Annotated in this window: 53 protein-coding genes and 1 pseudogene; 21 read left to right on the top strand and 33 right to left on the bottom strand. The window is 71.9% G+C overall.

Annotated features, from left to right (window positions below):
• Positions 1-489, bottom strand: a pseudogene (locus PSU4_RS18895) (cytochrome b family protein); the annotation flags it as partial.
• A 63-nt stretch (positions 490-552) separates the two neighbouring features.
• On the opposite strand from PSU4_RS18895, the gene PSU4_RS18900 reads away from it, so the two are divergent.
• Together PSU4_RS18900 and PSU4_RS18905 are read left to right on the top strand one after the other, a co-directional pair.
• Positions 553-783: a DUF433 domain-containing protein gene (locus PSU4_RS18900; protein WP_147110123.1), complete on the top strand. Its 231-nt coding sequence runs from the start codon at positions 553-555 to the stop codon at positions 781-783.
• 29 nt (positions 784-812) lie between these two features.
• Complete coding sequence (locus PSU4_RS18905) at positions 813-1,151, top strand: DUF5615 family PIN-like protein (protein WP_281290706.1); 339 nt, start codon at positions 813-815, stop codon at positions 1,149-1,151.
• Positions 1,152-1,182: 31 nt separating this feature from the next.
• Here the strand turns inward: PSU4_RS18905 and PSU4_RS18910 are convergent, their stop codons facing one another.
• From PSU4_RS18910 to PSU4_RS18940, 7 genes are all read right to left on the bottom strand, one after another.
• Positions 1,183-1,437 carry a hypothetical protein gene (locus PSU4_RS18910; protein ID WP_147110125.1) on the bottom strand — a complete coding sequence of 85 codons (255 nt, stop codon included), beginning with the start codon at positions 1,435-1,437 and terminating at the stop codon, positions 1,183-1,185.
• A gap of 322 nt (positions 1,438-1,759) precedes the next feature.
• Positions 1,760-2,461, bottom strand: a complete 702-nt coding sequence (locus tag PSU4_RS18915) for an ABC transporter ATP-binding protein (RefSeq protein WP_147110127.1) — start codon at positions 2,459-2,461, stop codon at positions 1,760-1,762.
• Complete coding sequence (locus tag PSU4_RS18920) at positions 2,458-3,231, bottom strand: ABC transporter ATP-binding protein (protein ID WP_147110129.1); 774 nt, start codon at positions 3,229-3,231, stop codon at positions 2,458-2,460. Before PSU4_RS18920 ends, PSU4_RS18915 begins: the two co-directional genes overlap by 4 nt.
• Positions 3,228-4,250, bottom strand: coding sequence for a branched-chain amino acid ABC transporter permease (locus PSU4_RS18925; RefSeq protein WP_147110131.1), 1,023 nt, complete (start codon positions 4,248-4,250; stop codon positions 3,228-3,230). Before PSU4_RS18925 ends, PSU4_RS18920 begins: the two co-directional genes overlap by 4 nt.
• Positions 4,247-5,137 (bottom strand): branched-chain amino acid ABC transporter permease, encoded by an 891-nt coding sequence (locus PSU4_RS18930; protein ID WP_147110133.1) that lies wholly within the window; start codon positions 5,135-5,137, stop codon positions 4,247-4,249. Before PSU4_RS18930 ends, PSU4_RS18925 begins: the two co-directional genes overlap by 4 nt.
• Positions 5,134-6,351, bottom strand: coding sequence for an ABC transporter substrate-binding protein (locus PSU4_RS18935; protein ID WP_147110135.1), 1,218 nt, complete (start codon positions 6,349-6,351; stop codon positions 5,134-5,136). The genes PSU4_RS18930 and PSU4_RS18935 overlap by 4 nt, the downstream gene beginning before the upstream one ends.
• A gap of 147 nt (positions 6,352-6,498) precedes the next feature.
• On the bottom strand, positions 6,499-7,284 hold the full coding sequence (locus PSU4_RS18940) for a helix-turn-helix domain-containing protein (RefSeq protein WP_147110137.1): 786 nt from the start codon (positions 7,282-7,284) through the stop codon (positions 6,499-6,501).
• Between the two features lie 98 nt (positions 7,285-7,382).
• Between PSU4_RS18940 and PSU4_RS18945 the strand changes: the two genes are divergently transcribed.
• Positions 7,383-8,399, top strand: a complete 1,017-nt coding sequence (locus tag PSU4_RS18945; RefSeq protein WP_147110139.1) for an ABC transporter substrate-binding protein — start codon at positions 7,383-7,385, stop codon at positions 8,397-8,399.
• A 37-nt stretch (positions 8,400-8,436) separates the two neighbouring features.
• Here the strand turns inward: PSU4_RS18945 and PSU4_RS32830 are convergent, their stop codons facing one another.
• Positions 8,437-8,979 (bottom strand): MarR family winged helix-turn-helix transcriptional regulator, encoded by a 543-nt coding sequence (locus PSU4_RS32830; RefSeq protein ID WP_147110141.1) that lies wholly within the window; start codon positions 8,977-8,979, stop codon positions 8,437-8,439.
• A 112-nt stretch (positions 8,980-9,091) separates the two neighbouring features.
• On the opposite strand from PSU4_RS32830, the gene PSU4_RS18955 reads away from it, so the two are divergent.
• Complete coding sequence (locus PSU4_RS18955; RefSeq protein WP_147110143.1) at positions 9,092-9,523, top strand: OsmC family peroxiredoxin; 432 nt, start codon at positions 9,092-9,094, stop codon at positions 9,521-9,523.
• Between the two features lie 6 nt (positions 9,524-9,529).
• Here the strand turns inward: PSU4_RS18955 and PSU4_RS18960 are convergent, their stop codons facing one another.
• The gene (locus PSU4_RS18960) at positions 9,530-10,204 is read right to left on the bottom strand and encodes a DNA alkylation repair protein (protein ID WP_147110145.1); all 675 of its coding nucleotides are present in this window, start codon (positions 10,202-10,204) and stop codon (positions 9,530-9,532) included.
• A gap of 5 nt (positions 10,205-10,209) precedes the next feature.
• Positions 10,210-10,920, bottom strand: coding sequence for a dienelactone hydrolase family protein (locus PSU4_RS18965; protein WP_246115208.1), 711 nt, complete (start codon positions 10,918-10,920; stop codon positions 10,210-10,212).
• Between the two features lie 98 nt (positions 10,921-11,018).
• On the opposite strand from PSU4_RS18965, the gene PSU4_RS18970 reads away from it, so the two are divergent.
• Positions 11,019-12,134, top strand: a complete 1,116-nt coding sequence (locus PSU4_RS18970) for an NDMA-dependent alcohol dehydrogenase (RefSeq protein ID WP_147110148.1) — start codon at positions 11,019-11,021, stop codon at positions 12,132-12,134.
• 6 nt (positions 12,135-12,140) lie between these two features.
• On the opposite strand, the gene PSU4_RS18975 is transcribed toward PSU4_RS18970, so the two are convergent.
• The 4 genes from PSU4_RS18975 to PSU4_RS18990 form a co-directional block, all read right to left on the bottom strand.
• Positions 12,141-13,745 (bottom strand): peptide chain release factor 3, encoded by a 1,605-nt coding sequence (locus PSU4_RS18975; protein WP_147110149.1) that lies wholly within the window; start codon positions 13,743-13,745, stop codon positions 12,141-12,143.
• A gap of 49 nt (positions 13,746-13,794) precedes the next feature.
• Complete coding sequence (locus PSU4_RS18980; protein ID WP_246115209.1) at positions 13,795-14,199, bottom strand: MerR family transcriptional regulator; 405 nt, start codon at positions 14,197-14,199, stop codon at positions 13,795-13,797.
• 55 nt (positions 14,200-14,254) lie between these two features.
• On the bottom strand, positions 14,255-15,733 hold the full coding sequence (locus PSU4_RS18985; RefSeq protein WP_147110209.1) for a SulP family inorganic anion transporter: 1,479 nt from the start codon (positions 15,731-15,733) through the stop codon (positions 14,255-14,257).
• Positions 15,734-15,874: 141 nt separating this feature from the next.
• The gene (locus tag PSU4_RS18990) at positions 15,875-16,678 is read right to left on the bottom strand and encodes an MOSC domain-containing protein (protein WP_147110150.1); all 804 of its coding nucleotides are present in this window, start codon (positions 16,676-16,678) and stop codon (positions 15,875-15,877) included.
• Between the two features lie 71 nt (positions 16,679-16,749).
• Between PSU4_RS18990 and PSU4_RS18995 the strand changes: the two genes are divergently transcribed.
• Entirely contained in the window at positions 16,750-17,862 is a 1,113-nt protein-coding gene (locus PSU4_RS18995; protein WP_147110151.1) for a winged helix DNA-binding domain-containing protein, read from the top strand.
• Between the two features lie 48 nt (positions 17,863-17,910).
• Here the strand turns inward: PSU4_RS18995 and PSU4_RS19000 are convergent, their stop codons facing one another.
• Positions 17,911-18,480 carry a carboxymuconolactone decarboxylase family protein gene (locus PSU4_RS19000; RefSeq protein WP_147110152.1) on the bottom strand — a complete coding sequence of 190 codons (570 nt, stop codon included), beginning with the start codon at positions 18,478-18,480 and terminating at the stop codon, positions 17,911-17,913.
• Positions 18,480-19,694 (bottom strand): CaiB/BaiF CoA transferase family protein, encoded by a 1,215-nt coding sequence (locus PSU4_RS19005; RefSeq protein WP_186817054.1) that lies wholly within the window; start codon positions 19,692-19,694, stop codon positions 18,480-18,482. Before PSU4_RS19005 ends, PSU4_RS19000 begins: the two co-directional genes overlap by 1 nt.
• A gap of 140 nt (positions 19,695-19,834) precedes the next feature.
• Here PSU4_RS19005 and PSU4_RS19010 point away from each other — a divergent pair, with 140 nt between their 5' ends.
• Positions 19,835-20,545, top strand: coding sequence for an IclR family transcriptional regulator (locus PSU4_RS19010; protein WP_246115213.1), 711 nt, complete (start codon positions 19,835-19,837; stop codon positions 20,543-20,545).
• Here the strand turns inward: PSU4_RS19010 and PSU4_RS19015 are convergent.
• Genes PSU4_RS19015 through PSU4_RS19025 form a run of 3 tightly spaced genes read right to left on the bottom strand, consistent with a single transcriptional unit; the run spans position 20,542 to position 22,692 of the window.
• Complete coding sequence (locus PSU4_RS19015; RefSeq protein ID WP_147110156.1) at positions 20,542-21,339, bottom strand: sugar phosphate isomerase/epimerase family protein; 798 nt, start codon at positions 21,337-21,339, stop codon at positions 20,542-20,544. The two genes, PSU4_RS19010 and PSU4_RS19015, sit on opposite strands and share 4 nt — an antisense overlap.
• A 1-nt stretch (position 21,340) precedes the next feature.
• Positions 21,341-22,405, bottom strand: coding sequence for a YncE family protein (locus PSU4_RS19020; protein WP_147110158.1), 1,065 nt, complete (start codon positions 22,403-22,405; stop codon positions 21,341-21,343).
• Positions 22,402-22,692, bottom strand: a complete 291-nt coding sequence (locus tag PSU4_RS19025) for a YciI family protein (protein ID WP_147110160.1) — start codon at positions 22,690-22,692, stop codon at positions 22,402-22,404. Before PSU4_RS19025 ends, PSU4_RS19020 begins: the two co-directional genes overlap by 4 nt.
• A gap of 180 nt (positions 22,693-22,872) precedes the next feature.
• Between PSU4_RS19025 and PSU4_RS19030 the strand changes: the two genes are divergently transcribed.
• The 6 genes from PSU4_RS19030 to PSU4_RS19055 all read left to right on the top strand — a co-directional run bounded on the left by PSU4_RS19030 (position 22,873) and on the right by PSU4_RS19055 (position 29,964).
• Positions 22,873-24,234, top strand: a complete 1,362-nt coding sequence (locus tag PSU4_RS19030; protein ID WP_147110162.1) for an LLM class flavin-dependent oxidoreductase — start codon at positions 22,873-22,875, stop codon at positions 24,232-24,234.
• Between the two features lie 88 nt (positions 24,235-24,322).
• On the top strand, positions 24,323-25,468 hold the full coding sequence (locus PSU4_RS19035; protein ID WP_147110164.1) for a cobalamin-independent methionine synthase II family protein: 1,146 nt from the start codon (positions 24,323-24,325) through the stop codon (positions 25,466-25,468).
• 298 nt (positions 25,469-25,766) lie between these two features.
• The gene (locus tag PSU4_RS19040) at positions 25,767-28,106 is read left to right on the top strand and encodes a molybdopterin cofactor-binding domain-containing protein (protein ID WP_147110166.1); all 2,340 of its coding nucleotides are present in this window, start codon (positions 25,767-25,769) and stop codon (positions 28,104-28,106) included.
• 13 nt (positions 28,107-28,119) lie between these two features.
• The gene (locus tag PSU4_RS19045; protein WP_147110168.1) at positions 28,120-28,590 is read left to right on the top strand and encodes a (2Fe-2S)-binding protein; all 471 of its coding nucleotides are present in this window, start codon (positions 28,120-28,122) and stop codon (positions 28,588-28,590) included.
• Positions 28,587-28,868 (top strand): hypothetical protein, encoded by a 282-nt coding sequence (locus PSU4_RS19050; protein ID WP_147110170.1) that lies wholly within the window; start codon positions 28,587-28,589, stop codon positions 28,866-28,868. The genes PSU4_RS19045 and PSU4_RS19050 overlap by 4 nt, the downstream gene beginning before the upstream one ends.
• 79 nt (positions 28,869-28,947) lie before the next feature.
• The gene (locus PSU4_RS19055; RefSeq protein WP_147110171.1) at positions 28,948-29,964 is read left to right on the top strand and encodes an ABC transporter substrate-binding protein; all 1,017 of its coding nucleotides are present in this window, start codon (positions 28,948-28,950) and stop codon (positions 29,962-29,964) included.
• Here PSU4_RS19055 and PSU4_RS19060 read toward each other — a convergent pair.
• Entirely contained in the window at positions 29,850-30,713 is an 864-nt protein-coding gene (locus PSU4_RS19060; protein ID WP_246115211.1) for an AraC family transcriptional regulator, read from the bottom strand. The genes PSU4_RS19055 and PSU4_RS19060 overlap by 115 nt on opposite strands.
• A 168-nt stretch (positions 30,714-30,881) precedes the next feature.
• Between PSU4_RS19060 and PSU4_RS19065 the strand changes: the two genes are divergently transcribed.
• From PSU4_RS19065 to PSU4_RS19090, 6 genes are all read left to right on the top strand, one after another.
• On the top strand, positions 30,882-31,481 hold the full coding sequence (locus PSU4_RS19065; protein WP_147110173.1) for a DUF6328 family protein: 600 nt from the start codon (positions 30,882-30,884) through the stop codon (positions 31,479-31,481).
• A 66-nt stretch (positions 31,482-31,547) separates the two neighbouring features.
• Positions 31,548-32,078: a nuclear transport factor 2 family protein gene (locus tag PSU4_RS19070; protein ID WP_186817055.1), complete on the top strand. Its 531-nt coding sequence runs from the start codon at positions 31,548-31,550 to the stop codon at positions 32,076-32,078.
• A 23-nt stretch (positions 32,079-32,101) separates the two neighbouring features.
• A complete protein-coding gene (locus PSU4_RS19075) occupies positions 32,102-33,529 on the top strand; it encodes an MFS transporter (protein ID WP_147110177.1) in 1,428 nt (475 codons plus the stop codon).
• 107 nt (positions 33,530-33,636) lie between these two features.
• Positions 33,637-35,295, top strand: a complete 1,659-nt coding sequence (locus PSU4_RS19080) for an FAD-dependent monooxygenase (protein WP_147110178.1) — start codon at positions 33,637-33,639, stop codon at positions 35,293-35,295.
• A gap of 90 nt (positions 35,296-35,385) precedes the next feature.
• Positions 35,386-35,871: a peroxiredoxin gene (locus PSU4_RS19085; RefSeq protein WP_147110180.1), complete on the top strand. Its 486-nt coding sequence runs from the start codon at positions 35,386-35,388 to the stop codon at positions 35,869-35,871.
• A gap of 130 nt (positions 35,872-36,001) precedes the next feature.
• On the top strand, positions 36,002-37,393 hold the full coding sequence (locus PSU4_RS19090) for an alanine--tRNA ligase-related protein (protein WP_147110182.1): 1,392 nt from the start codon (positions 36,002-36,004) through the stop codon (positions 37,391-37,393).
• A gap of 286 nt (positions 37,394-37,679) precedes the next feature.
• On the opposite strand, the gene PSU4_RS19095 is transcribed toward PSU4_RS19090, so the two are convergent.
• From PSU4_RS19095 to PSU4_RS19145, 11 genes are all read right to left on the bottom strand, one after another.
• A complete protein-coding gene (locus PSU4_RS19095; RefSeq protein WP_246115212.1) occupies positions 37,680-39,830 on the bottom strand; it encodes a bifunctional lysylphosphatidylglycerol flippase/synthetase MprF in 2,151 nt (716 codons plus the stop codon).
• The gene (locus tag PSU4_RS19100) at positions 39,827-41,107 is read right to left on the bottom strand and encodes an alpha/beta hydrolase (RefSeq protein WP_147110184.1); all 1,281 of its coding nucleotides are present in this window, start codon (positions 41,105-41,107) and stop codon (positions 39,827-39,829) included. The genes PSU4_RS19095 and PSU4_RS19100 overlap by 4 nt, the downstream gene beginning before the upstream one ends.
• A 375-nt stretch (positions 41,108-41,482) precedes the next feature.
• Positions 41,483-43,162, bottom strand: coding sequence for an ABC transporter permease (locus tag PSU4_RS19105; protein WP_147110186.1), 1,680 nt, complete (start codon positions 43,160-43,162; stop codon positions 41,483-41,485).
• A complete protein-coding gene (locus PSU4_RS19110; RefSeq protein ID WP_147110188.1) occupies positions 43,162-44,238 on the bottom strand; it encodes an extracellular solute-binding protein in 1,077 nt (358 codons plus the stop codon). Before PSU4_RS19110 ends, PSU4_RS19105 begins: the two co-directional genes overlap by 1 nt.
• Positions 44,239-44,300: 62 nt before the next feature.
• Positions 44,301-45,350, bottom strand: coding sequence for an ABC transporter ATP-binding protein (locus tag PSU4_RS19115; protein WP_147110190.1), 1,050 nt, complete (start codon positions 45,348-45,350; stop codon positions 44,301-44,303).
• Positions 45,351-45,663: 313 nt separating this feature from the next.
• Positions 45,664-46,038 (bottom strand): pyridoxamine 5'-phosphate oxidase family protein, encoded by a 375-nt coding sequence (locus PSU4_RS19120; protein ID WP_147110191.1) that lies wholly within the window; start codon positions 46,036-46,038, stop codon positions 45,664-45,666.
• A gap of 96 nt (positions 46,039-46,134) precedes the next feature.
• Positions 46,135-48,012, bottom strand: a complete 1,878-nt coding sequence (locus tag PSU4_RS19125; RefSeq protein ID WP_147110193.1) for an Hsp70 family protein — start codon at positions 48,010-48,012, stop codon at positions 46,135-46,137.
• Between the two features lie 46 nt (positions 48,013-48,058).
• Entirely contained in the window at positions 48,059-48,934 is an 876-nt protein-coding gene (locus PSU4_RS19130; RefSeq protein WP_147110195.1) for a nucleotide exchange factor GrpE, read from the bottom strand.
• 9 nt (positions 48,935-48,943) lie between these two features.
• A complete protein-coding gene (locus tag PSU4_RS19135) occupies positions 48,944-50,092 on the bottom strand; it encodes a C39 family peptidase (protein WP_147110197.1) in 1,149 nt (382 codons plus the stop codon).
• 64 nt (positions 50,093-50,156) lie between these two features.
• The gene (locus PSU4_RS19140) at positions 50,157-51,320 is read right to left on the bottom strand and encodes a hypothetical protein (RefSeq protein WP_147110199.1); all 1,164 of its coding nucleotides are present in this window, start codon (positions 51,318-51,320) and stop codon (positions 50,157-50,159) included.
• Between the two features lie 99 nt (positions 51,321-51,419).
• A complete protein-coding gene (locus tag PSU4_RS19145) occupies positions 51,420-53,789 on the bottom strand; it encodes a dynamin family protein (RefSeq protein WP_147110200.1) in 2,370 nt (789 codons plus the stop codon).
• On the opposite strand from PSU4_RS19145, the gene PSU4_RS19150 reads away from it, so the two are divergent.
• The gene (locus PSU4_RS19150; RefSeq protein WP_147110202.1) at positions 53,788-55,272 is read left to right on the top strand and encodes a dynamin family protein; all 1,485 of its coding nucleotides are present in this window, start codon (positions 53,788-53,790) and stop codon (positions 55,270-55,272) included. The two genes, PSU4_RS19145 and PSU4_RS19150, sit on opposite strands and share 2 nt — an antisense overlap.
• Before the next feature lie 107 nt (positions 55,273-55,379).
• Here the strand turns inward: PSU4_RS19150 and PSU4_RS19155 are convergent, their stop codons facing one another.
• A complete protein-coding gene (locus PSU4_RS19155) occupies positions 55,380-55,946 on the bottom strand; it encodes an RNA polymerase sigma factor (protein ID WP_147110203.1) in 567 nt (188 codons plus the stop codon).
• Between PSU4_RS19155 and PSU4_RS19160 the strand changes: the two genes are divergently transcribed.
• Complete coding sequence (locus PSU4_RS19160) at positions 55,945-56,349, top strand: hypothetical protein (protein WP_147110205.1); 405 nt, start codon at positions 55,945-55,947, stop codon at positions 56,347-56,349. The genes PSU4_RS19155 and PSU4_RS19160 overlap by 2 nt on opposite strands.
• Positions 56,350-56,632 lie beyond the last annotated feature (283 nt).

Here is a 56,632-nt window from a genome sequence, read left to right on the forward strand (position 1 = left end):
CGCGATCGGCGGGATGAGCAGGGTGCCGATGCGTCCGGCCCAGGTCGTCGCGTTGAGCGAGACGTGGAAGAAGTAGGCGATCCAGTCGTTGACGCCCGAGAGCACGAGCCATCCTTAGAACGCCAGGCCCATGACCCCGAGCGAGGTCCGGACCGGCACGTCGCGGGGGCGCTGCAGAAGGTTGTGCAGTGAACGGTCCTGGGTGAACCGTCGCTCGATCGCCGGATACAGAGCGGCGAGGACGTAGAGGACGGGCAGGAACGCCGGGCTGGCCCAGAACGCCGGTGGTATGTCGTAGTTGCCGAGGTGCATGTCCCACGGCGGGAAGATCCGCAACACCCCCTCGGTCAACAGGACATACCAGTCCGGCTGGGAGCCCGCGGAGATTTGGGCGGGGTCGTAGGGTCCGAAGTTCCAGATCGGGTTGATCTGGAACAGCCCCGCCATCAGGGCGATGACACCGACGGTGACGGCGAAGAACGCGCCGCCCCCTTGGCCGCGAACGCCGTCAGAGTGCCGTTGGTTGGCCGGTCACAGCGATACGCTTGTCTCATGAGCAGGCTGGACCGCATCACCTCGAGTCCCGAGATCTGCCATGGGCAACCGACCGTGCGCGGGCTGCGGTACACCGTCGAGAGTCTGCTGGAGCTGCTGTCCGCAGGGATGTCGGTCGACGACCTGCTCGAGGACTATCCCGACCTCGAACGCGACGATGTGCTCGCGGCTCTGGAGTTCGCGGCCGTCAGCGTGGGTCGGCAACGCGTGGTTCCGCTCGGCGCCTAGGTGAGATTTCTCGTCGACGCGCAGCTGCCGTGGCGGCTCGCTGTGTCCTGGCAGACGCAGGGCATGACGTGGTCCACATGCGGGAACTGGCCGACGGAAACCGGGCGACGGACGGCACGATCGCCGAGATCGCCGACCGGGACGGCCGCGTCGTCGTCACGAAGGACAGGGACTTCCGCGACGGGCATCTACTGGGAGGGACACCGCGTCGGCTGCTGGTTGTCGCGACGGGCAACATCACGAACAGTGCGCTGCTCGACCTCGTCGGTCGACACCTCGCGGAGATCGTCGCTGCGTTCGACGAGGTCGACTTCGTCGAGCTGCGTCCGACGGCACTGGTCCTGCACGGCGGCCCCGGCCCGAGCTGATTCCGGCTGCGGTGTCTCCGCCGACGCCCGGTCAGCTCGCGTTGCCGGCCTTGGCGTCGGCGATGCACTCGGCGCGGGTCATGCCGGTCTGGCTCATGCAAGCCTGTAGTGCAGCCTCGGACGCGGCGTTGCGTTGACGCTCGATCTCCTGCTTCGGGGTGCGGTATTTGCCGACGGACGCCGGGACCTTGCCCTCGCAGACGGGGACGCCGTCGGAGGCCAGGTCGCAGGAGAAGCTCTGCTGCGAGTTGTCCAACGGCTCGCGCGGCTCCGTGGTCGTCCGCACCGGCGTCCGGGGCGCGGAGGTCGGAGGAGTTTGTCGGGACGATCGTCGACGCGGGCGGTGCCGTGGTCGGAAAATGCGAAGTGGTGGGTGGCGCCGTCGCCGGCGCCGGATCCCTGCTGCAGCCGGACGCGAGCACCGCCGCCAGCAGGACCGCCGCGAGCGAGCCGCCGACCGTCCGAAGGCTCGTCCCCACAAGACCCATCCCAACCGCGGTCGGGCCGGCGTGCACGCGGGAGGGGGTGAGGTGCACCCCGACGGGCGAGACCACCGCCGGTTTGTGTCCCGCTCGTCCCACGTCGTGACCGATCGCCCACCCGCGGGGTCAGGCGACGCCGAGGAGCCGGTGCGCGGTGGCGCGGTCGGCGCGGAACTCCGCGGTGGTGACCTCGTGGACGATCCGGCCCTTCTCCATGACCGCGATCCGGTCGCAGACGGCGAAGGCGAGGTGGAGGTCCTGTTCCACGAGCAGCAGGGTCACGCCTTCGCCGCGCAGGGTCGTCAGCAGCTGCGAGATCTGGTCGACGATCGCGGGGGCGAGGCCGTCGGAGGGTTCGTCGAGGAGGAGCAGCGCGGGGTCGGTGAGCAGTGCGCGGGCGATGGCGAGCATCTGCTGTTCGCCGCCGGAGAGCTGCCCGGCTTGTTGGCCGAGGCGTTCCCGGAGCCGGGGCAGGAGGTCGAGGACGGTGTCGACGGTCCAGCGGCGGCCGTGGCCGCGGGTGGCGAGGGCGAGGGTCTCGGCGACGCTGAGGCTGGCCCAGATCCGTCTGCCCTGGGGGACGATCGCGACGCCGGCGCGGGCGATGAGGTCGGGGCGCAGGCCGGCGACGTCGCGGCCGTCGAGCAGGACCCGTCCGGACGTGGGTGACACGAGGCCCATGAGCGTCATCACGAGCGTGGACTTGCCGACGCCGTTGCGCCCCAACAGCCCCAGCGCGCCGCCGGTGGGGACGGACAGGTCGATCCCGGACAGGACGGTGCTGCGGTCGTAGCCGGCGGTGAGGGCTTCGACGGCGAGGGCGGTCATGAGGTGAACAGCTCCTCGCGGCGGGCGGTGCCGAGGTAGGCCTCGCGGACGGCGTCGCTGGCGCGGACCTCGTCGGGGGTTCCGGAGTGCAGGACCCGGCCCAGGTGCAGGACGGTGACGCGGTCGGCGAGGTCGAAGACGAGGTCGAGGTCGTGCTCGACGAACAGGACGGTCACGTCGCGGGGCAGGTCGTCGAGCAGGGCGAGCAGCCGGGCGCTCTCGGCGGGGGACATGCCGGCGGCGGGTTCGTCGAGCATCAGGACGGTGGGGGCGCAGGCCAGGGCGAGCGCCACCTCGAGCTGTTTGCGTTCGCCGTGGGAGAGGGCGGGGACGGGCCGGGCGGCGACGTCGGCGAGTCCGACGTCGGCGAGGAGTTCGGCGATACGGGCGTCGACATCGGGTTGGCGGCGCGGCCACGGCGCGATGCGCGCGCCCCCACCGGCGGGGCCGTGCCGGCGGACCGCGAGTGCGACGGTCTCGGCCGCGGTGAGCGAGGCGAAGAGGCTGGCGTGCTGCAGGGTCTGGCTCATCCCGAGCCGGCAGCGGGCGACCTCCGAGAGTCGTGTGACGTCGCGGTCGGCGAGCCGCACGGTCCCGGCGTCGGGACGCATCCGCCCCGAGAGCAGCCGGAACACCGTCGACTTGCCGGCGCCGTTGGGACCGATCAGGGCGTGCCGGCTGCCGGGTTCGACGGTCAGGTCGACGTCGTCGACGGCTCGCAGCGCGCCGAACGAGCGGCGCAGGCCGTGGCAGGACAGTGCCGGCGTCATGGTCGTCTCCTCCGGAACGGGCGCAGCCCTGCGAGTCCCGCTGCGCCGCGGGGCAGCAGGTACACGACGAGCACGAACACGATGCCGAGCAGCAGTTCGCCGTGGCCGCCGAGGCCAGGGCCGAGTGCGTCGCGGACGAGGATGACGACGGCGGCGCCGACGACGGGTCCCCACAGGGTGCCCGCGCCGCCGATGACGACGGCCAGCAGGACGAGCGCGGCCGTCGTGAACCCGAGGTCGGACGGGGTGACGAGGCGCTGTTGGGCGGCGAGCAGCGATCCGGCGGCGCCGGCGACCGTGCCGGCGGCGACGAACGCCGCGTACTTGTAGACGACGGTCGGGTAGCCGATGGCCCGCATCCGCGGTTCGTTGTCACGGATGCCGCGCAGCGCCGCGCCGAACGGGGAGCGGGCCAGCAGCCACACCAGTGCGAACGCGACCAGGCCGACGACGAGGACGTACCAGTAGAGGTAGCCGGCGTTGAGGAGCGGTTCGCCGCCGAGGCGTGCGGCGGGGATTCCGGAGAGGCCGTTGGCGCCGCCGGTGACGGAGTCCCAGCTCTGGGCGAGCTGGGCGAGGATCTCACCGATGGCCAGGGTCAGCATGAGGAAGTAGACGCCGGCGGAGCGCACCGCGACCCAGCCCGTGGCGGCGGCCGCGACGGCGCCCATGGCCGCCCCCGCCAGCAGCGGGACGGGGATCGCCGCGGTGACGTGGACCGACACCCAGCCGGCGGCGTAGGCGCCTGCGCCGAAGTAGGCGGCGTGCCCGAGCGACGGCAGTCCGGTCACACCGACGAGCAGGTCGAGGCTGACGGCGAGCAGGCCGAACAGGAGCAGCCGGGTGAGGGTCGTCGTCGCGAAGGGTGCGAGGAACAGGGGGGCGGCGGCGAGTACGAGGACGACGACCGTCACGACGGCGATGGTCAGGGGCGAGCGGCGACGTCCGGGTTCCGCGACGGGGGCGGTGCCGCCGACGACGTTGTCGGTGACCCCGGCCGGCCGTGACACGTCGGTCATGCGGTCGCCCCCGACCGGCCGCCGAAGAGCCCGCGCGGACGCACGACGAGAACCAGGGCCAGGGCTCCGAACAGCACGAACGACGCCAGGTCGGGTAGCAGGGCCCGGCCCAGCGACTCGATCTGCCCGATCACCAGGGCCCCGACGAGCGCGCCGCGCACCGACCCCAGCCCCCCGATGACGACGACCACCAGTGCGAGGATCAGCACCGTCGAGTCGAGCCCGACGCTCGCCCCGTACACGGGCCCGCCGAGTACCCCCGCGACGGTCGCCAGCAGGGAGCCGAGCGCGAACACGGTGATCTTGACGCGCCGGTTGTCGACGCCGATCGCCGCGACCATGTCGCGGTCGGCCACGGTGGCGCGGACGAGCGCGCCCAGCGTCGTCCGTTCGACGAGCAGCCACACGCCGACGGCGAGGACCGCTCCGACGCCGATCAGCACCAGCCGGTAGGTCGGGTAGGCGGCGCCGAAGATCGACGTCGAGCCGTCGAGTCCCGGCGGGGCGGGCACGGCCAGGGGGTCGTCGCCGAACAGGATCTGCAGCAGTTCGGCGACGATCAGCGCGACGCCGAGGGTGAGCAGTGCCTGGTCGAGGTGGGAGCGGCGGCGCAGCGGCTCGGTCATGACCGACAGCAGTCCGCCGGCGAGCAGCCCGATCACCGCGGCCAGCCCGAGCGCGCCGAGGAACGCGCCCCACGAGGCGCTGCCGCCGGTGAGGGCCGCCGCCACGTACGCCCCGACGACGAACAGCGCGCCGTGGGCGAGGTTGAGCACGTCCATCATCCCGAAGACGAGCGAGAGCCCGACCGCGAGGACGAACAGCAATGCGCCGATGGCGAGGCCGTTGAGGACGCTGATCAGGTTGGCGGCGACCCAGCCCGTCATACCTGCGCCTTCTGCCCTAGGTCGGCGGTGACGGCGTTGTAGAGCGCTCCGGGGGTGCCCTCGACGGTGCGCAGGTACATGGTCTGCCGCGGGTTCTGGCCGTCGAAGGTCCAGGAGCCGCGGGGGCTGTCGTCGATCGCGCCGACCCCGTCGAGGGCGGCGCTCAGGGAGTCGCCGTCGAGGCCGGTGGCCTTGCCGAGCGCGCGGTCGAGCACTGCGGCGGCGTCCCACGTCGATACCGAGTAGCAGGTGGGGACGGCCTGGTAGGCGCCGCGGTAGGCGTCGACGAACGCGCGGTTGGCGGGGTTGTCGAGCCGGTCGGTGTAGAACAGCGACGTCTTGACGCCGACGGCCGCGGCGCCCTGCGCGGTGAGCACGCCGCCCTCGGTGAGGAAACCGGACCCGTAGAGCGGCACGGTGTCCTTGAGCCCGAACTGGGCGTACTGCTGCACGAAGCGGACCGCCTCGGCGCCCGCGAAGAAGCAGAACACCGCCCCGGCGCCGGACTGGCGGATCTGGGACAGGAACGGCTGGTAGTCCTGGGTGGTGCCGAACGGCGGCGCGGCCTCGCCCGCGATCTTCCCGCCGGCGGCTTCGTAGGCGGCCTTGAACCCGGCGCGTACCTCGGTCCCGGCGGCGTAGTCGGGGGCGATGAGGAAGACCCCGCCCTGCACGTTCTGCTGCGCCAGGTAGGGGCCGGCGGCTGCGGCGACCTGTGCGTTCTGGAACGACGTCCGCCAGACGTAGGGGGTGCGCGCCTTGCCGGTGATGTCGGCGGCGCCGGCGTTGGTGACGACGAGCAGCTTCTTGGCCTCGCTCACCACCGGTGCGGCGCCGAGGGCGGTTGCGGAGTTGACGAGCCCGACGACGACGTCGACCTGGTCGGCCTGCAGCACCCGCTGCACCGCGGGCACTCCGGACTGGGGGTTCTCGCCCTCGTCGGCGACGATCGTGGTGACGTCGCGGCCACCGATCTTCTTGTCGTGCTGGGACAGCCACAGGTCCCAGCCGCGCTGCATGTCGGTGCCGAGTGCGGCGTAGACCCCGGACTGGGGGATCACGAGGCCGACCTTGACCGGTCCGGTCGCGTCGTCTCCGGTGGATCCGGTCGACCCGCCGCCGACGCTGCTGCCGCAGGCGGCGAGTACGGGCGTGGCCGCTGCGGCGCCGAAGAGCGTGAGCAGGGTGCGCCGGGACAGGGTGAACTCCGCCATCGGAATCGCTCCTCGTCGAACGATGTGGTGGGCCGACGTACTACTACGGGGTGTCGGAGGACGCTGATCCTGTCGAACCACACGAAAGGGCGTCAACTCTCGGAGAGGCCCCGGACGGCGATTCGTGGCACGATTCGGACGATGTCGTCAGGGCTGACCGGCGACCTTTCGGAAGTGCGCCGCCGGGGTGTGCCCGAAATGCCGGCGGAAGGCGTCGACGTACCCGTTGAGCGACGCGTAGCCGACCCGCCGCGCCACTCCTGCCACGGGAAGGCCGTCGGCCAGCAGGGGGAGCGACGCGCGCAGTCGTACCTGGGTGCGCCAGTCGGTGAACGTCATCCCGGTGCCCACGGCGAATGCGCGTCGCAGCGTGCTCACGCTCGTGCCGACCTCGACCGCCCAGTCGTCCAACGACCGCTGGTCCGCGGGTGCCGCGGTCAGCCGCGTGGCGACGACCCGCGCCCGCGGGTCGGCGGGCAGCGCCACCGCGACCCCGGGGTCCGCGACGGGCCCGACGAGTCCGAACAGAAGGGTGCGGGCCGAGTCCTCGACGGTCCGCAGCTCCGGCCCGGCCAACGCGAGGAGCAGCTCCCGCAGCAGGGAGCCCACCGCGATCACGGTCGGCTCGGTCCAGTCGAGCGGGCACGCGTGTGGCCACACGTACAGGCAGTGCAGGGTCGACGGCGGCCGGTTGACGAGGTCGTGTGGCACGTGTGCCGGGAGGAACAGCGCCCGGGTCGGCGGCAGTACCCAGGTCCGTGAGCCGACGACCGCCGTCGTCAGACCGTCGCCGACCCACGCGATCTGGTGCTGGTGGTGGCGGTGCAGCCCCCAGCCGGCGGGCTCGTCGGGCGGGAAGCGGCAGATCCACATGTCGCGCTCCGCGTCACCCTCGTGGCCGGTGTAGGGCGGCGACTCGACCGCGAGTGTCATGGTGGCTCCGTGGGGTGGGTTGAACGCTGAGCTGGTGTCGACGGGACTTTACTGAGGTTAGCCTCACCGACGCAGATCGACGACCTCGTGGAGACCGCGTGCGCCCCCGTTCCCTCCTGCTCGCCGCCGTGCTCGTGCTGGCCGCGGGCTGTTCGTCCACCGCCCCGACGACGCCCGAGCCGGAGGTGGTTCCGCAGGCAGCCTTCCCGGTGTCCGTCGAGCACGAGTTCGGCACGACGACCGTGCCCGCGGCACCGCAGCGGGTGGTCAGCGCCGGGTACACCGAGCACGACACCCTGCTCGCGCTCGGCGTCACACCCGTCGCCGTGACCGACTGGTACGGCGACCATCCGTACGCGACGTGGCCGTGGGCGAAGGAGAAGCTGGGTTCGGCGACCCCGACCGTGCTCACTGCGAGTGACGGCCCGGACTACGAGAAGATCGCCGCGCAACGGCCCGACCTGATCCTCGCGACGAACGCGGGCCTGGACCGCGCGCAGTACGACCGGCTCTCCGCCATCGCCCCGACCGTCGCGCAGCCGAAGGGCAGCATCGCCTGGTTCGGGCCGTGGGACGCGCAGGCCCGCCTCATCGGGGCGGCCGTCGGCAAGGCGGATGAGGCGAACGCGCTGGTCGACGGCCTGAAGAAGCGGTTCGCCGACACTGCCGCCGCGCATCCCGCTTTCGCCGGGACCCCGGCGATCTTCCTGCAGGCGCCCTTCTACGACGGCCACGCCATCGCCTACCAGGCCGGGTTGTCGACGGCGTTCCTCACCGACCTGGGGTTCACCGTGCCCGCCGACATCGACCGCTTCGGGCGGACGGGTGACGTGAGCCAGGCCCACATCCCGCTCGAGAACCTCGGCGTGCTCAATGCCGGCAAGGTACTGGTCTGGGGGACCGAGGACGCGGCGGCCCGCGCCGAGCTGGAGGCGCAGCCGGTCTACCGCACGCTCACTCCCGTGCAGAACGGCAACCTGGTCTTCACCGACGCCACCCTCGCCGGGGCGATCTACTTCTCCAGCCCGCTGTCGCTGCCCTACGTGCTCGACCACCTCGTCCCGCAGCTCGACGCCGCACTGGCAGGCAACCCCGAGACGAAGCCCGCCGCCTGACCGTGTGGACCCGGTCGACCCGCCGCCGACTGCCCGCTCACCCGGTGCGGTCGGCGGCGGTGTGCTCGGCGACGGCGGGATCGGCGACGGCGGGATCGGCGACGGCGGGACCGGGCGGGGTGTGGTCGCGCAGGCGCGCGGTCAGCGCGTCGAGTGCGGCGCGGAGCTCGTCGGCGGAGTCGGCCGTCATCCCGGTGGCCTCGACGACGGAGGCCTGGGCGGCGACCGCGTCCTGGTAGAGGTCGCGGCCGGCGGGGGTGCAGGCCACGAGCAGCACGCGTTCGTCGGCGAGTGACCGCTGCCGGGTGACGAGCCCGAGCTGGGCGAGCCGCTTGACGAGCGGGGACAGGGTGCCGTTGTCCAGCGACAGTCGTTCACCCAGGTCCCTGAGGCTCAGGCCGGGGGCCTGGTCGCCGGCTGCGGTCCGGTCGTGCTCCCACAGGACGAGCATCACGATGTACTGGCTGTAGGTGAGGCCGGTGGCGCTCAGCGCGGCGCGGTAGCAGCCGGTGATGGCGCGGGACGCGGAGTAGAGCGCGAAGCACAGCTGGTCGTCCAGCAGGAGCCCTGACTCGGTCATGGGGCCAGTTTACGTGACGGGCAACTCTGTCGTGTGCAACTCTGTTGTGCACAACGCAGATGGGAGTAGGTTGGCGGCCGAGAAGGTCCGCACATCGATCAGAGGAGCAGCCATGCCCGCACGTACGTCGACCGCTGTCTGGAACGGCGACCTGAACAACGGCACGGGCCAGATGGTCGTCGGGAACAACGCCTACGCCGGGGATTTCTCGTTCAAGTCCCGCTTCGAGGAGGGCGCCGGCACCAACCCGGAGGAGCTCATCGCCGCCGCGCACGCGGGCTGCTACTCGATGCAGCTCTCCGCGATGCTCGCCGCCCAGGGCAAGAACCCGACGAGCGTGTCGACCACGGCCCACGTGACCCTGCAGATCGTCGACGAGAAGCCGACGATCACCAAGATCGCACTCGACACCGTCGGCGTCGTGCCCGGCCTCTCGAGCGACGAGTTCACGAAGTTCGCCGAGGACGCGAAGGCGGCGTGCCTGGTCACCCGGGCGCTGGCCGGGGTCGAGAACGTCACTCTGAAGGCCGAGCTCGGGAACTGACACACCTCACGCCTCCCGGCGACGCACCATCTCCGTGATCCAGGCGGGCGCGTAGGGGGACGTGCAGTTCGGGGGCGTCGGGTAGTCCTTCAGGACGCCCAGACGCTCCCCGATGTCGAGCGCGCGGGCGCGGTGCGCGGGGTGCTCGATCCCGATCTGGGCGAGGCAGTGGTTCATCGCCCACTGCAGCCGGTCGGGGGCGTCCTTCAGGTGCGCCTCGATGGTGCCGAGCAGGCCTGCGAGGTCGAGGCCGTCGGGCTTCTTCGCCACGCGCTCGACGGTCAGCGCCCAGCCCGCGCTCGCGACGACGGGGTCGGGGTCGTCGGTCCACCGCACCCGCAGCGCCTCGGCGTTCGGGTTCTTCTTCACGACGTAGTTGACCAGCCAGTCGTGCACCTTCGGCGTGCGCGACTCCCGCAGCATCGTGTCGAGCTGCTCGAGCTCGAACGCCTTGGGTCGGCAGATGAGCAGGGCGAGGAGCCGGGCGGCGCTCTCGTCGGTGGCCCAGAGCTCGACGGCGAGGTCCTGCTGGGTCTTCAGCCGCTTGGCGACGGCACGCAGCTTCGTGAGGTTCACGGCGTGGTCGTCGCCGTGCCTCTCGTTGACCTCGCGGATCCGGGGGTCCCCGAGCTCGTCGAGTTCGGTGAGGAGTTCGGGGACCGCCGCGGCAGGAGCGGACACGCCGGTCAGTCCTTCAGGTGCGTCGCGAGGAACGCGAGCGTCTGGGGCCAGGCCTCCGCGGCGGCGCGCTCGTCGTAGAACGAGGGGGCGTCCCAGTTCGAGAAGGCGTGCCCGGCGTCGTGGAGCTGGATGGTGACGTCGTCCTTGCCCGCCATGGCCTGCTCGACCTCGGCGATCGCCTCGGCGGGGATGAACGGGTCGCGGTTGCCGTAGTGGAACAGCGTCGGGCAGGTCAGGTCGTCGGCCTTGCCGAGCATCGAGTTGATGGCGGAGCCGTAGTAGGGGACGGCGGCGTCGATCCCGCGGCCGTCGACGCGGGCGCTGGTGGCGCACAGGAAGGTGAGGGCGCCGCCGAGGCAGAATCCGATCGCGCCGACCTTCCCGGTGCACTCGGGCATGGCCCGCAGGTGGGCGAGGGTCGCGGTGATGTCACCGGCGGCCGCGCCGAAGTCGAGGCGGCCGACCATCGCCATGCACGTCTCCATGTCGGACTCGTCCTTGCGCTCGAAGCGGGGTTCGAGCCGCCAGAACATGTCGGGCGCGAGCGCGACGTAGCCCTCCCCGGCGAGGCGGTCGCAGATGCCGCGGATGTTGTCGTTGATCCCGAAGATCTCCTGGAAGACGAGCAGCCCGGGTCCGCTGCCGGAGTCGGGCAGGGCGCGGTAGGCGTCGAACTGTCCCCCGTCTGGGGCGGTCACCTTCACGTAGTCGGCCACGGTGCTCAGGAATACCACCCGGGACGTGCCGCGTCGCCTGTCCGGGGCGTTCGACGTTGCGGGACAACGTGGTCGCGTGATTGCCTCCGGGGGTGCCGATGACGACCAGGGGCGCGGTGCTGCGCGAGGTGCCGGGGCGGTTCGAGGTCGTCGAGCTGGAGCTCGACGACCCGCGTCCCGGTGAGCTGCGGGTCAGGATGGTGGCGAGCGGGCTGTGCCACTCCGACGACCACCACGCCACGGGCGACCTGAAGGTCGGGCGGCTGCCGTTCGCGGGCGGCCACGAGGGCGCGGGGATCGTCGACGCCGTCGGGCCGGGGACCACGGGCTTCGCCGAGGGCGACCACGTCGTGTTCACGTTCCTGCCGGTGTGCGGGCGCTGCCGCTGGTGCGCCCACGGCATGCAGAACCTCTGCGACCTCGGAGCCTCCCTGGCCACCGGCGCGCGCTGGGAGGACCCGACGTCGTTCCGGCTCTCCCTCGACGGCGAGCCCGTCGCGCAGATGGCCGGCATCTCGACGTTCTGCGAGTACACGACGGTGTCGACGTCGTCGGCGGTGAAGGTGCCGTCGGACGTCCCGCTGGAGGTGGCGTGCCTGACCGGCTGCGGCGTCGGTACCGGATGGGGTGCGGCGGTGAACTCGGCGCAGGTGCGGCCGGGTGACGTCGTGATCGTGATGGGCGTCGGCGGCATCGGGATGAACGCGGTGCAGGGCGCGGCGCACGCGGGTGCGGCCGTCGTCATCGCGGTGGATCCGGTGGAGTTCAAGCGGATGACGGCCCTGACGTTCGGCGCGACCCACGCCGTCGCCGACATCAAGGAGGCCGCGGAGCTGGCCCGGTCCATGACCAACGGGCAGGGCGCCGACTCCTGCGTCGTGTGCCCGGGCGTCATCACGGGAAAGCATGTGGGCCAAGGACTGCGGGCCGTGCGCAAGGCCGGCACGTGTGTCGCCGTCGGGGTGGGCGACGTGCGCACCGGCGACGGCGACATCCCGCTCGCCGAGCTCGTGCTGTTCCAAAAGCGCCTGCAGGGCAGCCTGTTCGGGGCCAGCGCCCCGACCGCCGACATCCCGGCCCAGCTGGAGCTCTACCGCCGCGGCATCCTCAAGCTCGACGAGCTCGTGACCCGCCGCTACACCCTCGACGAGGTCGCCCAGGGCTTCGACGACATGCACGCCGGCCGCAACATCCGCGGCGTCGTCGTCTACTGAGCGCTGTCAGTCGGTGACGGTCCCGGCGAGCAGCGGCTCGAACGGGACGTCGGGGAACTTGCGCAGGATCACTTCCATGCGCCACTTGTTGCTGAACACCGCCAGCCGCACCCCGTCGCTGCGCAGCAGCACCTCGCACTCGGACTGGCTCGACAGCGCGGCCTCGCCGGCCTCGTCGGTGACCCGGGCGATCTGGTAGGGCAGGACGTCGAGCCGGATGGGCGCGGAGAACTCCGACGCCATCCGGGCGGCGACGACGTCGAACTGCAGCGGTCCGACCGCGGCCAGCACCGGCGCCTGGTCGCCGCGCAGGTCCGAGCGCAGCACCTGGATGACGCCCTCGCCGTCGAGCTGCTCGATACCGCGGCGGAACTGCTTGGTCTTGCCGGCGTCGGCGGTGCGGGCGACGGCGAAGTGCTCCGGCGCGAAGCTGGGGATCGCCGGGAAGGTCACGGCGTCGTCGGAGTAGAGCGTGTCGCCGGGGCGCAGCGCGTTGGCGTTGACGAGGCCGACGATGTCGCCCGGGAACGCCTCCTCGACGGTGGTGCGCTGGTTGCCGAACACCGACTGCGCGTACTTGGTGGCGAACGGCTTGCCCGTGGCGCCGTGGGTGAGCACCATGCCGCGCTCGAACCGCCCGGAGTTGATGCGCAGGAACGCCATCCGGTCGCGGTGGGCCTTGTCCATGCCCGCCTGCACCTTGAAGACGAGCCCGGACAGCGGCGCGTCGAGCGCGCGGGGGCGGCCCTCGGCGTCCTCGCGTTCCGACGGCGCCGGGGCCAGCTCGACGAGCGCGTCGAGCAGCCGGGCGACCCCGATGTTGGACAGCGCCGCCCCGAACAGCACCGGGGTCGCCTTGCCCGACAGGAAGTCCTTCTCGTCGAACGTCGCGCCGATCTCGGCCAGCAGGGCGATCTCGTCCTGCGCCGTGGACCAGAAGTCGGGTTCCTCGGCGGCGATGACGTCGGCCTCGACCTTCTCCGCCGACGCGCGGGTGGCTCCACCGGCGGCGCGGGTGAAGCGGGTGAACTCGCCCGTCGACACCTCGATCAGCCCGCGCAGCTCGCCCGCCACACCCAGCGGCCAGGTGACGGGCATGGGGCGCAGGCCGATCGTCTGCTCCACCTCGTCGAGCAGCTCCAACGCCTCACGGCCCGGCCGGTCCCACTTGTTGACGAACGTGATCACCGGGATGTGGCGGGAGCGGCACACGTCGAACAGCTTGAGCGTCTGCGGTTCGAGGCCCTTCGCGGCGTCGAGCAGCATCACCGCGGCGTCGACCGCGGCCAGCACGCGGTAGGTGTCCTCGGAGAAGTCGCCGTGGCCCGGGGTGTCGAGCAGGTTGATGACGGCGCCGGAGTACTCGAACTGCAGCACCGCGCTCGACACCGAGATGCCGCGCTGGCGCTCCATCTCCATCCAGTCGGACGTGACGCCCTTGCGGCCGGACTTGCCGTGCACCGCACCCGCCGAGTCGATCACCTGCGCGTGCAGCGCCAGCGCCTCGGTGAGCGTCGACTTGCCCGCGTCGGGGTGGCTGATCACCGCGAACGACCGGCGGCGGCGCGCCTCGTCGACGATGCGGTCGGGTGTGGTGGGGGTGTCGCTCATCTGGCGTCCTGCTCACGCGTCTCACGGCCCGTCGCGCGGTGTGCGACGGTCACCTCGTCCTGCCTGCGGGCTCGGGGGCCGACAGTGCCTTCAGGTCCCGGGCCAGTGACTGCAGCCCGTGCAGCTGCGCGCCCAGCGCCTCGATCCTGGCCTCGGCCGCCGCACGGTACAGCGCGAGGCGGCTGCGGACCTCGGCCGCCCGGTCGTCGTCGGGGCCGTGCACGCCGGCGCGGGCGGTGTCCATGAGCTGGACCAGGTCACGGATCTGGTCCAGCGTCAGGTTCAGGGGCTTGAGCGACTTGACCAGCTGCAGTCGCTCCACGTCGGCGTCGGTGTAGAGGCGGAAGCCGCCCACGCTGCGCGCCGACGGCACCACGAGGCCGACCTCGTCCCAGTGCCGGATCGTGCGCAGGGACAGGCCGACGCGGCCCGCGACCTCGCCGATCTGCAGCACCCGGCCCTCCCTCACGACGACCCCTCGACCCTACCCGCGGGGGAGGGTCGGACCGTCATCCGTGGGCGCCGGAGAGGTGCCCGGCGAGGCTGGCGTGGCGGGCGGCGCTGTTCTTGTTCATGCCGACGATCTCCACGGTCGTGCCGTGCGCCTCGTAGCGGGTGGTGATGGCGTCGAGCGAGGCGACGGTGGAGGCGTCCCACACGTGGGCGGCGGACAGGTCGACGACGACGTGCGGCGGGTCGTTCGCGTAGTCGAACCGGAAGACCAGGTCGTTCGAGGAGGCGAAGAACAGCTGGCCGGTCACCCGGTAGGTCTTGGTGGTGCCCTCGGCGTCGAGCACCCCGGTGACGTCGACGAGGTGCGCCACCCGTCGCGCGAACAGCACCATCGCGACGAGCACCCCGACGCCCACGCCGTAGGCGAGGTTGTGGGTGGCCACGGTGACGGCGACGGTCGCGACCATCACCGTGGTCTCGCTGCGAGGCATCCGCTTCAGCGTCGCGGGCCGCACGGAGTGCCAGTCGAACGTCCCGACCGCGACCATGACCATGACCCCGACGAGCGCCGCCATCGGGATCTGCGCGACGACCGGGCCGAGCACCACCACGAGCACCAGGAGGAACGTGCCGGCGAGGAACGTCGAGAGCCGGGTACGCGCGCCGGACTTCACGTTGATCATCGTCTGGCCGATCATCGCGCAGCCGCCCATGCCGCCGAACAGGCCGGTGACGATGTTGGCCACACCCTGGCCCCACGACTCGCGGGTCTTGTCCGAGTGCGTCTCGGTGATGTCGTCGACGAGCTTGGCCGTCATCAGTGACTCGATCAGCCCGACCAGCGCCATCGCGACGGCGGACGGCCCGATGATCGCGAGCGTCCCGAACGTCAGGGGGACCGCAGGCAGGCCGAGCACCGGAAGGCTGTCGGGCAGCGCGCCCTGGTCGCCGACCGTCGGCACCGCGACGCCCGCGGCGATCGTGAACGCGGTGAGGACGACGATCGCGACCAGCGGCGCGGGCACCGCCCTGGTCAGCCGCGGCAGGCCGACCATGATGGCGAGACCGGCGGCGAGCAGCGCGTAGACCTGCCACGGCACGCCGACCAGGTACGGCAGCTGCGCGGTGAAGATCAGGATGGCGAGCGCGTTGACGAAGCCGACCATCACCATCCGCGGCAGGAACCGCATCAGCCGGGCCACGCCGACCAGGCCGAGCACGACCTGCAGTGCGCCGCCCAGCAGGACCGCGGCGACCAGGTACTCGACGCCGTGTTCGCGGACCAGCGGGGCCACGACCAGCGCGACCGCCCCCGTGGCCGCGGAAATCATCGCCTTGCGGCCGCCGACGATCGAGATCGTCACCGCCATCGTGAACGACGCGAACAACCCGACGCGGGGGTCGACACCGGCGATGATCGAGAACGAGATGGCCTCGGGGATCAGCGCCAGCGCGACCACGAGCCCGGCGAGGATCTCGGTGCGCAACACCTTCGGGGAGAACCTGGTTCTGGGCAGCACCGAGGAAGCCATCATTACTTTCGCGAGGGAGGTGGGAGGCGGACGCACGCACCGATGGGGGTCCGCTGCGCCGAAAACCCTACCGTCGGGTGAGGGTTGTGCCCGCATCCTCGGAGCGCGCTGTCGGCAGCCTCACACCCGTCCGGCCCCCACCCGTCAGCGCAGGGTGACCTCGTCGCCGACCCGGATCGTCCCGCCCTGCACGACCTCGGCGTAGCAGCCCGCGCACGGCAGCACCCCGAACCCGGGCACGTCGACACGGTTGCGGGTCAGCACCGTCCGTACCGCCTGAGGTGAGCGGGGCAGGTCGCCGTGTTCGAGGGTCGGCACGGAACAGCGCGGCGTCGGCACCGAGATGCGCAGGACCGTCCACTCGCCGACGTGCAGCTCCCGGCCCACCCAGTCGTTCTCGACGAACGGCGGCGTGCCCGGCGGCGTCTCCAGGACCAGGTTGGGGCGGTAGCGGATGTGCTCGACACCGACCTCGTCGAGGGTGGCGCTGGTGATCAGGTGCAACGGCGCGTAGTCGACGAAATTCGTGCCCGGGGTGCCCATCCCGATCTCCAACGTCGCCGCGGGGACGACGGCCTCGACCCCTTCGGCGAGAACGTCCTCCGGGTCGGGACGTTCGACGGTGGCGCCGTCGGGCCGGTCGGTGGCGACGCGCACGACCCGGCCGAGCTCGGCGGACAACCGCTCGTCGACCTCCGGGGACGCCGCGTCGAGCGTCCAGCCCGCCGGGGAGGTGATCACGACGTGCCCGTCGTCGACGGTCGCCGAGTACTTCAGCAGGCCACGCCACAGCCGCGGGTGCTTGGCCGTGGCGACGAGCCCGGACTCGTCGTCGATGATCGCGATCCCGCGGTCGCTGCGCAGACCCGCTGCGTCGACCCGGCCCTCGCTGATCCGCTCGCCCAGCATCGACTTCACCGGGTACCGCCACATCGTCGTCACCTGCATGGGCGCAGCGTAGGCAAGCCTTCGACATGTCGACGCCTTGCGGTCAGGACCTGACCGCAACGTCCGCCAACATGGACCTCGTGCAGAACCGCCTGTCGTCCCGCGCGCTGGGCCGCGCCACGCTCGCCCGGCAACTCCTGCTCGACCGCGCCGACCTGCCCGTCCGCGACGCCGTCGCCCACCTCGGCGGGGTGCAGGCTCAGGAGCCGCAGGAACCGTTCGTCGGGCTGTGGTCGCGGCTGCGCGGGTTCGACCCGGCCGTGCTGTCGGGTCTGCTCGTCGACAGGCAGGTGGTGCGGACGACCCTCATGCGCCGCACGATCCACCTCGTCACCGCCGACGACGCGCTGGCCTGGCGGTCGCGCCACGACGCGATGCTGCGTCAGCGGATGCTCGGCGTGTACCGCCAGGACCTCGCCGGGATCGACCTCGACGAGCTCGCCGCCGCCGGCCGCGAACTGATGGCCGACGGACAGCCCCGCTCGCAGACCGAGGTCGGGCGTGCGCTGAACGAGCGCTGGCCGGGACCGGCACCACGGGTCCTGGGCGAGGCTGTCGTCGCGACGCTCGTGCCGATGGCGCAGCTGCCGCCGCGCGGGGTGTGGCGCGTCAACGCCGGGGCGCGGAACACGACCCTGGCCGCGTGGCTGGGGTGCGACGTCGACCCGCCCGCCCCCGACGGGACCGACCCCGTCGGCGAGCAGCTGGTGCGCCGCTACCTGGCCGCCTACGGGCCCGCGGCGAGCGCTGACCTGCGCGCCTGGTGCGGCCTGGCCGGGCTGCCCGCCGCCGTCGCTGCGGTGCGCCCGGAGCTGGTCTCGTTCCGCGACGAGCGCGGCCGCGAGCTGCTCGATCTCCCCGACGCCCCGCGCCCCGACCCCGACACCCCCGCCCCGGTGCGGTTCCTGCCCGCCTTCGACAACGCGATCCTCGGCTACGACGACCGCAGCCGGATCGTCGACGACGCCTACCGCGGGCTCTCCGTCGCGGGGGAGCGGGCGGTACTGGTCGACGGTCGGGTGGCGGCGACGTGGATCGTCGCCGACGGTGTCGTCGTCGTGACCCCGTTGCGGCGCTTCACCCGCGCCGACCGCGCCACCGTCGCGGAGGAGGGCCGGCTCGTCGCCGCGTTCCTCTCCGACGGCGAGCACGACCGGGTGCGGATCGTCGCGTCCCCGCGGTGACGGCGACCCCCTGTGAGTGGCGATAGTCGCTATAGCGACTATCGCCACTCACGAGGTCTGACCTGCGGGCCAGTCGGGCAGGTCGGCGTCCTTGACGACGCCGGTGGCATTGAGGAACCCGGCGGCCATCCGGTAGAAGCCGACGAGCACGACCAGCTCGACGCGCTGCACGTCGGTCCAGTCGTCGCCGAGCTCGGCCCAGGTGGCGTCGGAGACGTCGACGGAGTCGAGGACCTCGTCGGCGGCGCGGAGCAGGGCGCGATCGCGCGGCGACCACTCCTCGGAGTCGCCGGCGACGCGGGCGATCTCGTCGTCCGTCAGGCCGGAGCGACCGCCGATCAGGACGTGCTGCGCCCACTCGTAGACGCAGCCGCACCGCCACGCCGTGCGGAGCACGACGAGCTCGCGCTCGCGGGCGGGCAGCTCACCGCGGGTGAGGAAGAAGCCGCCGAGGACGTTGAACCGCTTCATCAGCCGCGGGTGCCGGGCCATCGTCCGGAAGATCGCCAGCGGGACGCCGCGGTCGTCGCCCATCGTCTTGGCGAGCATCTCGGCGACGTCGGGGTCGGGGTCGTCGACGGGTGTGACACGGGGGTCGGCGGCGTGCGGGAACGGCATCAGCCGACGACCTTCGACTCGCGCAGCGCGGCGATCTCGGTGTCGTCGAGGCCGAGGCGGGCGCGCAGCACCTCGTCGGTGTGCTCGCCGAGGGCGGGCAGCGCCGTCGGTTCCTGCCCGACCAGCGAGCTGGCCACCTTGATCGGGTTGCCGATCGTGCGGATGGTGCCGAGGTCTCGGTTCGTGGTGTCCTGGCGCATCAGGCGGGCGGCGATCTGCTCGTCGTCGAGCAGGTCCTCGGTGGTGTTGACCGGCGCCGACGGGACGCGCGCGGCCTGCAGCTCCGCGACGGCCTGGCCGCGGGTGCGGACACGCGTCCACTCCTCGATGGCAGGCCGGACGATCGTCTCGTGCGCCTTGGAGCGCATGTGCCCGGTGGCGAGGTCGGGGTGGTCGACGAGGTCGGGCCGGTCGATGCAGCCGCACAGCGCGGCCCATTCGCGCGGGTTGAGGACCGCGATGATCACGTAGCCGTCGCTCGCCTCGAACGGCCCCCACGGCGACTGCAGCGCGTACTGGCCGCGGCCCATCGACTCGCCCAGGTGCTCCTGGTAGGCCATCGGCAGGTCGTTCATGAGCAGGCAGGCGTCGAACATCCCGATGTCGACGCGGGTGCCCTCCCCGGTGCGGTCGCGGTCGCGCAGCGCGACGAGCGTGCCGGCGAAGGCGCAGGTGCCGGAGAAGATGTCCGACATCGCGAAGCCCATCCACGCCGGCGGGCGGTCCTTCTCCCCGGCGAGGTGGGTGAGGCCGGCCATGGCCTCGGCGATGATCGCGTAGGCGGGCTGGTCGCGGTGAGGGCTGGGGAGCACGTCGTCGTGGCCGAAACCGCTGATCGAGGTGTAGACGAGGCGCGGGTTGAGCTCGTGCAGCCGCTCCCACGAGAAGCCGAGACGGGCCAGCACGCCGGGCCGGAAGTTCTCGACGAGCACGTCGGCCTGGGTGACCAGCTCGGCGAGGAGCTCCTTGCCGCGCTCGGACTTCAGGTCCAGCTCGACGCTCTTCTTCCCGCGGGTGAAGCGCAGGATGTTGAGGTTCGTCGACCCGCCCGGGCCGTGCAGCTCGTAGCCGGCCTTGCGGTAGGTCTCGCCGCCGACGGGCTCGACCTTGATCACCTCGGCGCCGAAGTCGGCGAGCATCATGCTCGTCACCGCCCCGCTGACGATCTGGGTCAGGTCGACGACCGTGATGCCGTCCAGTGCGCGTACCGCCACGAATCCCCCGCTCCGGGTTCTCACGCTCACTGTGTGAGAACTATGCTTGCCAGATGGCACCACGGTAGGAATGGGTCGAGGGCCCCGTCAAGGGCCAGTAGGCTCGCCGCGATCAGGAAGGGGAGTGACCGGTGCGCTCCATGCAGCGGGTGGTCGCGATCCTCGAGGCCGTGGCCGCGTCCCCGGGTCCCGCCACGGCCGCCCGGGTCAGCGCCGGGATCGAGCTGTCCATCTCGACCGTCTCGCGGATCATGCGCGACCTCGCCGAGGAGCAGCTGCTCGACCGTCTCGACGACGGCTCCTACCTGCTCGGCTCGCGGATGTTCAAGCTGGTCCGCGACGCGCGCGAGGGCGGCGACGCGATGACGACGATCCACCGCGTGCTCGCGGAGCTGCGCGACCGCACAGGCGAGACCGCCTCGTTGCACGTGCGCCGCGATGACACCCGCGTGTGTATCGCGTCGGTCGACAGCCGCCACGAGCTGCGCCGGGTCGTCCCGGTGGGCGACGCGATCCCCCTGGTCGGCACGGCGACCGGGCACGTCCTCATGGCCGAGCTGCCCGCGGCCGAGCAGACCGCGCTGATCGACAGGGCGCGGGCGACCTCGTCGCGGGTCGAGCTGCTGGGCCGGCTTCGCGAGGCCGCCGAGAACGGTTGGGCGGTGCAGGCCGACGGGCTGATCTCCGGCGTCACCGGGGTCGCGGCGCCGGTGCGCGTGGGCGGGCGGACCGTCGCGGCCGTGACCCTGTCGGGCCCGACGACGCGGATGCCGATCGAGGTCGTCGAGAAGATCCTGCCCGACCTCGAGGACGCGGCGCGCCGGATCGAGCCCTGGGTGCGGGAGCCCTAGCCTTCGCGTGCGGCGCGGCCCCCGGCTGCGGCCCTGGCCGCGGCGCTCTCGAGTGGAAGCGCGTTGTGCTCGCGGGACAGGATCTCCACCGCGACCGGCACGTCGATGCCCAGGCGGTCGAGCTCGATCAGCCAGCTGTGCAGGTCGATCACGCCGTCGCCGGGGGTGAGCCGGAACTCCAGCGCGTCCTCGGCCGGATCGGGCCGGGGCGTGGCGAGCATGTCGTTGAGCTGCACCGAGACCACGAGCCCTGCATGGGGTGCGAGTTCGTCGGAGGAGACACCGGCCCGATGGAAGTGGTAGGCGTCGAGCACGATCCCCGCGTTCGACGCGCCCGCCGCCGTGATCAGCGCTGCGGCCTGCGCGGGCGTCGAGACCGGCGAGTTGGCGCGCGGCTCGAACCCGACGGTCAGTCCGTGCTCGGCGGCCCGCGCGCACATGCCCGCGAAGCGCTCCGCGAGCCGGGGCTCGTCCACACCGACGAGCTGGATCGTCGTCACCTGCCGGCAGCCGAGCGCGTCGGCCAGCGCGAAGACGGCCTCCTCGTCGTCGCGCCCGCCCGAGTCCCAGCCTTTGAGCGGCTCGATCTCGGGCGCGGGGAAGCCGTCGAGGGCGGCGACGACGGCGTCGATCCCTGCAGCCGCTTCCCCCGGGGCGAGCGCGAGCCCTGTGAACCCGGCCGCGGCCGCGGCGCGGGCCCTGTCGCGCAACGGGTGTCGCGGTGGCTTGCTCATGTGTTCGCCGGTCAGCGTGAAGTAGCTGGCGACGAGGTCGGTGCGGTCGAGAAGGCCCACGTCATTCTGCCTTTGCGGGCACGAGCGCCATACCGTGCGTCCCGCCGAAGCCCGGCCCGATGTTGTTGTCCAGCGTCGCCACGACCTCGTAGGACGTCAGGTCGACGACGCTCACCGAGCCCGTCTTCAGGTTCGCCACGAACGCCGTGCCGCCGTCGGCGGAGAAGCGCGTGGTGAACGGCAGCTCGTCGACCTCGACCGCCGCGAGCAGCGTCATCGAGTCCGGATCGACGACGTTGACCCGGCCGCTGACCGGCCCCGGTGGGCTGTCGGGGGAGGGGAACAGGAACTCGGTGACGACGACGCGTCCGTCCGGCGCGACCCGCAGCGCCGACACGTACTCGTCGAAGTCGAGCTGCCCGACGACCTCGTCGGTCGCGACGTCGATCTTCAGCAGCCGCGGCGTCGGGGTGCCGGGCGGCGGCGTGGCTTTGTTGAGCCGGCCCTGCGAGACGTTGATGACCAGGCTCATCATCGGCGTCGCGACGAACGCGAACCGGCCGTCGGGGGAGCAGTCGATCTCCTCCGCGCCGCCGGGCGAGGCGATCTCGCCGAGCTGACGACGTCCGCGCAGGTCGGCCACCGAGATGACCGGCGCCTCCTTGTGCGCCACATAGGCCTTCGATCCGTCGGGGGTGATCGCCATCCAGTGCGCGTTGCGCGCCTGCAGCGGGATGTTGGCGACGATCGTCCGGGTCGCGGCGTCGAGCACGACGATTCCGTTGCCGCCGTCGCCGGTCTCGACGCCGGTGTAGATGACGTCGGCCGCCGGATCGAACTCGACGTCGTGCGGCGCCTCGTAGGGGCTGATGTCGATGACGTCGACGACCTCGCGCGCGTCGACGTCGATCACCGAGATCTCGTGCGCCTTCGGCTTGCCCTCGTTGTAGGCGCCGGCCCGGTAGGTGTGGGCGAGGTAGGCGAGGCGGCGGCCGGCGTCGAACGCCATCTCGTGCGGCTGCGCGACCAGGCCCTCGACCGTGTCGAGTTTCTCCAGCGTCGTGGCGTCGAAGAAGTCGAGCGTGCACCCGAACTGGCTGCACACCATGAGCACGTCGCCCGTCACGCCGGAACCTCCAGGTTGAGCGCCGGGTCGGCCAGGCCCGCGGTGAACTGCACCAGCTCGTAGGTCGCGGTGCCGTCGACGACGAACGGGTCGCCGTCGAACAGGGCGCGGGCGGCGTCGGGATCGGTGCCGCGGGCGACGATCACGCCACCGGCGGCGCCGACCCGTGGGCCGGAGAACAGGAAGCGGTGCGCGTCGACGTTCTCCTGCACGAACGCCTTGTGGGCCGCGAACAGTGGACCGTCCCGGTCGATGTCGCGGTGGTACGTCAGCAGGCACACGAACATGGCGGTCGTCCTCGACTCGTCCGGCAGGTACCCGCCCGATCATTCCCTCGGCGACGCCGCCGCGTCCAGCGCTGACGGCTTCCAATTCTCACGGAATGGTTGTTACGCTCACTGGGCGAGTGGTAGATGTGAGGACCGCGATCGAGGCCGGCACCGACGACGGCCGCAGAAGGAGGAAGCGTGTCCGCAGGCCGGCCCAAGGAGATCCGCTTCAACGCGCTCGAACAGGGCAACCCGAGCTTCCAGTCGTTCGGGCTGTGGGCCCACCCGCGCGACAAGGCGGTCGACTACACGTCGATCCGCTACTGGGCCGACTACGCACAGCTACTGGAGCGCGGCCTCTTCGACAATCTGTTCATCGCCGACGTCTACGGCATGCCCGACGTCTACCGCGGCAACGCCGACGGCGCCCTGCGCAACGGGTCGCAGGCGCCCAGCGTCGACCCCGCCGTCCTGCTCCCCGGCATGGCCGCGGTCACCGAGAACCTCTGCTTCACGATGACCGGCAGCGCCACCTACGAGCGGCCGTACCAGTTCGCGCGCCGCCTCTCCACACTCGACCACCTGCTCGACGGCCGGCTGGGCTGGAACATCGTCACCAGCTACCTCGGCAGCGGCGCCCGCGCGATGGGCCTGGACGGCCTGATCCCCCACGACCGCCGCTACGACATGGCCGACGAGTTCTGCGACGGTGTCTACCGGCTGTGGGAGGAGTCCTGGGGCGAGGGCTCGCTGCCCAAGGACAAGGCCACCCGCGTCTACGCCGACCCGTCGAAGATCACCCGCATCGACTTCGACGGCGAGTTCCACCGCTTCAGCGCGATCCACGCCGTCGAGCCGTCGCCGCAGCGCACCCCGGTCCTGTTCCAGGCCGGTGGCTCCCCGCGCGGCCGGCAGTTCGCCGCCACCCACGCCGAGGGCATCTACCTCAACGGCACGACGATCGAGATCGTCCGCGACAAGATCGCCGTCATGACCAAGGAGCTGGAGGCGGCCGGCCGCCCGCGCGACTCGGTCAAGTTCTTCGCCGGCGTCTCGGTGTTCGTCGACGAGACCGAGGAGCTCGCCCGCGCCCGCTACAACGACTACCTGAAGTACTCGTCGTTCGAGGGCCTGATCTCGACGATGTCGGGCCTGATGGGCATCGACCTGTCGGAGTACCCCGTCGACAAGCCGATCGAGTACGAGGAGAACGACTCCAACCGCTCCGCGCTGGAGATGTTCACCCGCGGCAACTCCTGGACGGTCCGCCAGGTCCTCGAGGAGAAGGCCTTGTGCGGCACCAACATGGCGCTCATCGGCAGTCCCACGCAGATCGCCGACGAGCTCATCCGCTGGATGGACGAGACCGACCTCGACGGCTTCAACATCGCGCGCATCGTGGCGCACGAGACGTACGAGAACTTCATCGACATGGTCGTCCCGGTCCTGCAGGAGCGGGGCCGGTACAAGACCGAGTACGCCCCCGGCACGTTCCGGGAGAAGCTCTTCGGCAGCACCCGCATCCCGGAGTCGCACCGGGCCGGCTCGTTCCGCCGCTGACCCCGAACCCTGTGAGCGGCAATAGTCGCTATAGCGACTATTGCCACTCACAAGGCATTTCGGCGCACCACCTCACCGTGGAGGTTCTGTGTTCAACGACGACCGCATCCTCACGACCCACACCGGCAGCCTGCCGCGCCCGGACGACCTGACGGCGATGGTCTACGACCAGATCGACGGCAAGCCCGTCGACGTCGAGGCCCTGGGTGCCCGGATCGACGAGGCCGTCGCCGGCGCCGTCGCGCAGCAGCGCGAGGCCGGCATCGACATCGTCTCCGACGGGGAGATGGCCAAGCCCGGCTTCATGAACTACGCCGCGAGCCGGCTCACCGGGTTCTCCGGTGTGGCCGACCCGTTCGCCCTGCTCGACATGGACGACGCCCCCGAACTGCTCGTCGCGCAGTACGGCGGTGAGGCCGGCGCGCACATCCGGCTGCCCACGTGCACCGGCGACGTGACCTACGTGGGTCACGACGCCGTCGCCGCCGACATCGCCCGCTTCACCGCGGTACTCGGCGACTCGGGTGCGGCGGCGGGGTTCCTGCCCGCGATCTCGCCCGGCTGCGTCGCCCTGTTCACCCCGGACGAGCACTACGGCGACTACGAGACCTACCTGTTCGCCGTCGCCGACGCGATGCGCGAGGAGTACAAGGCGATCGTCGACGCCGGGCTGATGCTGCAGATCGACTCGCCCGACGTCCCGGGTGGCAAGCATTTCTCGACGTGGAGCACCTACGTCGCCGACAAGGGGTTCGCGGCCCACGTCGACCTGCACCTCGCCGCGCTGGCCCGGGCGCTCGACGGGCTGCCGGCCGACCGCGTGCGGCTGCACATGTGCTGGGGCAACTACGCCGGCCCGCACCTGATGGACGTCGCGCTCGAGGAGGTGCTCGTGCCCGCCCTGGCGCTGCCCGTCGGGTCGATCTCCTTCGAGGGTGCCAACCCGGCCCATGAGCACGAGTGGGAGCTGTTCGAGCGCATCGCGTTGCCGGACGACAAGGTCATCAGCCCTGGCGTCATCGACACGAAGACCAACGTCGTCGAGCGGCCCGAGCTGGTGGCGCAGCGCATCGAGCGGTACGCGGGGCTCGTCGGCAGGGAGCGGGTGCAGCCCAGCACCGACTGCGGTTTCGGGACGTTCGTGGGCTTCGGCCCGGTCCTGCCGAAGGTGTCCTGGCTCAAGCTGCGCTCCCTCGGCGCGGGCGCGGAACTGGCCTCGTCGCGCCTCTGGTGAGACCCCTCCCGAACGAACGGCACAGTCGCGCCCCTGAATTGCGCGACTGTGCCGTTCGTGCAGGTCGGGGCGGCGTGTCCTCACCCGGTGGGGTGAACCTGGGCCGGGGGTGGTCCTCTCACCGAGACACCTTGCGGTAGCAAACACTGGGTCTGACCCGCTGATATTCCGCAGGTACCGCTGAGTAACCAACAATTGTGTGTCGACGCGTCACGTCACCGTCGAATGCCGTCCTCGTTGTCGGGCTCGTACCCGGTCGCTCCCCTCGGCCGGGTCGTCCCCGGAGCAGAGGACACGCATGGCCCACCACAGACTCGCGTCCCCTCCGGCGGAGGACGGCCTGCGCAAGCCGGTCGGACGACGCCGGTTCCTCGGTTATCTCATCGCCGCCCCCACGCTGGTGGTCGCCGCCGAGCTGACACGTAACCAGATCTTCGGCGCGCCGGAGGCCTCTGCCGCGGCGTTGCCGTCGGTGCCCCAGACCCCCGAGGCCTACGACCTGCTCGACGCGCTGCGCGACGCCATGCGTCCGACCGCGAACCTGATCCGGATCGAGGTCGGCCGCGACGGCACGGTCTCGTTCGCGCTGCCCCGCTCCGACAACGGTCAGGGAATCGTCACGTCCACGCAGATGATCATCGCCGAGGAGATGGACCTCGACGTCGACCAGGTTCGCGTCACCCTCGCCGACGCCCGCCCCGAGCTGCTGTTCAACCAGATCACCGGCGGGTCGAGCACCACGTTCACGACGTACACGCCGATCCGGGTGGCCGCAGCGCTGGCCCGCGGCCGGCTCCTCGAGGCGGGCGCGCAACTGCTCGCCCAGGACGTCCGCACCGTCACCTCGCGCAAGGGCCTGGTCCTGGGCGCCGGCGGGAGGTCCATCCCGTTCGGCGAGCTGGCCGAGAAGGCCGCGAGCGACACGACCCGCCAGGTCGAGGTCACGCTCAAGGCGCGCGAGAAGTTCTCCGTCATCGGCAAGCCGCACAACAAGACCGACGCCCGCGACATCGTCACCGGCCGCAAGGTCTTCGCGACCGACCTGCAGATCCCCGACGCCCTGCCGACGGTGATCTGCCGCGCGCCCGACCTCAACGGCACCCCCGACGACGTCGACAACCTCGACGACGTCCGCTCCATGCCGGGCGTGACCGACGTCGAGGTCGTCTCCACGGGCGTCGCCGTCCGGGCACGCACGTTCGGTCAGGCCATCGACGCCGTCAACGCGCTGCAGGTCAGCTGGAACCGCGGCACCGTCGCCGGCGAGGACGACGAGTCGATCCTGCGCAGGGTCCGCGCCGCCGAGCTGCCGATGGCGGTGCCCGCGGGCGTCGGTAGGACGATCGACCGGGCGTTCACGTTCTGGACCGCGAGCAACAGCTCGCTGGAGACGAACTGCGCACTGGCCGACGTCCGCTCCGACCGGGCCGAGATCTGGGGTCCGATGAAGAACCCCATCGCGGCCCAGGGCGACATCGCCAAGATCGTGGATCTGCCGATCAGCAAGGTGACCGTGCACGTCACCCAGGGCGGTGGGTCGTTCGGGCGCAAGCTGTTCTACGACGCGGCGCTGGAGGCCGCGGAGTGCTCCAAGGTGTTCGGCAAGCCGGTGAAGCTGATGTGGACCCGCGCCGACGACTCCCGCCAGGGCCGGGTCCACCCGATGTCGACGAGCCGGGTCCGTGCGCAGGTCGGCGCCGACGCCGTCCTGAGCTACGAGCAGCGCCACACCAGCGTCGCCACCCAGATCAACCCGGGCCTCGGCGAGCCGGTCACGGCCGCCGCGGTCAAGGCCCCGCTCGGGAACCTGACGCTGTCGGAGAGCATCTTCGAGCTCACCCAGGTCACCCCGTACGAGTTCGGCGTTTCGACGCGGCTGCTCAACGAGGTCGACATGCGCTTCAACACGAGCGCGATGCGCAACATCTACTCGCCGAACGTCGCCACCGCCCGCGAGCTGATGGTCGACGAGCTCGCCGCGGCGATGGGCAAGGACCCGTACGAGTTCCGCCGGGAGTTCCTGCGGGGGGCGCGGCTGCGGGGCGTGCTCGACGCCGTCGCCAAGGAGGGCCGTTGGGGCCGCTCGATGAAGAAGGGCACCGCGCAGGGTCTCGGCGTCCACACCGAGTACAAGGCGGCGACGGCTGCTCTCGTCGAGATCGACTGCCGGCCCGAGACCGTCGACCGGCCGATCCGTGAGGGCGTGACCGGGCCGCGCGTCACGCGGGTGACGTTCGCCGTCGACGTCGGGCTCGTGGTCAACCCGCGGGGCCTCGAAGCGCAGATGATGGGCGGGATCAGCGACGCGATCGCGCTGATCCTCACCTCCAGCCTGCACCTCACCGACGGCCATTTCGTCGAGGCCAGCTGGGACAACTACTTCTACACGCGGCAGTGGAACACCCCGCCGGAGCTGAACGTCGTGATCGTCGAGTCGGATGCTCCGGAGCCGGGCGGGGCGGGGGAGCTGGGCCTGTCCGCGGCGTGCGGCGCCATCGCGAACGCCTACGTGCGGGCCACCGGGATCGTCCCCGAGTACTTCCCGATCAACCATAAGGACCCGTTCCCGTTCGAGCCGAAGCCGACGGTGCCGCCGATCCCCGAGTCGCCGACCGACGGCCTCGACTTCACGTACTGAGAGGAGCCAGGTCATGGGTACGCACACCTTCACGCTCAACGGCGAACGCGTCACCGTCGACGTCGAGGACGACGTCCGGCTGCTCTGGGTCATCCGCGACATGCTCGGGGTGACCGGCCCGAAGTACGGCTGCGGCATCAACGTCTGCAAGGCCTGCACCAGCCACATCAACGGTAAGGCGTTCAACCCCTGCTCGGTGCCGGTCGGCGCGATCTCCGACGACGACGAGGTCACGACGATCGAGGGTCTCGCCGATGGCGACAAGCTGCACCCGATGCAGGAGGCGTGGCTCGACCGCGACGTCGCCCAGTGCGGCTACTGCCAGCCCGGCCAGATCATGGCTGCTGTGGCGAAGGTGCGGCAGTGCCAGGAGGAGGGTCGCGACCTCGACGACGACGCGATCGAGGAGATCCGCAACATCTGCCGCTGCGGTACCTACAACCGGATCCGTGAGGCCATCAAGGCCGGCGCGGAGAACATGTGAGGCATCCCGTGAAGAAGGCGATCATCGCAGCGTTCGCGCTCGGCGGCGCGGTCCTGCCCGCCGGTACCGCGTTCGCCGACGAGGCACCTCCGAGCGGCGCCGCCCAGGCCGTCAGCGCGGTCGGGGCGACGGGTGCGGACGCGGCCGCCTCGTTCCTCGACGCCGCGGACGGCAACGGCCCGGTCGGCGCCGACGGCACCGAGTCGGAGGTGCCGGTGCCGTCCTACAACTGGGTCGACGGCCCGGTGAGCGGTCTGCTGGACGGCCCGTTCGACTGACTGACCGGTGTGTCCGGGACGGCCGATCTGCGACATCCTTTGACCGGATGTGATGGTGAGCCTCACCTAATGTCGGCGCGTGCCTGCTCTGACCCGCCGCCGCTTCCTGTCGTTCGGTGCCGCTGCCGCGGCCGGCCTCGCTCTCGCCGGGTGCGGCGACGGTGGATCGGCCCCGGCCGCCGGGACGACCGCCCCTGCCGCGGCCGGGTTCCCCGTCACCATCGACGGCGTCCTCGGCCCTGTCACCGTCGAGCGCGAACCGCAGCGGGTCGTGTCCGTCGGCCAGTACCGCGACGTCGACGCCGCCGTCGCGCTGGGCGTGGTGCCGCTGGCGACGCCGACGCTCGCCCCGTTCATCGCGGGCGGCATCTCGCCCTGGGTGCAGACGGCACTGGCGGGACGACCGGCGCCGCAGCTGCTCGAGACCACGGACGGCTTGCCGTTCGAGCAGATCGCCGGGCTGCGGCCCGACCTGATCCTCGGCGCCGACCGCAACGGCCTCGACACCGACTACGCGACGCTCAGCAGGATCGCGCCGACTCTCTCGGCCGGCGCCGGCTACAACAAGGATCCGTGGCCGGTCGCGACGACCCGCGTGGGGACCGCGCTCGGCCGCGCCGACGAGGCCGCGACGCTCGTCGCGGACGTCGAGGGCCGGATCGCGTCGACGAAGACCGCCAACCCCGGCTTCGCGGGCAGGACGTTCGCGTTCGGCCCGGTGCTGTCGGCCAACTCGATCACCGTCATCAACAACGAGGCCGACGCTTCCGCCTCGTTCTTCGCCCAGCTCGGGATGCAGCTCGCCCCCGGGGTGAGGAGCCTGCAGGCGGGCAGCATCCCCAACCGGGCGTCGGTCTCCCCGGAGCGCCTCGACGTCCTCGATGCCGACGTCCTGCTGCTGGCCTACGCCTCCCCGGCCGCGCGGCAGGCCGTCGAAGGCATGGAGCTGTTCCAGCGGATCCCGGCTGTGCAGCGCCGCAGCTATGTCGCTCTGGACTTCCCCGTCGCGATCGCGCTCGGCTTTCCGTCGGCGCTGTCGATCGGGTACGGGCTCGACCAGGTCGTGCCGCAGCTCCGCTCGGCGCTCGCGAAGTAGGTGGCCGGGGTGCGGCCCGTCGCCCGTCGGAACGCGGCGACGAACCCGCTCTCGGTGTCGTAGCCGACCGACCGCGCCACCGACCGGACCGTCGCCCCGGCCGCGAGTCCGGGCAGCGCCGCGCGCAGCCGTGCCTGCGTGCGCCACTGCGAGAACCCCATGCCCGTCTCGGCGAGGAACAGCCGTGACAAGGTGCGGACGCTCGCGCCCACGTCGGCCGCCCACGCGTCGAGACTGCGGTCGTCGGCGGGGCTGGCGAGCAGTGCGTCGGCCACGGACCGGGCCCGCGGGTCCGACGGCACCGGCAACGACAGGGGTGTCACGTCGACGGGCCGCAGCAGGTCGACGACCATGTGCTCCGCGCGCCGGCGCGTGTCGTCGTCCAGGTCGCGCCCGGTGAGGTGCAGGAACAGCTCCCGGAGCAACGGGGTGACGGAGACCAGCGTCGGCGACGTCCAGCCCGCCGTGAACCGTGGACGCAGGTACACCCCGAACATCGACGCGGGCCGGCTCGCGCTCGTCGCGTGCTCGACGCCGGCGGGAACCCACAACGCCAGATTGGGCGCCAACGTCCAGCGGGTGCCGTCGGCGTCGACGCTCAGCACTCCTGACGACGCCCACACCAGCTGGTGGTGCTCGTGGCGATGGGCGGGGAACGAGTCGCCGACGTGCACCTGCAGCGCGACGACGAGCATCTCGCCGTGTGGCGGCCGCTGCAGCGCGTCCCGCTCCATCGCTCCCGCCTCCATGGAAAGGGAGCCTAACCAATGCTGCGGTGGGCGAACGGTGTGCGGACCGGTGTACCGACGACGACCGTCGCCGATCAGGGTGGCCCTGCGACCACGAGGTTTCACTCTTTCGTGTGAGGGAGGGGGGAGTGGGGTACGTACGTCGGCACACCGACGAGGAGGCGCCCCATGGCCGTGCACCGGGACGAGGCATGGAACACGCGGCACCGCTCGGAAGGGCCGCTCAACCGGGCCGACCGCAACTTCGCCGAACTGCTGCAGGAGCTGCGCGTCGTCTTCACCGGCGTGCCGATCCTGTTCGGCTTCCTGCTGACGCTGTCGTTCAGCGAGCGCTTCCGGACCCTCGACGACTTCCAGCAGAGCCTGTTCGTCGCGACCCTGGGGTGTGCGGCGCTGTCGGCGACACTGGTCATCGCGCCCGTCGCCGCGCACCGCGTGGCGTTCCAGCGCAACCGCAAACGTGAGCTGGTCCGTCTGGGCCACCGCATGGTCATCGCCGGCCTCGCCGCGTTCGCGCTGACGCTGTGCTGTGGGGTGATGCTCGTCCTCGACATCGCGCTGGGCCGGATCCCGGCGATGATCGGGGCGGGCGTCCTGGTGCTGGTGACGGTCGTGCTCTGGGTCGGCATCCCGATGCGGCTGCGGCATCCCTCGCAGGCGGATGCGCGGCTCCCCGATCCTGTCCGGAACCTGTCGGACGCCCGGCCGCGCGGCCTGAGCCGCCGGTCCGGGCGGGAGGTCGCGGGCAGGCTCGGCGCGGAGACCTGAGATTGACCTTCCCCACGGCGGTGGGGGAGTCTCGCCGCGGGCCCCGACCCGGAAGGTGGGATCGACGTGGACGTCGCCGAACTGCTTGCGCGCGAGGAGATCCGGGATGTCCTGCTGCGCTACTGCCGCGGCGTCGACCGCGGCGATCTCGACCTGCTGCGCTCGGCCTACCACCCGGACGGCACCGACGACCACGGCGTCTTCTCCGGCAACGCCCACGAGTTCGCCGAGTGGATCCTGAGCCGGCCCGGCCGTGGTGACCTCGTCACGCAGCACCACCTGACCAACGTCTCGGTCGAGGTCGACGGCGACGAGGCGCGCGCCGAGACCTATTTCGTGGCCGTGCACCGCCGCCCCGGCCCGCCGGTGTCGATCGGCCAGTTCGGCGGGCGCTACGTCGACCGGCTCGCCCGTCGCGGCGGGCAGTGGCGCATCGCCGAGCGCGCCGTCGTGCACGACTGGAGCCTGCAGGAGACCGTCGGCCCCGAGTGGGGTGGTCTCGACGCTTTCGCCCGCGGTGGTCAGGCCCCCGACGACCCCGGCCATCGCCTCCTCGCGTCGTCGCGGACGTCACCACGCCCCGACTTGTTTGCTTAGCAGCAAGCAACTACCGTGGGGGGATGCTGCGCGTCGCTCCCCGAACCCGAACGGCACCCGCCGCGGGATCGGTCCTGTCCGACGAGCCGCTCCCCGGTCGATGGCTCGTCTTCGGCGTCGTCGGCCTCGCGCTGCTGCTCGGCTCCATCGACCAGACGTCCGTCGCCACCGCGCTCCCGACCATGCAGAGCGACCTCGGTGGCTCGCTCGGCTGGATCGGCTGGACGATCACGATCTACTCCGTCGGCCAGATCGTCGCCCTGCCCATCGCGGGCCGGCTCAGCGACCAGTTCGGCCGCCGCACCGTCTTCCTCACCGCCGTCGCCGTGTTCACCGCGACGTCCCTGCTCGCGGGCCTCGCCGGGAACATCGCCTTCCTCATCGCGGTCCGCGCCGTCCAGGGCATCGCGGCCGGAGCGATCATGCCCGCCGCGACCGGGATCGTCGCGGAACGGTTCGGCCGCAACCGTGACCGCGCGATCGGCCTGTTCACCAGCATCTTCCCGATCGGCGCGATCGTCGGACCGGTCGTCGGCGGGGTGCTCGTCACCTACACGTCGTGGCGCGCGATCTTCTTCGTCAACCTCCCGCTCGGCGTGATCATCGTGCTCGGCGGGCTGTTCCTCATCGGCCGCGACGGCGCCCGCCGCGTCCAGGCCTCCGCCATCGACTTCGGCGGCATCGGGCTGCTCACCCTCGTCCTCGTCGCCGGGATGACGACGATCACCGCCCTCGGCGGCAGTGGCGACCCCCTGGTCCGCTGGGGGCTGGTCGGCGGCGCGGCCGCGGTCACCGCCATCGCGGTGTGGCGGTTCCTGCACCACGCGCGCGTCGACGAGAACGCCGTCGTGCCGATGCGGCTGCTGCGCGGCAAGGTGTTCGGCCCGCTCAACATCATCAACGTCATGTTCGGCGCCGCCGCCCTCGGCTTCTCGACGCTCGTCCCCCTCTACGCCGAGCAGCGCTACGGGCTCGGGCCCCTCGTCGCCGGCAGCCTGCTGTCGGTGCGGGCCATCGCGATGATCGCGACGTCGTCGCTGTCGGTGGCGCTGCTGCGCACCGTCGGCACCCGGCGGCTGATGCTGATCGGCTACGCGGGAATGGCCGTCGGCACCGGGCTGCTCGCCGTCCCGCCGCCCGGTGCGATGTCCGCCGAGCTGTGGCTGTCGATCACCGCGGGCATCGCGGGGCTGGGCATGGGCACCGCGGCACCGTCGAGCAACAACGCCTCGATGCACCTGGCCAAGCAGGAGATCTCCGCGATCGCCGGGCTGCGGGCCATGTTCCGGCAGTCCGGTGGCATCGCCGGCATCTCGATGACGACGGCGATCATCTCGCTCGCCGCCAACCCCGGAGTGGCGCAGGGATACGCGTTCCTCGGCTTCGCCGCCCTGCTGCTCATCGCCCTGCCGGTGATCTTCCGCCTCCCCGACCACCGCGGTTCCTGGTAACCGACCGCTCACTACGGACGTAACGTTCGGGCGTTCGGTCCCGAGTGGACCCTCGGCGAGAACCGGTTCGACCGGGCCGGGCACCCGAGCGAGACGAGGACGTCCACATGGGCAGCGGAACCGCGTACTCCACCGACGTGCTGGTCGTCGGAGCCGGGCCGATCGGCCTGACCGCGGCGCTGGAACTGCGCAGACGTGGGGTGGCGTGCCGGGTCGTCGACAAGCTCCTGGAGCCGCCGCAGTACGCCAAGGCGGTCGGGGTGCAGGCCCGCACCCTCGAGCTGTGGGAGAAGTCGGGCGTGCTGCCCGCGATGCTCGACGCGGCCGTCCCGATGCTCGGCCAGCAGGTGTACCGCAACGGCGACCGGGTCGCGACGCTCGAGCTGAGGCTGCCGCCCGACATGTCCTACGCGTTCATGGCCCTGCCGCAGTACGAGACCGAGCGGCTGCTGCGCGAGGCCCTCGCCGGCCTCGGCGTCGTCCCCGAGCGCGGGGTCGAACTGGTGTCGTTCACCCAGGACGACGCCGGCGTCACCGCCGAGCTCGCAGGCCCCGACGGACCCGAGACCGTCCGGGCGCGCTACCTCGTCGGCGGCGACGGCGCGCACAGCACCGTCCGCAAGGCGCTCGGGCTGAGCTTCGAGGGCGGCGCGTTCGCCGAGGAGTACATGCTGGGCGACGTCGAGGTCGACTGGTCGGTCCCGCGCGGCTGGAGCCTGCGCGCGACGACCGAGGACGACGGCAAGGTCGTCGACGCGCTGGTCTGCATCCCGCTGCCCGGGCACAAGCGCTACCGGATGTCGATGCTCGTCCCGCCCGAACTGTCCACCGCCGCGCCCGGCGCGAACGAGATCGCCCACGGGTTCGAGGCCGGACGGGCTCCCGAGCTGCACCACATCCAGGCCGTCCTCGACCGGCTCGCGCCAGAGCCGACGACGGCGCGCAACCTGCGCTGGTCGTCGGTGTTCCGGATCAGCCACCGCATCGCGGGCGCGTACTCCGGCGGTCGCGCGTTCATCGCAGGCGACGCCGCGCACATCCACCCGCCGACGGGCGCCCAGGGCATGAACACCGGCATCCAGGACGCGGTCAACCTGGCCTGGAAGCTGGCCGCGGCGGTCCACGGCACCGCCGCGCCGAGGCTGCTCGACAGCTACGACGCCGAACGCCGGCCCGTCGGCGAGGAGGTCGTCGGGCGCACGGTGAAGGCCGCCAGGACCGGCATCCAGCTCGACTCCGCCGACCCGTTCGCCGCCGTCCGCCGCGAGGCGCAGCTGCTGGTGGGCTACCGCGGCAGCCCGATCGTCGGACCCGTCGACGACGCGCTGCCCGCCGGTGCCCCGCAGCCGGGCGACCGTGCCCCCGACGCGCGTGGGCTGGTCCGCGACATCGTGCAGTTCCCCGTCCGGCTGTTCGAGCTGCTGCGCGCGCCCGGTCACACCGTGCTGGTCTACGCCGACTCCGACGCGACCGCCGCCGGGATCGACGACGTCGTCGCCGCCACCCGGGCCGCCCTGGGCGACGACGTGCACGCCTACGCCGTACTGGCAGACGGCGTCGACGCCCCCGACCTGCAGGCCCCGGCCGTGCGCGACGCCGCCGGGGCGTTCCGGGAGGCCTATTCGACCACCGACGGGACGGTGCTGGTGGTGCGCCCGGACGGCTACGTCGGCCATCGCGGGACCGTCGCGGACGTCGCCGGGATCGTCGGATACGCCGCCCTCGTGGCCACTGCGGCCGGGAGCCGCGTGCCCGTCGCGGGGTGATCCGGATCACGACCCCCTCGGTTGTGCCGGTGGCCCGCTGCAGGAAAGGCTCGTTCGGAAACGATTCCGGCGACCCGTGAGGAACATAGAGTGAGCCTCTCCAGCGGCGACACCATCCCCGACGTCACCCTGACGACGATGACCAAGGACGGGCCCGCCCCCGTCGCCAGCCGCGAAGCCCTCGGCACGGGGACCGTCGTGCTGTTCGCCGTGCCCGGCGCCTTCACGCCGTCGTGCTCCGACCAGCACCTGCCCGAGTACGTACTGCGGGCCGACGAACTGCGCGCCAAGGGCGTCGACACGATCGCGTGCATCGCGGTGAACGACGCGTTCGTCCTCGACGCGTGGGGCCGCTCCCGCGAGACGGGCGACTCGGTCGTCATGCTCGCCGACGGCAACGGCGACTTCGCCAAGGCCGTGGGCCTGGAGCTCGACGCCACCGGCCTCGGCCTGGGCGTGCGGTCGCAACGCTACGCGGCCGTCCTGCAGGACGGCGTGGTCCGCGACATCTGGGTGGAGCAGGTCCCCTCGGACGTCACGGTCAGCTCGGCCGGCGCGGTGCTCAAGACCCTCTGACACGGCGCCGCACACCTTCCGTGCGTGCCGCACAGGCTGCAGCCCGTGCGACGCGTACGAAGGGTGTGCGGCGCCGCCGCCGATACGTCGCCGCTTCCGGTCGTCGTCGAGTCGTGGCAGGGTCGGCGAAATGGACGCGCGCGCGATTCGCCAGGCGTATCTCGATCTGCTGGCCGAACACGAGCACGTGGTGATCGAGCGCGCGCCGCTCGTCCTGCGTGACGACCCGACGACGTTGTTCACGGGCAGCGGGATGCAGCCACTGCTGCCGTACCTGTTGGGTGCCGAGCACCCCGACGGCGCGCGGCTCGCCGACGTCCAGCCGTGCCTGCGGGCGCAGGACATGGACGAGGTCGGCGACAACCGGCACACCACGTTCTTCGAGATGCTCGGCAACTGGAGCCTCGGCGACTACTCGAAAGCCGAGCAGATCCCGATGGTGTGGCACTTCCTCGTCGACATCGTGGGGCTCGATCCGGAACGCATCTACATCACCGCGTTCATCGGCGACGCGTCGCACGGGATCCCGCGCGACGAGGAGAGCGCCGACATCTGGGAGCGCCTGTTCCGCGAGAAGGGGATCAGCTTCGACCGGATCGACCTCGACACCGAGGAGTACGGCAACGAGCACGGCAACCAGGGCGCGCGGATCGCGTTCTACGGGCACAAGAACTGGTGGAGCCGCTTCGGCGGGCCCGACGACATGCCCGTCGGCGACCCGGGCGGCCCCGACTCGGAGATCTTCTACTTCTTCCCGCAGGTCGAGCACGACACCGCGTACGGCCGTTACCCGCACCAGAACTCCGACGGCGGGCAGTTCATGGAGATCGGCAACTCCGTCTTCATGACGTACCGCCGCACCGAGACCGGCGTCGTCGACCTGCCCAAGCACAACGTCGACTTCGGTGGCGGCCTGGAGCGGATCGCGGCGGCGTCGATCGACAACCCCGACGTCTACCACGTGAGCCTGCTGTGGCCGATGGTCGAGCGGCTGCAGAAGGTCAGCGGCAAGAGCTACGAGGAGGCGACGACGGCGATGCGCGTCGTCGTCGACCACCTGCGCGGCGCGGTGTTCCTGGCCGCCGACGGGGTGAAGCCCAGCAACGGGAAGCAGGGCTACGTGATGCGCCGGCTGCTGCGCCGCGCGATGCGGTTCGGGCTCGACCTCGAGCTGACGGCGGGCGTGGCGGCCGAGTTGGTGCCCGTCGTGGCCTCGGTGTACTCCGACGTGTACCCGGAGATCGCGGCCAAGGAGGCCGAGATCGTCGCGGTGATCGCCAAGGAGGAGAAGCTCTTCGCGCGGACGCTGCGCAAGGGGTTGTCGATGGTCCGCCGGCTCGGTTGCACCCAGGCGCTGATCACCGGCGCGAACCTGTTCGAGCTGCACGACACGTTCGGTATGCCCATCGAGCTCTCGGTCGAGGAGGCGGACCGGCAAGGCATCGCGCTGGACGGCACGTGGCAGGCCGATTTCGATGCGCTGATGGACGAGCAGAAGGCCCGCTCCCGTGCCGCGGGCTGACCTCACCGCGCGCCGCAGGCCGACCCGAGCCGGGCCGCAAACCGGGCGCAACCTCACTGTCGTCGTGGCGCGGAATCACGACAGTGAGGTTGCGCGCGGCTGGGGGCTTCGCGCAGGAGGACGACTCCGCTGTAAACGAAGAATGGGCCGTCCGGAATCCCGGGCGGCCCATTCTTCGACGTTTGGTGGAGGACTCAGGAATTGAACCTGACAAGGCGTCCCAAGTACGCATCCCCCTTGTAGGGCGAAACGTACCGCGGTGATCGTCGGCAGGCAACCCCGGATGTCAATGCTGTTCATGCCCCCCTGATCGGGTCGCCGCGATCAACTGCCACGCGGTGGCGTCGGGCAGATACGCACGGGTGAGTGCGACGCCGATGCGCGGCAGGTCGGCCTCGTCGCGGAACGCCAGGTGCACCGGCTCGTAGCGGGGCTGGAACTTCGCCTTGAACGCATGCAGGGACCGGAAGCCGTAGAAGGGTTCCAGGGCCCCGCCGAGGCGGTCGAGCAGCCGGTCGGTGCGGTCGAGCTCGGCGGGCGAGACGTCGCCACGCGCGAGCGGCGCCCCGGACAGCGACACGAACTCCGCGCCCTGCTCCCGGAACCGCAGGCACGCCGACGCGATCATGAACTCCATGACGGACCGGAACCCGTCGCTGCGGCGGCGCATGACGTCGAGGGTCCAGCCGCGGACCTCCCCGCCCTCGGCGTAGACCGGCAGCCACGACGTGACGCCGTGCAGCGAGCCCGTCGCGTCGATCGCGATGCCGACGCGCACCTTCGGGTCGAGCGCCTCGTCGACACCGCCGAGGGTGAAGCCCATCTCGGGCAGGTCCTTGTCGCCCACCCACTCCTGCGAGATGGCGCGGACCTGGGCGAGGATCGCGAACGGCTGCTCGGCGAGCGTCACGATCCGGAACTCGATCGACTCCTTGCGCGCCTTGTTCAGCGCCGACCGGACGTCCTGCCATGCCTTGCCCTTGAACTCGAGTCCGGGCAGGTCGATGAGGGTGTCCTCGGCGATCTGGACGGTCCGCCAGCCGGCGGCACGGGCGGCGTCGGCGGCCGCGTCGGTGACGGAGAACAGGGCCGGGATGAGCCCGCCGCGCTCGGCCATCGTCGCGAACTCGGTGACGGCGGCGGCGATGGTCGGGGGCGGGACGACAGGGTCGGCGAGGGCGAGTGCGACGCCGGCGTGGCGTTCGTAGCCGATGTAGCCGCGGCCGTCGGCGGTGAACAGGTAGCGCATGGCGGGCCACGTCGTCATCCACGACATCGTCGAGCCGCCCACGGTCTCGAGCATCGCCTTCGCGCGGCTCATGCCCTCGCCGCCGGCGTCGAGCGCGCCGACGCCGCCGGGCATGCGCCGCTTGAACCTCCCGCGGAACGCCTGCCGGTTCAGCACGAGCAGCGTCAGCTCGCCGAGCCAGAGCAATCCGCCCGCCAACGAGATCGGTGCGCCCAGGGGCAGCTGTCCGGCGACGATCAGCACCAGCGCCAGCACGGCGACGGCGATGTTCAGCAGCCCGAGCACCAGCGCGGCCCACCACGCCCAGCGCTTCCCGTTGCGCAACGCGTTGGCCACCAACGCGATCAGGGCCAGCTCGATCAGGACGTCGGCGATCGGGCCGGCCTCGCCCGTCGTCGCGCCGAACGGCCCGCGGCCGGGGAAGAGCAGCACGATGAGCTGGGTGAGGCCGATGACGATCAGCCCGCCGAACGCCATCATCCGGGTCTCGCGCGGCGTGCGCGGCCCGAAGCCGGGTTCGACGCCGTAGCGCCACTGGCCGACCAGCAGCCCGACGCCGACGCCGACGGCGTGCGAGACGTCGGACAGCGTGCCCTCGAACAGGAACGCGGTGGTGACGTAGAACCACAGCAGCGCGCGGACCCGCAGCCGCCACGGCGAGCGCAGGGTCGCGGAGGTGACGGCGACGACCGTCAGCATGCCGGTGGTGAACCCGACGTCGCGGGCGCCGGCGAGGTCGCGCGCCCACACCCACGTGGTGGTGGACAGCGCCCAGACCAGCAGCGACGCGACGAGCACACCCCCGACCTGGCCCGCGATCGCGGTGACCATGGTGCGCCGGGTGCCCAGCCGCAGCTCGCACGCCCCGACGAGAACGGCGAACAACACCACGCCGGTGACGTACTGCGCCGGCGTGATCGCGAACAGCCAGCCGGTGAACAGCGTCCAGACCTTGCCCTCCCGCAGCGCGGGGACGCCGTAGGCGACCTGCGGGAACCAGCCGACCCGCCAGATCGGTTCCCAGATCGTCCGCACGGCCACGCCGACGACGAGCGTCGCCACCACGACCGTGATGGTGAACGGGATGCGCCGCAACGCGTTCGGCGTCGCGGCGGCCAGGCGGCCTGCCCAGGCCTCGAACCCGCCGGCCTGCCCCGGCGTGATGGGCGGAACGGCGGCTGTGGTCACGTCGTGAATCCCATCCGTGGTGAGAGGAAGTCGAGCGCGGGTACGAGGGTGGCCGTCGGGACGCCCCAGGAGTGCCCCTGCCCGGGGACGATCTGCGTCGTGACGGTCATGCCGGCGTTCTTGGCGGCCGTCGACACCTCCGTCATCCACTGCTGGGTCGTCGGCTCGTCGCTACCGGCGGCGAAGAAGCCCCACGAGTCCGGGTAGGTCTTCTGCGACAGCAGGGTCAGCGGGGTCAGCGCGTCGAACGCGGCGGTGTCGCCGTGGAAGGCCTGCTGGACCGTCTGGGTGCGGTCGGAGCTGATGGCGGGCTCGCGCTCGCCGGCGAGGTCGATGAACGACGGGAATAGGTCGGGGTGGCGCGTCGCCATCTGGACGGCGCAGGTGCCGCCGAACGACCAGCCGCCGAACGCCCAGTGCGCCTTGTTGGTGTCGACGCCGACGTTGGCGGTGATCCAGTCGACGACGTCGCGGGTCAGGTAGGTGTCGGCCTTCGCGATGTCGGAGTCCATGCACATGGTGTTGGCGTCGTCGGCGCCGTTGGGGTCGACGACGACGGTGACCGGGGCGAGCCCGTTGTGCGTGGCGGCGAACCCGTCGAGGAGCTGCTGCAGCCGCCCGGAGACGATCCAGTCCTGCGGGCCGCCGGGCTGGCCCGACACCAGGATGAGCACGGGCAGCAGCGGCGGGTTCGGGCTGGTGTAGGCGGGCGGCAGGTAGATCCATGCGGGCCGGGCGTTGAACCCGGACACCGTCCCGGGGATCGGCGCCGACTCGACGCGGCTGCGGCCCGGGTTGCCCTTCCACCGGGTCACGACGGGTGTCGCCTCCGACGCCGACCTGACCCCGGACGCCGCGGCGAACGCCGACACGTCGTTCTCGTCGCTGGAGACCAGCGTCCCGAGCGTCGGGTACTCCTCGAAGTAGACGTTGATCTGCGACGCGGCGGTGGCGAGCGCGACGACGGTGCACACGACGGCGGTGACCTTGCGCCCCACCGACGACGCGAACATGCTGCCGACGCCCAGCGCGAACACGCCCACGCCGACGGCGATCCACAGCCGCACGGTGCCCGGCAGCGGCTCGGGCAGCAGGTCGAACACGGTGAGGACGAGCCAGTTCAGCAGGAAGTACGTGAGCACCGCGAGGACGGCCGCGACGGCGATCGTGATCATCGATGCGCGGCCGCCGCGGGCGAACAGCACGAACAGCGCGATACCGCCGAGCACCAGCAGGACGACGGGCAGCCACCCGTTGATCAGCGAGAGTTCAGCCACGGAGCCGCGCCGTGGATCGGTTGTCACCCATGCTCGTTCACGTCCCCTCGGCGGTGGATCGCGGTGCGAGCCCCGACGGCACGGACCGGCCGGACCGTGGCGCCGTGCCGGAGGGTCCGTAGTCGGTTACTCGCCGATGATGACCTTGGCGTTTCTCCCTCCTGGCGCGCGAGTCCTCCGTCGGGTGATCCTGACAGCGACCCGAGCAGGACACCCGTGCCCCGCCCCCGCGCGTTCTGCGGCGGGGTGCTGGGCTTTCCGGAGGGCCGGTCCGCGCCGCGGTGGGTGGACTTCTGCTCGACCCCGCCGGGAACGCGTTGGAGTTCAAGGTCTTCGCCGACCTGGAGCTGCTGTTCACGACGTGACCGGCCGGGATCAGAGGTCGGCGGTCGTCCCGGCGCCACCGTGGGGGACGTGCTCGTGCGCAGCGCGCGGGCCGCCCGCGTCGGACTCTTGCTGTCGCACGATCGATCTCGGGACCGCCCCGGCGGGTGTGGTCTCGATGTGCCTGAGGGTGTGTCGGGTCAGCATGAGCACCATGGGCAGTCCCAGCAGGACGAGCATCGCGGCGTAGGGCGAGGCCGCGGTGAAGTCGAGTGACTCCCCGTTCGTGGTGGCCCACAGCTGCGACGACAAGGTCTGGGCGTTGTACGGGATGAGCATCAGCGTGGTGTTGAGCTCCTTACTGGCGTCGAGCCCGACGAGCAGCGCGCCCGCGAGGAAGCCCGGTATCGCGAGCGGAAGGTTGATCCTGAGGAACGCCCGGAGGGGGCGGGCGCCGAGGGACGCGGCGACGTCGTCGTAGGCGCGGCGGGTGACGGTGAGACCGACACGTTGGTTCGCGACGGCGAGCGGCAGGAACAGGATGACGTAGCTCGCCACGAGGACGCTGGGAGTTTTGTACAGGTCGGGGACGGCGCGGGTGGCGAGGTAGACCAGTGCGAGCCCGAGGATGGCGCTGGGGAGGGCGTGCGCGGCCCAGATGCAGCGTTCGGTGAGGGTGGCGAGCGTGGAGGGCCGGCGCGTGATCCACCAGCTGACCGGCAGCGCGAGGACGGAGGCCACCAACGCTGCGGCGACGGCGTAGCCGAGTGTCGTGGTCAGGGCGCTACCGACCTGCGCCCAGTCGACGTCGATGTGGCGCTCGGGGGTGGTCAGGCCACGGACGGTCATGAAGAGGGTCGGGCCGACCGCGATCCCGGGCACGACGAGCGCGAGCGCCGCGACCGGGATGCGAAGCGGGCCGAGGTCCCAGCGCCGCGGCGGTCGCGCTGTCCCGCGGGCGAGGTCGGTGGCGTGGCCGCGCCCGGTGAGCCACCGGGTCACCAACAGGACGATGATCGACAGCCCCATGAGCAGCAGCGACAGCGACCGGGCCGAGCGGTAGTCACCGTAGTCGAGCATCTCACCCATCACCTTGGTGGTGAGCGTGCTGCGGCCGAGCTGGTCCATGGCACCGAACTCGGCCAGCACGTGCAGGGCGACGATGAGGACTCCGCCCCCGATCGCGGGCCGCAGCGCCGGCAACACGACCCGCCACAGGATCGTCGCTCGCCACGGTCGAAGACTCGCCGCGACCTCTTCGTGGGCGGGATCGACGGCGCGCAGGGCGATCACACTCGGCAGGAACACGTAGGGGTAGAGCGTCAGCGCCATGACCATCGACGCTCCCCAGAAGCTGGTGGCCAGCCCGAGCCGGGGGGCGTAGACGAGCTCGGTGGAGTAGGCGGCGTATGCGCTGACGAACCCGGGGACAGCCAGGGGCAGCGCGAACAGCACCGTGAACAGCTTCGGGTAGGGCAGTGTCGTGCGCACGACCAGCAGCGCGGCACCGACCCCGACGAGCACGCTGACCGTACTGATCACGACGGTCAGTTCGACCGTCTGCCAGATCGCGGCACCGACGCCCGGGTAGCGGAGTTGTCGACGGATGTCGTGCCACGAGACACCCGTGGCCAGCAGGTACAGCAGCGGGAGCAGGGAGAACAGGCCGACGGCGACCGCGGCAGTGGCGGTCACCGTCGGCCCGAGACGTACCCGGGTGTTGCTGAACATCAGCCCTTGGACAAGCCGAGCTGCTTGAGCAGGTCCTCGGCCTGCGAGGAGTCGGCGAGCTCGTCCATGTCGAAGGCAGGCGACTTGACCTCGCTCAGGTCACCCGCGATCGAGCTGGCCACTCCCGGTGCCACCGGGTACTGCGCCTCGGACACCTCCGCCGGGGCGTCGGCGATCAGCTTCTGCCCACCGTCCTTCGACGTCACCCACGCGATGAACTTCTGCGCCTCGGCCTGGTGCGTGCTCGCCTTCAGTACACCCGCACCGGAGGACAGGACGAGGTTGCCCGCGTCCTCGGCGGGGAAGTGGTAGATCTTGGAGACGAGCTTGTCCGGGCCGCCCTTCTGCCCCGCGAGGACCCACCAGTAGTAGTGGTTGGACAGGCCCATCGCGTGCTTGCCCGCCTCCACGGTGTCGCGCACGTTGCCGTTCTTCTGCTCGTTGACGCCGTTGGCCTTGATCCCTTCCAGGAAGGTCGTCGTCTTCGCCTCACCCTGTGTGGCGATCAGGTACTGGGTGGTGGCGACGAACGCGCCGGACGGGGCCCACGCGAACTTGCCCGCGTACTGCGGCTCCACGATCTCGGCCAGCGTCTTGGGCAGCTGGTCCTGCGAGATCACCGTCGGGTTGTAGTACAGCACCCGACTGCGGGCGGCGTACGCGGCCCACAACCCCTTCGGAGAACTCAGACCCGGGCGGACCTGGTCGAGCGTCGTCTGATCGACCGGCGCGAGCAATCCGGCCGCGCCGAGCTGCGCCACCGGGGTCGGGTCCTCGGACAGGAAGACGTCGGCTTTGCCGGCGCCCCCCTCGGCCTCGATCTGTCCGACCGTCGCGTCGTTCTGGATGTTGAACTCGACCCCGGTCTCCGCGGTGTACGCGTCGGTCAGCCCCTTGATCAAGTCGGCATGCTGATCGGTGTACACGGTCAACGTCGCGGTGTCGGTCGCCGAGCCGGCAGCAGGGTCAGAGCCGTCTGCGGTCGATCCGCCGGAGCCGCCACACGCGGCCAACGTCACACCCAGAATGGTCGCCACAGCGGCCGTCATCGTCCGCCGAGGATATTTGGTTTTCATCCTGCCGACCTTCCTGTTCAGTGCGATAACCACGGGCACCCTAACAGTTAGGCAAGCGAAACTTAGTGCATGGATGAACTGTTGGTGGCGGCCGGGAAGGTCGCCACCGAGCGCGTCACCGAGACAACCACCTGGTCACCGGGGTGGAATGCCTTTCGGCCGGCAACGCGCACCACAATCGGCCTCGAAAGACCCGGCACCTCGACGCGAAGCAGCGCATCATGTCCAAAATAGGACAATGAGGCTACAACGCCCATTACTTGCGAATCCCTCGCGACGGCAGAGTCGTCGCGGGAAGGGGCGGTGACAACGATTTGTTCGGGACGGATCAGGACCTGGCAGTTCCCCTCGCCACCGTGGAAATGCCCTACCGGTAGGCGGCCCAGCGCGCAGTCGGCGTGCACGTCCTCGCGCTCCCGGAACACCGCGCCGTCGATGACCATCGCCTCACCCAGGAAACGGGCGAGATCGGCGTCCACCGGGTGCTCGTAGACCTCGCGGGGTTCGCCCGCTGCCACCACACGCCCCCCGCGCATCACCACCAGATGATCGGCCAGGGAGATCGCCTCAGCCTGGTCGTGGGTCACCAGGACTGCCGTGGACCCGAGCGTGCGAAGCAGTTCACGCACCTCCTCGCGCAGCCCCACCCGCAACTGCGCGTCCAGTGCGGAGAACGGCTCATCCAGCAGGACCAGCGCAGGCTCGGGCGCCAACGCCCTGGCCAGGGCGACCCGCTGCTGCTGGCCGCCGGACAGCTGATCCGGCCGCCGGCCGCCCAACCCCGCAAGACCCACGAGCTCCAGCAACTGCCCGACCCGTGCTCGTCGGTCCCGGCGGGGAGCCTCGACCAGGCCGAAGCCGATGTTCTGGGCCACCGTCAGGTGAGGGAACAAAGCTCCCTCCTGCGGCACGATGCCGATCCCCCGCTCGAAGGCCCGCACGAATCGGCCCGGCGACACCAGTTCACGGCCGCGCAACGTGACCGTCCCGGCGTCCGGGCGCTCGAAACCCGCGATGCACCGCAACAACGTCGTCTTGCCCGACCCCGACGGCCCCAACACGCTCACGAACGCGCCGCCCGGGACATCGAGATCGACCCCGTCCAGTGCCACGGTGGGAGACGCGACTCGTGCCGCAGGCGAATACACCTTACGAAGATCACGTACCGTCAGCACAACAGCCAACCCTAGCCTTCGGGGCCAGGGATCGACGCGGTCCAGAGCTGAGCCGCCCAGCTCGGCCCTCGAAGACCGACACAGGAAGAACTCGATGGGCTCGCTACGGTGCGCACCCCGGGCAACCGCCCTGCACGGCGACGGCGTCGACCAGCACGGCCGGGTCGAGCAGAGCGGCGACGCAGAGCGGCGCTGTCGTCCTTGCCCAGGACCAGCATCGGAGCATTGTCGGGCCCGGGACGTCCGCGCGTCAGACCTGCTGGATCTCCACGCAGTCCGCCGCGCAGGCGGCGTCGGCCGGTGCCGGGACCGTCGCGGGCCGGTGCAGGACCGCGCGCGTCACGGTCACGGCCAGCTCCTCGCCCTCGACGACGCCGGTGCCGTCGACGATCAGGGTGTGCCCGGCCGGGTCGGCCGGCGGCCAGACGACGGTGACCTCGGGCCGTGCTCCGGCGTTCGCGCGGGTCCGGCGGCCGAGGTCGCCCACCCGCAGGTGGTGCCCGTCCCAGACCGGGGACACGGCGGTGACGTGCGGGCGCGTGTCGTCACCGATCGTCAGCAGGTAGGCGAAGCGGAAACCGGCGAGGGTGCTGCCCAGCTCGTCGGTGGTCACGGCGATGCTCATCCCTGAGATGCTACGAGCCCGGCGGCGGTTCGACGTCGCGCGCAACCTGACTGCTGTGGAACGAGCTCCGGACAGCGGTGAGGTTGCGCGCGGGTGTCAGCAGAGCCGGGTCGGGTCCGTGACGTCGAGCGACGCCGCGAGCGTCGTCTCCCGGCTCGTCTTGTCCGAGTAGGACGAGATCGACCACACGAAGGGCCGGTTGCGGTAGATGAACACGACGAGGTCGACGGGCCGGTTGTCGGTGTCGGTGTAGCTCGTCAGGTACTCGTCGGCGCAGCCCTGGGTGTCCTGGCCGATCTTGTTCCACGGCGTCGTGAACTTGCGCTTGAGGGCCGCCAGGTACTCGTCGGGTGACGACGCCTTGTTCTTCATCAGCGACTGCGTGTACTGCGGCTGCGAGCAGATGATCGCCTCGACGTCGAGGTCGGTGAGGCCCGAGCCCTGGGTGCACTTCTTGTCGGGGTCGAGGATGATCTCCGACGCCGCGTAGGGGCTGGTGTAGCGCGCGGGCGCGGTCGTCGTGGTGCTGCTGGTCGTACTGGCGGTCGTCGACGTCGAGCTCGCCGTCGTCGTGGTGGTCCCGCCACCCCCGCCGCCGCCGTCACGGACCAGCGCCCACACGCCGACACCCGCACCGGCCAGGACGACGACCGCGGCGAGCGCGACCGCGATCCACTTGGCGCGCCCGGAGCCCTTGGGCTGCTGCGCGGTGTCGGCGAAGCCCTGCGGCCCGCTGCCCCACGGCGGTTGCCCGCCTCCGGCATGCGCGGCCGGCGCGGTCGGGCCCGCGTACACCGGGGCGCCGTGCCCGGCGTTCGCGACGACCGGGGGCACCGTCCCGCCGCCCGCGTACTGCGGCGCACCCGGTACAGGCCGGCCGGCCGTCGGCTGTGCGGCCGCCGCGGCTGACACCGCCCCGAGCGCGACGACGAGCTTCGGGTCGTCGAGCGTCGCGGGGGTGCGGCCCAGGACCGCCGCGAGCCGGCGCTGTACCAGCGGGATCAGCGAGGTGCCGCCCGTCAGGTAGAAGCCGGCGAGGTCGTCGGGGCCCTTCGCGCCGGCGTCGGCGAGGACCTTCGTCGTCAGCGCGACCGCCCGGTCGATGTCGGGCGCGATGATCCGCTCGAACTCCTCGACGGTGATCAGCAGCGACGCCGTGCCCTGCACCGTCCGCACCGCGATGTGCGCGGACGGGTACTCCGACAGCGCGTGCTTGGCCGCCCGGACCTGGTCGCGCAGGGTCAGCCAGCCGGCGACCTCGTCGGGCGACTCCAGGCGCTCCGCGATGTCGGTGCGGCCGCTGCGACGCAGCTCGGCGTCGACCCAGTCGAGCAGCCTGCGGTCGATGTGTTCGCCGCCCAGCTGGTCCTCGCCCGCCGACGCCGCGACCACGAACCCGCTCTGCTCGCCCGGCTCGGTGCGCAGCACGGCGACGTCGACGGTGCCGCCGCCGAAGTCGAACACCGCGACCCGGCGGCCCGCGGGCAGCCGCGTGGCCCGCAGGTACCAGCTGGCGGCGGCGACGGGTTCGGACAGCAGGCTCAACTGTGTCGGCATGACGAGCTGCGCAGCCTGCGCGAGCTGCTCACGCCGTCGCGACCCCCACGCCTCCGGGTGGGTGAGCACGACCTGGTCGGGCGGCGTGCCACCGGCCGTCGCCACGGCACGCGTCGCGACCTGCCGAAGCACGGCCGCGACCAGGTTGACGACGGGGACCTGCCGGTTGTCGAGGCGGACGGTGTCGTCGCCGATGCGGCGCTTGGGCGTGGCCTCGAACCGGGTCGGCGCCGACATCGCCCGCGACGCCGCCGGCTGTCCGACGACGATCTCGCGGCCCTCGACGAACACGCACGACGGCATCTGGTCGGCGTCGCTGGACAGGCGCACGGAGCGGATCTCGCCACCCGGCATGCGTACCGCGGCAACGGTGTTGGTCGTCCCGAAGTCGATCGACAGGATCCAGCCGGCGCTCATGAGAACTGCTCCACACGTGCGGTTGTCGGGGTGGTGGCCGGGACGCTCACTCCGCTGCCTCCACGTACACGATGACCTGTGCCGGCCGGATGATCGAGCCGCCGTCGGCCCAGCCGTACCGGACGACGTCGGCGACCGTCCCCACCTCGTCGGGCGATGCGGCCGGTGCGGTCCCGACCACCTCGCCGTGCTCGAGCAGGCTGCCCGGCGCCGGCACGACCGGGACGATCCCGGTGCGGCGCAGGACCTGTTCGAGGTGCCGTTGCTGTGCCTCGTCGGCAGCCAGGTCGTGTGCGCCGATGATGCCGTCGACGAGCGCGGCCTCCCGCGGCCCGGGCCGCGGCGGCGCGGCGACCGGCGCGGTCAGCGGGATCGGGCCCGTCCCGGGCTCCGGTCCGCGGGGTGCGCGGGCGGGTGGTGCCATGGGCGGCGGGCCGGCGGGCGCGTGCGCGCCGCGGGCGGGAGCGGAGAGGCGCCCGCCCAGGAACGCCAGCGCCGCGACGACCACGGCCCCCAGCGCGATCCACAGCCAGCCCGGACCGCCACCGGACTCGGCCGCCGTCGGCTCCGGCTCGCCACCGATCGTCGCGACCGGCGACCGCACGCCCGTGGGCTCCGCGGGCTGCTGGGGCAGCACTCCCCGCGACACCCCGGTCCCGGTCACCACCGGCGCCTGCGGGTCGCCCGCGAGCGGGCCCTCGGGCGGGAGCGTCTGCACGGTGAGCTGCGGGCGCTCCGGGGCGCCCGCGAGACGGCTGCCCTCCGGCGCGCCCTGCAACGGCACACCCTGCTGCGTCCGGGTGCTCGCCGTGGCCGGGGTGATCGGGTCCCCACCACCGCCGCACGCGGCGACGAGCCCGAGGGCCGCGGCGGCGACCAGCACCGCCACGGCCCCGCGGACCGGGTGAAGCGACTTCTGCACGCCGTCCTCCTACGCCCCGCCCGGTCCTGAGATCGACACCGTCACCGGAAGCATCGCCCACGGACGGGTGAACACCGCATCGAGCCCCTCTCCGGACGCGGCGGCCCCACCGGCCGCGACCGCACCGTCGGCGCCCCCCGGGCCGTCGGTGAGTGCGGCGGCCGGCTCGTCGCACGTGATCATCTCGTATCGGCTGTCGGCCCAGGCGTCCATGAACACCTCGATCGGGACCTCCTCGAGGTTGCCGTTCGGGTTGCCCGGGTCGGACAGCAGCACCACGCCGCGGTCGTAGTCGATGCCCGCCACGACGACGGCGTGGTCGAGCCTGTGGTCCTCGGCCTGCTCGCCGTACCAGACCTCGCCGCTGTCGATCGTGATGATGACGCCACGGCCGTCGGCCAGCGCCTGGTCCAGCGCCGCCAGGGCGTGGTCGCCGATCAGCTCGTGGGTCAGCTCCACCGGGATGCCGTATGCCTCCAGGAGCGTCACCGCGTTCTCCGACGTCATGCCGGGCACCCCGTCGCCGCCGACGGACCACAGCTGCAGCTGGTTCGCGGCCTGCACGACCTGCATCTCGTCGGTCATCGTCTCGCCCGTGTAGACCGAGATGATCTGCGCGACGCTCGACGGCATGCAGAAGCCGTTGACGGCCTGCTTGAACCAGACCTGCGAGAACTCCTCGGGGTCACCGACGACGCGGCCGTCCTCCACCGGCGGCGGCGTGTCCGCGGGCGACCCGTGGGCGCCGGCCGGGTCGAGCGCCGCCGCCACCCCGGGCAGCACCGCGTCGAGCTGCGCCTTCGTCACCGTCTCGTAGCGGTCGGCCAGGCCGTCACCGTCGTCGTCCCAGCCGATGGTGAACGTGCCGGCCGGGTCGCGGGTGATCGTCGCGTCCAGGTCGCCGTCCCCGTCGACGTCGACGGCGACCGCGTCGGGTGTGCCGTCGGCGTTCGTGTCGATCACCCGGCCGTCGACGCCGGGCGCGATCTGCACGAGCGGCTCGGTCGTGTCGGGGTGGCCGTCGACGATCCCTGAGCCGTCGGTCGGGAGGCCGGTGGTCTCGTAGGTGTCGGGGACGCCGGCGTCGTGGAACGTGGCGGGGTCGAACAGGTCGGTGCCGCCGCCGTCGTGCGTGGTGTCGATCGGGTCGTCGGACATCGCAGGTCTCGCTCTCGTGTCGGGTGGCCCGCGAACCGAGGCCGGGAGAAGAGGACTACGGGGATCAGACGTTGCGCCCGCCGCCGCCCGAGCCGCCGCGCGGGTCGAGGGCGTCGGCCAGCCCGGGGACGGCCCGGTCGAGCTGGGCGCGGGTCGCGGTCTCCTGGCGGTCGACCTGGCCGTCGCCGTCGTCGTCGTAGCCGATCACGAAGCCGCCGCTGCCGTCGGGGGCGACCATCGTGTCGAGCGTGCCGTCGCCGCTCATGTCGATCAGCACGGCGTCGAACCGGCCGTCCTCGTCGGGGTCGACGGCGACGGCCTGGATGCCGGGCGCGATCTGGAACGCCACCGCGTCGGTGACGCCGTTCTTGTCCGTGTCGAGCTCGCGCGGGTCGGACGGCGAACCCACGGCCCCGTCGGAGACGGTCGTGTTGTGGCCGCCGGTCGACGGGTCGAGCACGTCGGCCAGGCCGGGGACCGCGGCGTCGAGCTGCTCGCGGGTGATCGGCTCCTGCCGGTCGACCTTGCCGTCCTGGTTGTCGTCGTAGCCGATGACGAAGTCGCCCTTGCCGTCGGCCTTGATCATCGTGTCGATCTTGCCGTTGCCGTCGAGATCGATCATGACGACGTCGGGCGTGCCGTCCTCGTTCACGTCGACGATCAGGCCCTGCACACCGGGCGCGAGCTCCACCGCGACGGTGTCGTCGATGCCGTTGTCGTTCGTGTCGTAGACGACCGGCTGCCCGGACCCGCCGCCGCTGGTGTCGGACACGGTGCCGTTGTGGGCGCCGGTGCCGGACGGGTCGAGCACCTCGGCCAGGCCCGGGAACACGGAGTCGAGCTCGTCGCGGCCGACGGTGCGGGACTCGTCGGGCCGGCCGTCGCCGTCGGTGTCGACCGAGACGACGAACCCGCCCTTGCCGTCGGGCTGGATGGACGCGTCGTAGCTGCCGTTGCCGTCGATGTCGACGAGCACCACGTCGGGCGTGCCGTCCTCGTTCACGTCGACGATCGCGCCCTGCACGCCCGGGGCCAGCTCCACGATGACGGTGTCGTCGATGCCGTTGTCGTTGCGGTCGACGACCTGGTACCCGGAGCCGTAGCCCGAGTCGTAGCTGCTGTCGTCGTGGGTGGTGGTGTCCGCGTAGCCGGGGTCGGCGTAGTCGCTGCCCTGGTCGGACGCCGCAACGGTGGTGGTGTGGTCGTCGGTGAAGGTCGGGTCGCTCATCGCCGGCTCCGTCTCCTCGTGTCTGCGGGGGCCCGCCTTGCGCGGACAGTGATTGGAGACGGGGGCCCGCGAGTTTGTTCCGACGAGTTCCGAAGTTTTTCAGCCCAGCAGCGTGGCGAGCTCCTTCTGCTGGTCGCGCAGGGCCGTGAGCTGCAGTTGCAGTCCCGAGACGGTGATGCCGCGCTCGCGGGCGTCGGCGCGGTCGGCGGCCTGGGCCTCCTTGATGACGCGGTCCAGCGTCGCGATCCGGGCCGACAGCACCGCCCGGTAGGCGACGATGATCTCGGGCTTCACGTCGTTGACGAGGTCGTCGAGCGCCGCGGTCGTGGCCGCCCGCACCCGGACCACCTCCTCCGACGCCCAGTCCGCCAGCCGCCGCTGCGCCGACTGCCCCTGCCGGAACAGCGTCATCAGCGCGAGCGCGGAGATGCCACCGACGATCGCGATCGTCAACGGCAGCACCAGCGCCCCCGCCGCGGCGGCCGCGGCCCCGGCCGGGGCGGCGATGTGGAACGCCGTCGTGCCCGCCGAGTTGGAGATGAACAGCAGCGACGGGTCGAACAGCTTCCGCATCCCCGACGGCGCGGTGCGCCCCGCATCGACGGCGTCGACGACCGACTGCGCGCCGCTCGTCGGCAGCATCATCGCCGCCTCCTCGGGGCCGACCAGCTCCTGGACGACAGCCGTCACCGCGTCCCGGAAGTCGAGCGCCGCGGCACCGGCCATGGCGGCGAGGTCACCGCGCAGCTCGCTCGTCGCCTGCTCGGCGGCCGCCCGGCTGTAGGCCAGCCGCCGCTTCTCCAGCCGGTCACGCCACACGACGCGCAGCCGGTCGCTCTCCCGGCCCAGCGTCTCGACGGCCCGCCCGCGCGCGTGCCGCAGGTCGCGGTCCAGGTACAGCGACCACGTCCCCTGCCGCTCCCGCAGCTCGACGAGCTCCTCGCGTTCCCGGTCGGCCGCGCTCTCGGCGCCGGGCGTCTGCTTGACGGCCTCGATGGTCCGCTCGATCTCGTCGGCGATCTCGCCCAGCGCATGGTCGGCCGTCCGCAGCGCGTTGCGGACCGCGAGGCCCGACGCGTCGGCCAGGCCCTCCTTGATCGCCGCGACCAGGGCGGGGACGCCGGAGTACGCGTCGAGGTCGGCCGCCAGCGGGGGCGGTGACGTCGTCGCCTGCAGCGCCAGCTCCGCCGACACCGGCACCACCGGCGACGACGCGAACCGCGGCGCGTGCCGCTGCAGCAGGTCCCGGATCTCGCCGACCACCTGCTCGTGCGACGGGTACTTGTCGATCTTCGTGACGGCGATGACGACCCGCTCCACCGACCGCGACGCCTCGGTGAGGAACGCCAGCTCCGGCCCCGGCAGCGGTTGCCCGGCGTCGGTGACGAACACCAGCAGCGCCGCGTTGCGGCAGGCCTGCAGGGCGAGCTTGGCGTGCCCGCTGTCGAGCCCACCCGCACCGGGAGTGTCGACGATCGTCGCCCCCGGCAGCCGCCCGTGCCCCGACCGCATGCGCACACCCGCGACGTCGGGACCCTGCCCGCCGTCGGGCCGCGCACCCACGGCCACCCAGTCCCGCACCCGTCCCGACGGGACCGTACGGACCGTGCCGTCGACGAAGACGACGTTCGCCCCGCCCGGCGGCGGCAGCGCGGCCGAGTCCTTCCCCTCGGGCGTCGCGGCGGGGTCGTCGCAGTGCACCTCGACGAAGACCGCCGTCGTGATGTCGGCGCCCGTCGGCACGATCTCGCGCCGGCCGAGCAGGGCGTTGACCAGGGAGCTCTTGCCGCGCTTGGCCTCACCGACGACGGCCACGACCGGCGGGCCCGGCTTCGCGGCGAGCCGAGCCTCGAGGCGTTCGAGGAGGTCGGTGCGCTTGTGCTGGTTGAGCAGCTTGCGGGTCTCGCGCATCGCCCGGCCCTGGGCGGCGTCGAGCGGCAGCCCGGACCGGACGAGGCTCCCCCCGAGCAGCGACTTGCGGACGCGCGGCGTCGCCGCGGCGCCGGCCTTCTTCTCCTCGGCCTTCTCGTCGGCGTCCGGCTCTGCTGCCTGCGCCGGCGCGGCCTGCGGCGGCGCGGCGGGGGGTGCGGCCTGCGGTGGCGCGGCTGGGGGCGCGGCGTGCGGTGGTGCGGCTGGGGGTGCGGCGTGCGGTGGTACGGGCGGGCGGGGCGGCGGCGGGCCGGGTGGCAGTGGGCGGCCCGCGCCCGGTGCGGGTGGCGGTCCCGCAGGGCCGACCGGGACCGGCCGCGGGGCGTTCGGGCCGGGCGGCGGGACCGGACCACCCCGCCGCACGAACGGCTCGCGCGGGCCCCGCCCGTACGGGCCGGACGTCGGCTGCTGCCTGCGCTGCTCGGGGACCGCGTCGTCGGTGCCGGGCCTGTCGGACGACATCACGTCACTCCCGTCCTCGTCGTGCAGCCCCTCGCGCGGTCCGCCGGGTCGCGGTGGCCGCGCATAGGATTCGCCCATGGTGCCTCCTGCCGGGGCCGGCCCGACCGACCGGATGACGCGCACGGTCCTGGCACTGTGCGACGAGGCGCCCGCCCTGCTCGCCCCCGGCGCCCGCGCCGAACTGGCCGCACTGCGCGCGTCGGTCACCGAGCCGCTGCGCGTCGCCGTCGTCGGCCGGGTGTCCGCGGGTAAGTCGACGCTGGTCAACGCCCTGATCGGGCGCCGGGTGGCGCCGACGGCCGCGGGGGAGTGCACGCGCGTCGTCACCTGGTACCGGTTCGGTGCGCCCGACCGCGCCCAGCTCGTGCTGCGCGACGGCACCGTCCATCCGCTGCCGTTCGACGGTGCACTGCCCGAGACGCTGGCCGTCCCGGCGGAACGGATCGAACGCATCGAGGTGTTCCTGCAGTCCGGCGTGCTGCGGCACATGACGCTGATCGACACGCCCGGTCTGGGCTCGCTCGACCGCCCCGGCGACGAGGCCGTGCGCCGTGTCGCGATCGGTGAGGGCGCGACGGGGGAGACGCCGTCGGCACGCGCCGTGGAGCAGGCGAGCGCGCTGCTCTACCTGTTCCGCGACGTCGAGAAGCAGGACGACATCGACTTCATCCGCGCCCACCAGGCCGCGACGGGCCCGATGGGCTCCACCGCGGCGGGCGTCATCGGTGTGCTGTCGCACGCCGACCTGTTCGGGTCGGGGCCGTGGTCGCCGCGCGACCCGATGGTCGAGGCGCGGACCGTCGCCGACCGCATCGCGGGCGACCACCCGGCGCTGCTCACCGCGGTCGCGCCCGTCGCCGCGCTGCTGGCCCAGGCCGCGCGGACGGGGCTCGTCACCGAGACGAAGGCGCGCACGCTGGCCGCGCTGCAGCCCGTCGAGACCGCACGCCTGCAGATGCTGCCGCGCTTCGGCGTCCCCCAGGGTGTCGACGCCGCAGCGGCCGGCCGCGTCCTGCACGAGCTGGGGCCGTACGCGGTCAACTACGCGCGCGGCGTCGCCGGTGCCGGGGCCACCGCGTTGCAGAACTGGCTCCTGCACCGCAGCGGGCTCAGCCCCGTCGAGGAGCTGGTCGGCACCCGCTTCGTCCGCCGCTGCATACCGTTGACGGTGGAGCGGGTGCTGCGTGGGCTGCGCGGCCTCTCGCGCAGCATGCCCGCCTCCTACGAGGCGGGAGCCCGGCTGCGCGACCGGATCGAGCAGGTCGAGCTGCAGCCGGCGATGCACCGCATCGCGGAGCTGCGGGCCCTGCAGCTGCTGGCGGGCCGCTCGGGCGCCCTGGCCCGTGACCTCACCCACGAGCTCGACCTCATGATCGACAACGACGAGCCGTGGCGACGCCTCGGCGCCGCCCGTCCGATGTCCCCGCCGGAGCTGCGGGCGGAGCTCACCCGGCGCTGGGACCGGGCCCAGACCGCGACGACGACCGCCCGTGATCCCCGCGTCGGCGAGGCCGCACGCGTCCTGACCAGGTCGTACGCACTCGTCGGGGCCGATCTCTGACCTCTGCCGAGAATGTGACGTGGATCTCGGGAACATTCGGGACCCTGCGCGGCTCCAAGAACCGTGCACACCGCCGGAGAGGAGGGGCGACCATGAACACCGCTCGGTCATGCGTCCTGCAACAGCGTCTGCACGGCGCGGCGGGCCCGGTTCAGCCTGCTCTTCACGGTCTGGATCCCGACGCCCTGCGCCTCGGCGATCTCCGCGTACGACATGTCCGCGTACTCGCGCAGCACGAGCGCGGCGCGGAAGTCCGGCGGGATCAGCGCCAGCGCGGCGTCGAGGGCGTCGCGTTCGACGATCCCCAGCGCGAAGTCCGACCCGGCGTCGACGACCTCGGGGGCCTCCTCCACCGGCGCCTCCCGGCGGCGGGTCACCAGCTTGAGCGCGGCGTTGGCCGCGATCCGGTGCAGCCACGTCCCGAAACGGGCGTCGCCGCGGAACGTCGGCAGGTGACGCCACGCCGCGGTGAGCGCGTCCTGCAGCGCGTCCTCGGCGTCGTACTGGTGGCCGGTGATGCGCAGGCACACGGCCCAGGCGCGGTCACGGTGCGCGTCGACGAGCGTCGCGAACGCGCGGGTATCGCCCGCGCCGGCGCGGCGTACCAGCTCCAGCTCGGCGGCGCGTCCCGCGTCGCCCGGCCCGGTGTCCTCCGAGTGGAGGGGTGATCCCATGACCGAACTCCCGCTGGGTGCCGACGGATACCTGGACATGGACAGCGTGCCCGATGACGATCTCGACGAGGCGGAGACCGCCGACCTGTTCGTCGAGCCCGACCCGGTGCCCGACGCGGTGTGGAGCCGGATGTTGTCGACGGCCGTGACCGACACCGACGCCGACGTCGACGACCTCGTCCCGCCGCCCGCTGCGGGGGCCGGCTCGTTCGAGCCCGACAGCGACGACTCTGCGTACGACCCCGGGTACGACCCTGCGTACGACGACCCCGGGTACGGCTCCGGGGTGGCCGACGCCGGCGGCGCCGAGTCCCACGACTGGCACGACGATCACGTCGACACCGGTGACGACGGGGTCCACGACGACGCGCACGACACCGGCTGGCACGACGGCAGCTACTGACGCGGGGCGGGCCGGCGCAGCACGGCACAGCACCCGGCTCACGGTCCTGCGCCTCCCCCCGGCCCCGGCGACTGGGCCCCTTCCCCGTAGTCGCGCACCGGCCTGCCGGGGTTACACGGTTCGCGTCGTTCGTTCCCTGTGAGTGGCAATAGTCGCTGGAGCGACTATTGCCACTCACGACGTCGGGCCACTCACGACGTCGGGCCACTCACGACGTCGGGTCGCTCATGACGTCGGGTCGCTCATGACGTCGGGTCGCTCATGACGTCGGGTCGCTCATGAC

The organism is Pseudonocardia sulfidoxydans NBRC 16205, from assembly GCF_007989085.1.
Lineage (GTDB): Bacteria > Actinomycetota > Actinomycetes > Mycobacteriales > Pseudonocardiaceae > Pseudonocardia > Pseudonocardia sulfidoxydans.

Bases quoted from the DNA above. Each gene is read 5' to 3' on its own strand.
- PSU4_RS18900 (WP_147110123.1), top strand. From the start codon at position 553: ATGAGCAGGCTGGACCGCATCACCTCGAGTCCCGAGATCTGCCATGGG.
- PSU4_RS18915 (WP_147110127.1), bottom strand. From the start codon at position 2,461: ATGACCGCCCTCGCCGTCGAAGCCCTCACCGCCGGCTACGACCGCAGC.
- PSU4_RS18920 (WP_147110129.1), bottom strand. From the start codon at position 3,231: ATGACGCCGGCACTGTCCTGCCACGGCCTGCGCCGCTCGTTCGGCGCG.
- PSU4_RS18925 (WP_147110131.1), bottom strand. From the start codon at position 4,250: ATGACCGACGTGTCACGGCCGGCCGGGGTCACCGACAACGTCGTCGGC.
- PSU4_RS18930 (WP_147110133.1), bottom strand. From the start codon at position 5,137: ATGACGGGCTGGGTCGCCGCCAACCTGATCAGCGTCCTCAACGGCCTC.
- PSU4_RS18935 (WP_147110135.1), bottom strand. From the start codon at position 6,351: ATGGCGGAGTTCACCCTGTCCCGGCGCACCCTGCTCACGCTCTTCGGC.
- PSU4_RS18940 (WP_147110137.1), bottom strand. From the start codon at position 7,284: ATGACACTCGCGGTCGAGTCGCCGCCCTACACCGGCCACGAGGGTGAC.
- PSU4_RS32830 (WP_147110141.1), bottom strand. From the start codon at position 8,979: ATGACCGAGTCAGGGCTCCTGCTGGACGACCAGCTGTGCTTCGCGCTC.
- PSU4_RS18955 (WP_147110143.1), top strand. From the start codon at position 9,092: ATGCCCGCACGTACGTCGACCGCTGTCTGGAACGGCGACCTGAACAAC.
- PSU4_RS18970 (WP_147110148.1), top strand. From the start codon at position 11,019: ATGACGACCAGGGGCGCGGTGCTGCGCGAGGTGCCGGGGCGGTTCGAG.
- PSU4_RS18975 (WP_147110149.1), bottom strand. From the start codon at position 13,745: ATGAGCGACACCCCCACCACACCCGACCGCATCGTCGACGAGGCGCGC.
- PSU4_RS18985 (WP_147110209.1), bottom strand. From the start codon at position 15,733: ATGATGGCTTCCTCGGTGCTGCCCAGAACCAGGTTCTCCCCGAAGGTG.
- PSU4_RS18990 (WP_147110150.1), bottom strand. From the start codon at position 16,678: ATGCAGGTGACGACGATGTGGCGGTACCCGGTGAAGTCGATGCTGGGC.
- PSU4_RS18995 (WP_147110151.1), top strand. From the start codon at position 16,750: ATGGACCTCGTGCAGAACCGCCTGTCGTCCCGCGCGCTGGGCCGCGCC.
- PSU4_RS19000 (WP_147110152.1), bottom strand. From the start codon at position 18,480: ATGCCGTTCCCGCACGCCGCCGACCCCCGTGTCACACCCGTCGACGAC.
- PSU4_RS19010 (WP_246115213.1), top strand. From the start codon at position 19,835: ATGCAGCGGGTGGTCGCGATCCTCGAGGCCGTGGCCGCGTCCCCGGGT.
- PSU4_RS19025 (WP_147110160.1), bottom strand. From the start codon at position 22,692: ATGTTCGTGTGCCTGCTGACGTACCACCGCGACATCGACCGGGACGGT.
- PSU4_RS19040 (WP_147110166.1), top strand. From the start codon at position 25,767: ATGGCCCACCACAGACTCGCGTCCCCTCCGGCGGAGGACGGCCTGCGC.
- PSU4_RS19045 (WP_147110168.1), top strand. From the start codon at position 28,120: ATGGGTACGCACACCTTCACGCTCAACGGCGAACGCGTCACCGTCGAC.
- PSU4_RS19060 (WP_246115211.1), bottom strand. From the start codon at position 30,713: ATGGAGGCGGGAGCGATGGAGCGGGACGCGCTGCAGCGGCCGCCACAC.
- PSU4_RS19065 (WP_147110173.1), top strand. From the start codon at position 30,882: ATGGCCGTGCACCGGGACGAGGCATGGAACACGCGGCACCGCTCGGAA.
- PSU4_RS19075 (WP_147110177.1), top strand. From the start codon at position 32,102: ATGCTGCGCGTCGCTCCCCGAACCCGAACGGCACCCGCCGCGGGATCG.
- PSU4_RS19080 (WP_147110178.1), top strand. From the start codon at position 33,637: ATGGGCAGCGGAACCGCGTACTCCACCGACGTGCTGGTCGTCGGAGCC.
- PSU4_RS19090 (WP_147110182.1), top strand. From the start codon at position 36,002: ATGGACGCGCGCGCGATTCGCCAGGCGTATCTCGATCTGCTGGCCGAA.
- PSU4_RS19105 (WP_147110186.1), bottom strand. From the start codon at position 43,162: ATGTTCAGCAACACCCGGGTACGTCTCGGGCCGACGGTGACCGCCACT.
- PSU4_RS19110 (WP_147110188.1), bottom strand. From the start codon at position 44,238: ATGAAAACCAAATATCCTCGGCGGACGATGACGGCCGCTGTGGCGACC.
- PSU4_RS19120 (WP_147110191.1), bottom strand. From the start codon at position 46,038: ATGAGCATCGCCGTGACCACCGACGAGCTGGGCAGCACCCTCGCCGGT.
- PSU4_RS19125 (WP_147110193.1), bottom strand. From the start codon at position 48,012: ATGAGCGCCGGCTGGATCCTGTCGATCGACTTCGGGACGACCAACACC.
- PSU4_RS19135 (WP_147110197.1), bottom strand. From the start codon at position 50,092: ATGTCCGACGACCCGATCGACACCACGCACGACGGCGGCGGCACCGAC.
- PSU4_RS19140 (WP_147110199.1), bottom strand. From the start codon at position 51,320: ATGAGCGACCCGACCTTCACCGACGACCACACCACCACCGTTGCGGCG.
- PSU4_RS19150 (WP_147110202.1), top strand. From the start codon at position 53,788: ATGGTGCCTCCTGCCGGGGCCGGCCCGACCGACCGGATGACGCGCACG.
- PSU4_RS19145 (WP_147110200.1), bottom strand. From the start codon at position 53,789: ATGGGCGAATCCTATGCGCGGCCACCGCGACCCGGCGGACCGCGCGAG.
- PSU4_RS19160 (WP_147110205.1), top strand. From the start codon at position 55,945: ATGACCGAACTCCCGCTGGGTGCCGACGGATACCTGGACATGGACAGC.
- PSU4_RS19155 (WP_147110203.1), bottom strand. From the start codon at position 55,946: ATGGGATCACCCCTCCACTCGGAGGACACCGGGCCGGGCGACGCGGGA.